Source organism: Veillonella sp. ICM51a, assembly GCF_000524355.1.
In the GTDB taxonomy this organism is placed as follows: Bacteria; Bacillota; Negativicutes; order Veillonellales; family Veillonellaceae; genus Veillonella; species Veillonella atypica.
Map to the genome: position 1 here is coordinate 57,672 of NZ_JAPX01000006.1, position 57,671 is coordinate 115,342.

The window sequence follows — 57,671 nt, forward strand, 5'->3', positions numbered from 1 at the left end:
ACCTATGAAGGTAATATGCAGTTCAAAAATTGTATTATGACCCCTCATCTAGGAGAATTTAGCCGGCTTATTGATACATCCATTAATTTTATAGAGAAGCATTATGTAGATTTAGCGATTCAATTTGCTGTAGCTCATAATGTAGTGCTCGTTTTAAAAGGAATTCCTAGTTTAGTTGCCTTTCCTACCGGTGAAGTATATATCAATATGATAGGCAATCCTGGTATGGGAACAGGAGGAATGGGTGATAGTTTAACGGGGATTATAGCTGCCTTTGTAGCACAAGGTTATTCTTTACAGTCTGCGGCCTTATTAGGTGTCTATGTACATAGTCGAAGCGCTGATATATTGGCTAAAGAAAAACCTTGGGGCTATACGCCAAGTGATGTAAGCCAATCCGTTGGCTTGGTACTACAAGAGTTATTGAAAGGATAGGTATATGACGCGTTTACAACGAATAGTACTATGTATCATAGCTTTATTAGTGCCACTGTTTGTATTGGCTGGCTGTTCGAATGCAGATGTATCGAAAGCTGCATCACAAGCCGTGTCGTCATCATCCAATTACTCTATTGATACAAAGCAAACCAATGCAGATGGGCATGTTGATATCTATATGCTTGATATAGGCCAAGGGGATGCAATACTTCTTAAAGTTGGTGATGAGTATAGCATGATTGATACGGGAGATATAGAACATCGTGAAAATATTGTAGCCCAACTACATAATCTCGGTGTTACTAAGCTTAAAAATGTCATCATCACACATCCTCATGCAGATCATATGGGTGGTTTTTTAGCTATTGCAAAAGCAATGCCTATAGAACATGTATATGATGATGGTATTTCTGTTGACAATAATATGTATAAAACATATGAAAAATGGATTGAGAAAAAGAATATTCAACGCACTACGTTAAAAAAAGGTGGTACTGTTGATTTTGGTCATGGTGCAGTATTTGTAGTATATGCGCCTTGGGATGATATATTAGTAGATAAAAAAGGGCAACCGGATTTAAATAATAATTCTATTGTTGGTAAATTTATATTTGGTAAATTTTCTATGCTCTTTACAGGTGATGCAGAATTACAAGAAGAACAACGGCTTATAAAAGAGCAAAATAGTAAGCTCTTTGCTCGTATTTTGAAGGTGGGGCATCACGGATCGCGAACAAGTAGTTCTGAAGATTTCCTAAAATCCGTCAAACCAGAGAGTGCATTAATCTCTTGTGGGTTATATAATAAATATGGTCATCCTCATGATGTGACATTACGTCATTTGAATGAACACAATATCGCCATTTATCGTACAGATACGATGGGACGTATTCACATTAGTACGGATGGGAATGAATGGCAAATTTCTACAGAACGATGATAGATATGTATAATCCGTATACCTATCTTCATGTTTGTATGAAATAATCTATCTATAATCTAACATTAGTTTATGGATAGATTGGAACGATGAGACGAAACATTAGTATCATCGGCTCATCTCTATGGTTTGGACAAAAAGTATGTCAGTTAGATTGGAGTGAATGTATTGCGTAAACTATTTTTAATTTGCTTTGCTTTTCTCATGGCTGTACCACTGTTGTTAAGTCAAGCAAAGGCTGCTAATTTACAGGATGCTCGTTGGGTAACGAGAACTGATGCACCTGTTCCATATGTACGTATGGTTATGGATTTATCTACTCCTGTAAACGCGGCAGCATCCATCAGTAAAGATGGAAAAACGACAACGGTTACTTTGAAGAATACGAAGCTAAAAACGGCGAAGAATACTATTTATATGGATTCTTCCATTGCTAGCGTAGCTCAACTTTCACAAGTAGGCAAAGATGTGGCAGTTACGATTAAAACTCCATCCGCATTGGATACTAATGATGTGAAGGTTTTCTCTTTGAAGAAGGATACAGTCAATCAAAAGCCGTATCGAATTGTTGTAGATGTACAGAAAAAAGGCGTGGCTCCAAAACCTATCAATTATGGTAAGAAACCATCCCCAGCTACAGCGCCAGCAAGTAGCAAAGGGTCCGGTATATACTCTGTATCAGGAGGATTATCCGGTAAGGTGATTACTATTGATCCAGGTCATGGTGGTAGCGACCCAGGTGCTATCGGCCCTACAGGGTTCCAAGAAAAAAGTGCAACATTACCGATTGCTAAATATTTGAAATCAGCTTTAGAAGCTCGCGGTGCTAAGGTATTCCTGACTCGTACTACAGATGCCGATGTATATGGTCCTAATGCGAGTGGTGTTGATGAGTTGGGTGCTCGCGTTAATATAGCAAACTCCCATAATTCAGATGCCTTTGTAAGTGTTCATATTAACTCTTTCAACAACCCAAGTGTAGGTGGCATTGCTACATACTACTATTCTAAAACTGGTAATGACGCTCGCTTAGCACAAAAAGTACAAAATCAAATTGCTAATGTACCAGGCTTTAATGGTGACAGAGGTATCCAAGAAGGTAATTTGTATGTATTAAGACATACAAATATGCCGGCTATTCTCGTAGAATTAGGCTTTATTTCTAACCCTAATGAAGAACGTGCATTGAAGAGCGACCAAACAAAACAAGACTTTGCTAATCGCATTGCTGCTGGTATTGCTAGTTACTTTGGAGGCTAAGGATGAATATTCGAAATCAAATAACAGTGATTGCTTGTATCGGCATCCTAGCTTTTACAGCGGGCTGTAATTCCAATCAAATGCAAAACACAGGTTCTACAAACGTAAGCCAAGAGGTCAAGGTCAATAAAGATGCTGAAACTGCTAAGACTTCTAGTGAATCCGTTAAAATGGTATTCTTTGTTCCTACTGAAGATGGTTCCGGTGTTAAACAACAATCCGTGGATATCGCAGCAGATAAGGTGACGCCGAAGGCGGCATTGCTTGCCATGTTAAAAGCTGATCGCCAACAAAAGTATCCTATCTTTGATAAAGCGATAAAAATCAACTCTGTAACAGTTAAAGATGGAGTTGCTTCTGTAGAGGTGAATAAAGCTTTTGTTGATGGTAAAGGTGGCGACTTAACTGTTAAGTTGCAAATGGCTGCTATTGTTAATACATTGACCTCTTTTGATAATATCAATGGAGTGCTCTTTGTATGTGATGGCAAAAAGGTTCCTATTGTAGGCGCATTCGATACGAAGAGCCCTGTTAAACGGATGGAACAACTCATAAAAAAATAATGTACGAATCGACCTCATCAGTATGATGAGGTCGATTTTTTTTGCATTCCTATATATGTTACAATACATATAGTGTATAAGATAAAAAAGGTGATATTGTGGAACTTAAAACTCTTGGTGAATTTAATTTCATACATAGTATTGAATCGGATACAATATATGACAATAAGACAGTGGTGCAAGGTATTGGCGATGATTGTGCCATTTATAAAGCTAGTGAAGGGTATGATCAGCTTATAAGTACGGATACCATGGTGGAAGGTGTTCATTTTAGCTTTCATTATATGGCGCCCTATGATGTAGGATATCGTTTGATGACGGCTAATTTGAGTGATATTGCTGCTATGGGAGGTATACCACGTCAGGTTGTATTATCTGTATCTGCACCAGGTCATATTGACACGCGAATTTTAGATGAAATTTATAGAGGGATTAAGGATCAGTGCCAACGATATCATGTAAATCTTATTGGCGGTGACACGGTCAGTATAGATGGCCCCATGGTGTGGACCATTACTATCATAGGCGAAGTGCCTAAAGGTAAAGCGATACTACGAAGTGGTGCCCGACCTGGGGATGTGGTGGGCGTTACTAATTATATTGGTTATGCTGCCACAGGGTTAGGATCCTTATCATATAACTTTGATGGCTATCCTATGACGTGCATCGGTCATCAACGACCAGAACCTCAAATTGAATTAGGCCAATCGTTACGCGAACTTGGTATTCACAGTATGAATGATATTAGCGATGGCCTTAGTAGTGAGTTGAATGAAATAGCAAAGGCATCACATGTTTCAATCGTCATTGATGAAGCACTTATCCCATTGCATGAAGAAACATATAAGTTAGCTGCTGTATTACATACTAATCCTGTTGATTATGCCTTATTGGGCGGTGAAGATTTTCAGCTCGTATTTACGGCGCCTAAGGAGCTTTCACAGGCATTAGAACAGTTAGGTTCTATCACGCTTATTGGTGAGGTTATAGAGGGAAAACCGATGGTACAATTGGTGACTAAGGATAAAGAGATACGCTTATTAGAAGCGAAAGGATATAATCATTTTCATGAGTAAAAATAAAGTTACATTAGAAACATATTCTGTAGAGGATACACAATGCTTTGGTGAACGCCTAGGGCAGTGGGTCAAAGAGTCTGCTAGTCCACTATGCATGGCATTAATCGGTGATTTAGGGACTGGTAAGACTCATATGTCTCAGGGCATAGCAAAGGGTCTTGGCGTGTCGGAGGATATTACAAGTCCTACATTTTCTCTTATGAATACCTATATGACATTGGCCGGTGAAATATACCATTTTGATTTATATCGCATGGATGATGTAAGTGAATTAGAAAATATTGGATTTTATGAATTTACAGAGGATCAAGTTGCCATTGTAGAGTGGGCGGATAAGTTTGAAGATGAATTGCCCGATGAAACGTTATGGATACATATTGATTCGATTGATACTCACTCTAGACGGATTACATTAGAGAGCGATGTACTTGACGCTGAAACATTGAATACTTTAGGAGGTATGTATGTGGTTGGGAATTGAAACGAGTTCTGTCGTTTCTAGTGTTGCTGTGATCAATGAAAGTCAGTTACTTGGTGAAATTACTATACAAGCAGGATTGACTCATTCTGAGCAGTTGGTACCACATATTCAATCATTGCTAGAGATGACGAGGGTAGAAAAATCTGATTTAAAAGGAATCGTTGTTGCTAGTGGTCCCGGTTCCTTTACAGGTTTGCGCATAGGAATGGGAACAGCAAAGGCGATGGCCTATGCATTACATATACCTTTATATGGAGTTATGACTATGGATGGATTAGCGCGTAATATTCCATACACTACTGATACGATTTGCACGGTTATTGATGCGCAAAAGAAACATGTCTATGCGGCTCTGTATGCATATGATGGAGAGCGTTTACAGGTTAAAGAAGAGCCATTCGTAGTGGAAGCTGCTTCATTAGTAGAACGATTACGAAACCAATATAAACGCGTCGTATTTGTGGGCGATGGTATTAAGCGGATTGCTCCACTAGTAGCAGATGATGAGTTATTAATCATTGGTGATCCTATCTATCGCATACCTAAGGCTAGCTCTTTATTATTAAGCGCCCGCCCTTTGATTGAACGAGGTGAAAGTGCTGATCCTATGGATATGGTACCGTACTATATTAGACGGTCTGAAGCAGAAGTATTGTGGGAAGAAAAGCATAAAGATAATCCTGCTATGTTAAAGGAGAATCCTACAGTCACTGTAATCGAAGCGGCAGGTGAAAAATAGACATGACAGTCCGTAGAGCAACGATTGAGGATGCAAAGGAAATTTTTGCTATTGAAATGGAATGCTTTTCTGTTCCTTGGAGTTTAGATTCCATAGAAACAGAATTACTGAATGAAGATAAGAAACTCTATTATGTTGTAGAAGATGCCAATGGTGTTGTAGGTTATGCAGGGGCGTGGCTCGTATATGATGAAGGGCAAATTACAAATATTGCGATACGTCCATCTGCAAGACGCCAAGGCTTTGGTGCTAAACTTACGAGTGCATTGATAGAGGAATGTTTTAAACGAGGCATGCATGAAATCTTTTTAGAAGTTCGTATATCTAATTTGTCTGCTTTATCTTTATACCGACAATTGGGGTTTACTGTAAAAGGTATGCGAAAAAATTATTACTCAGAGCCTAAAGAAGATGCGTATATCATGTCTCTTATTAAAGAGGAAGGAAAATGAGTGTATATACATTAGCATTAGAAAGTAGCTGTGATGAAACATCGGCAGCTGTACTTAAGGATGGCCGTACAGTACTTTCTAATGTCATATCGAGTCAGGTGCCAATTCACCGAAAATTTGGTGGTGTAGTGCCAGAAATTGCATCCCGCCATCATATAGAACAAGTTATCCCTGTTATTGATAAGGCTTTAGCGGATGCTCATGTCACATTGGATGATATCGATCATATAGGGGTTACCTATGGTCCTGGATTAGTAGGGGCCCTATTAGTTGGTGTAGCAGCTGCAAAAGGTTTATCCTTTGCTACGGGTATTCCATTAGTACCTGTTCATCATATGGAAGGTCATATTTTTGCTAATTTCTTAGCTAATCCTACATTAGAGCCACCATTTTTAAGCCTTGTTGTATCCGGTGGTCATACTATGCTAGTTCATGTGAAAGGTTATGAAGAATTCGAGATTTTAGGACAAACACGGGATGATGCGGCCGGTGAAGCTTTTGATAAAATTGCCCGTGTTATGGGGTTTCCATATCCTGGAGGACCTCATATTGATGCATTAGCAACAGAGGGCAATCCAGATGCTATTGAGTTTCCGAAGGCCCTTAGTGAGTCGGGAAATTTTGAATTTAGCTTTAGTGGCTTAAAATCAGCTGTTCTAAATTATTTAAATAGTAAATCACAAAAGGGTGAAGACATACATAAGGCTGATGTGGCAGCGTCCTTTCAAAAGGCCATCGTAGATGTTCTCGTAGAAAAAACTAAGGATGCAGCTCATACACTAGGGGAAACTAAAATAACCATTGCTGGTGGTGTATCCGCTAACCAAGGCTTACAAGTAGCATTAGAGAATATGTGTAATGAAGAAGGATTTACGTACTATAAACCAGGTAAAATTTTAGCTACTGATAATGCGGCTATGATTGGATGCCGTGCTTACTATATGGCACAAGCCGGAAAATTCTGCGATTTACATTTAAATGCTAAGCCTAGTGTGCCAATTGGTACCGTTGCATGGGTAGAAGGTAACTAGTATGACTGTACATATATATGATGAACTTGTTAAGGAAACAAATCTATCTAGTTTGCAAGCAGCCCTACTAGTTCATATTAGTCATATGATTCGCTTTGGCCAATCGGTGAGTAAACATAAGATTGTTTTGTTTACAGAGATTGCGAATGATGACATGATGTGTATATATGAGTCTAATGACTCATTAGTTACATCTCGCATACCTAGTTCTGATATGTGGAAAAAACTAATCACTACTGGTGAAAGCTTTCAACAATTCACACAAAATGGATTTGAATATCTATTTCCTATTGTCGATAATGGCGGTAAGACTATAGGAGGCATTTCCTTCTCTTATATAGCGCCTGCCAATGGTGTGGAAGGTAAACGAGGATTTATCGTAGCCGATACAATGCACCGATTGATGTTGACGGCCACAGATGAACAAATTAAAGAATATGAGCCTATATCGTATTTGGATGGGCTCATCATTTTTGACCAAAATGGGACTATCCTGTACGGCAATGATACGGCGTTACACTTGGCGGATATAGTCGGTGTTGATCGGCGGTTGGTGGGCACATCTATTTTTGGTAGTTCTTTAAAAATATCTGCTATTCATCGTGTCATAGATGAACGAAATGATTTTGTATCCGAAGAAATCTATCATAATATGGTACTAAGACAGCATTTGATTCCTATTCCGATGGGACGCAATGAATGTCGTTGCTTTTTAATTCTTCACGATTGTACCCGTGAAAGTAAACAGCAACAAGAACTACTAGTTAAAAATTCCATTATTAAAGAGATACATCACCGTGTTAAAAATAACTTACAAACAGTAGCGGGCTTACTACGGATGGAAGCGCGGCGCTCTGATTTACCAGAGGTAAAATCGGCATTACAAGAGGGTATTTCCCGTATTGAAAGTATGGCCCTTGTCCATGATTTAGTATCTCACTATGATGAAGACTATATTTCTATACGATCCATATATGATGAATTGTGCCGCTTATTACGCCAGAGCATGGTAAATCGTAATCAACATGTAGAATTTCGCTATCATGGAGACGATTGTATTATTTCATCTCATCAAGCCAGTTATATTTCTCTTGTATTCAATGAACTAATTTCTAATAGTATTGTGCATGGGTTGGATGGGACTGATGGTGTAATTTCATTATCTGTATCCAGTATGAATGATACTATTGCTCTAGTATTTACAGATTCAGGTAAAGGGTTGCCTCGTGATTTTGATATGGCTAAAAGTAAGCGATTAGGCATGCAAATTATTAATAATTTGGTGAATCACGAGCTACAAGGTCATATGACGATTGAAAATGGTGATGTTGGGGTTATTGTTACAATTCATATTCATAAGGAGCAATAAATGCGTATTTTAATCGTTGATGATGAATCTTTAATCCGCATGGATTTGCGAGATATTCTAGAATCTGAACAACATGAAGTGGTTGGGGAAGCATCGAATGGTGTTGAAGCTATTACGATGTGTAAAGAACTAAAACCTGATGCGGTGTTAATGGATGTGAAAATGCCTGAGCTAGATGGCATAGAAGCAGCTCGTCAAATTGGATTTAACCACTTGGCACCTGTTGTACTTCTAACTAGTTATAGTCAACAGGATTTAGTGACAAAAGCTCGTGAATCTGGTGTATATGGATATTTAATAAAACCTGTCAGAGAAGAGCAGCTGATTCCAACATTAGAAATGGCATGTGGTCGATTTTTAGATGATTTAGAGTCACGTCAACAAATGGCTGATTTAGAGAAAACTCTAGAAGAAAGAAAAATAATACAAAAAGCGACAGGCATTCTTATGGATTTATATAAAATTACGGAGGACGAATCATATAATCGAATTCGGCAATTAAGTATGAAGAAACGAGAGTCTATTGTCAATATATGTAAGCTAATCATTCAACAAGCATCGTCTAATTAATAAAAACTATAGGGCGATACATATAACCTTCTATATAAGATATAAAAGCTTATATAGAAGGTTATTTTATATGAATTAGTACTTGTAAAAACTAAAAAGTCAAAAAATCAAAATTAGTACTTGCAATTATTTTGACATAGGTTATAATAATACATGTGATTAGCACTCGATAAGTTAGAGTGCTAATGAATTATGAATAATACATAGTAAATAAGGAGTGACATCATATGTTAAAACCATTAGCTGACCGCGTTCTTATCCGTTTAGAAGCAAAAGAAGAAAAAACTAAAAGTGGTATCTTCCTTCCTGATACAGCAAAAGAAAAACCTCAAGAAGGTGTTGTTGTAGCAGTAGGTGCTGGTAAAGTATATGACAATGGTCAACGTGTAGCTCCAGAAGTTAAAGTTGGCGATACTGTTATGTTTGCAAAATACGCTGGTAGCGAATTAGAAATCGATGGCGCTACTCACTTGATTATTAGCGAACGCGATATCTTAGCAGTATTATAATAGCTTTCAAGGCTATACATATTAATGATACATTCTATATTGCCTTAGGGCATATATTTCTTTACATTGGATAGTGTTACTATCTAGGAGGTAATACATATGGCAAAAGAAATCTTGTTTAATGAAGAAGCTCGTCGCGCATTAGGTCGTGGCGTTGATCAATTGGCAAATGCTGTAAAAGTTACATTAGGACCAAAAGGCCGTAATGTCGTATTGGATAAAAAATTCGGTTCCCCAACAATCACAAATGATGGTGTAACTATTGCTCGTGATATCGAACTTCCAGATCCATTTGAAAACATGGGCGCTCAATTGGTAAAAGAAGTTGCTACTAAAACTAACGACGTAGCAGGTGATGGTACTACTACTGCAACAGTATTGGCACAAGCTATGATTCAAGAAGGTATGCGCAACGTCGCAGCTGGTGCTAACCCAATGATCTTGAAAAAAGGTATTGAAACAGCCGTTAAAACTTTGGTTGAAGAAATTAAAAAACGCTCCATTAAAGTTTCTGGTAAATCTGAAATCGCTCAAGTTGCAAGTGTATCTGCTGCTGACGAAGAAATTGGTGGCTTAATTGCTGAAGCTATGGAAAAAGTAGGTAACGATGGCGTTATCACTGTAGAAGAATCTAAAGGCTTGCAAACTGCATTAAACGTAGTAGAAGGTATGCAATTCGACCGCGGTTACATTTCCCCTTACATGGTAACTGACCCTGATCGTATGGAAGCTGTTATGGATAACCCATACATCTTGATTACTGACCGTAAAATCAGTGCTATCGCAGATATGTTGCCAACACTTGAAAAAGTGGTAAAAGTAGGTAAAGAACTTCTTATCATCGCTGAAGATGTAGAAGGCGAAGCATTGGCTACATTGGTAGTAAACCGCTTGCGTGGTACTTTCAAAGCAGTAGCTGTTAAAGCTCCTGGCTTCGGCGACCGTCGTAAAGCTATGCTTGAAGATATCGCTATTTTGACTGGTGGTACTGTAATTACTGAAGATATGGGCCGTAAACTTGATTCTGTAGAACTTACTGATCTTGGTACAGCTCGTCAAGTTCGCATCACTAAAGATGAAACTACAATCATCGATGGTGTAGGCGATAAAGACGTAATTGCTAAACGCGTTAGCCAAATTCGTGCACAAGTAGAAGAAACAACTTCTGAATTCGACCGTGAAAAATTACAAGAACGTCTTGCTAAATTATCTGGTGGTGTTGCAGTTATCGAAGTAGGCGCTGCTACAGAAGTTGAAATGAAAGATAAAAAACTTCGTATCGAAGACGCATTGAACGCAACTCGTGCTGCTGTTGAAGAAGGTATCGTAGCTGGTGGTGGTACTACATTCATCGATATCATCCCTGCATTGAACACATTGGAAGCTACTGGTGATGTTCAAACTGGTATTAACCTTGTTAAACGTGCAGTAGAAGAACCTCTTCGTCAAATTGCTTACAATGCTGGTCTTGAAGGCTCCGTTGTAGTAGAAAAAGTTAAAAATACAGAAGCTGGTGTTGGTTTCAACGCATTGACTGAAGAATATATCGACATGGTTAAAGCTGGTATCGTGGATCCTGCAAAAGTAACACGTTCTGCTCTTCAAAATGCTGCATCCATCGCTTCTCTTGTATTGACTACTGAAACAATCGTAGCTGATAAAGTAGAAGAAAATGCTGCTGCTCCTGCAATGCCTCCAATGGGTGGCATGGGCGGTATGATGTAATCAACTGCTTTTAGCGATACATAGATAATATATTAAAATCCTAATGAATGTAGATTGCTACATTCATTAGGATTTTTTATTCTTGGAATGAATCTTGATAAATTGATTTCATAAGCCATTTATGGTATAATTCTATAGAATTTCATATAAGAGTCTTGGTTTGACAGACACTAGTATATAGCATATAATTTTTATATCTAAAAATATCTATATAATAAAGAGGTGTTACTATGTTGAACTTTTTATTTAAAAGTAAACCTGATTATATTAATTTTGGGCTTTTATTCTATCGCCTTGCATTAGGTATTTCCATGTTCTATCATGGATACTTAAAATATGTAAGTGGTGAACAAGGTCTTTATAAGGTAGGGGCCATGTTGTCCGCCTTAGGTGTGCCAAGTGGCTTTGAGGTTATATTAGGTACCATCGCATCTTATGCAGAAATGGTCGGCGGTATTCTTCTTATTATAGGCCTGTTTACACGTATTGGCACGCTTCTAGTTGTAGGTACCTTGGCGGTAGCGACCATATTGAATCTTAACGGCAATTTCTTTAGTTGGGATTATCCGTCCCAAATGGCCTTTGGTGCCATTATGTTGTTCTTTGCTGGTGCAGGTCGCTATAGTTTAGATAAGGCATTATTTAAATAATCAGTTAATTAGAAGACTCATCATAGATGAGTCTTTTACTATGTAGAGAGGTTATTATGAATCAAAAAACAGTTCCATTTACATCTGAACAATTAGAAGCAATTATTGCTAACTATCAGACTCCGTTTCATATTTATGACGAAGAAGGCATCGTTAATAATATGAAGAGATTTATCTCCGCATTCTCTTGGAATAAGGGATTTAAACAATATTTTGCTGTGAAAGCTACTCCAAATCCATATATTATGCGTGTGTTGCAAAAACTAGGGGTAGGCGCTGATTGTTCTTCCTTAGCTGAATTACTTCTATGCGAAAAGGTGGGCATTACAGGCCATGACATTATGTTCACATCCAATGACACACCTTATGTAGAGTATAAAAAGGCTTTGGATATGGGGGCTATCATCAATTTAGATGATATTACTCATATTGAATACTTAGAAAAACATCACGGCTCTTTACCAGATACATTCTGCGTACGTTATAATCCAGGTCCTTTGAAAGAAGGGGGCAATACGATTATCGGCCTTCCAGAGGAAGCAAAATACGGTATGACTCGTGAGCAAGTATTTGAGGCATATAAGCAATTACAAGCAAAGGGTGTAAAACATTTTGGTTTACATACTATGGTTGTATCCAATGAACTTGATATTGATGGATTGGTAGGTACAGCTGAAATCTGCTTTAACCTAGCTGTAGAAATTAAAGAAAAATTAGGCATCGATGTTGAATTTATCGATCTTGGTGGTGGTGTAGGCGTAGCATATAAACCAGAACAAACGCCTGTTGACTTTGAAAAATTGGGCGAACGTGTTCATGAAGCTTATGATCGAATCATTAAAGGCAATGGTCTTAAGGATATTGCTTTGGCCTATGAATGCGGTCGTATGGTAACAGGCCCATTTGGATATCTTGTTTCTACAGCTATTCACAAAAAAGATATCTATCGTCACTACATCGGTTTAGATTCTTGTATGGCGAATTTAATGCGTCCAGCATTGTATGGTTCTTACCATCATATTACAGTAATGGGAAAAGAAAATGCTCCTAAAGATCATGTGTATGATGTAACTGGTTCCTTGTGTGAAAATAATGATAAATTTGCTATTCAACGAGAATTGCCTAAAATTGATATTGGTGACCGTATCATCATTCATGATGCAGGTGCACATGGTCATTCGATGGGCTTTAACTACAATGGTAAATTACGTTCTGCTGAATTGTTACTGCACAAAGATGGATCTGTTACACAAATTCGTCGCGCTGAAACATACGATGATTTGTTTGGTACATTAGACTTCTCTAATTTATAATATTGAGAATTAAATAGAGTTGAGAACTAGTATTAATAAAACATAAGATATACGAATATATAGGGATTTTTTCTAATCCCTGTATATTTTAGTAGGAATATCTTGCTATCATTTAGATAAGAATGTATAATGAGTATAGATTGTTATGCACATACTTGCTAAAGTGGCGAGAGAATACGGCGGTATCACCCTTGTGCGTACCGCCGTTTTTCTATGTGATTATAAAGTTTTAATCATATAATCAGATTATCTGATACGAAGGAGTGAAATATTTTGGCTGAATTACTTCAGATTAAAGATTTGGAAGTGTCTGTAGAAGAGAAGAAAATTCTTAAAGGCATTAATTTAACAATAAATAAAGGTGAGATTCACGTCGTAATGGGTACGAATGGTGCTGGTAAATCCACATTGGCAAATGCTATTATGGGTAACCCATTGTATACAGTTGATAAAGGTTCTATCGTATTTGATGGCAAGGATATTACAGAAGATGCTGTAAATGATCGTGCAAAAGCAGGTATCTTTATGTCATTCCAAAGCCCAATTTCCGTTCCTGGTATTACTGTAGAAAACTTCATCCGTACTGCAAAATCTACAATTACAGGTGAAAATGTACGTGCGTTGGCTTTCAAAAAAGAATTGAAAGAAAAAATGGATGAATTGTCCTTTGACACATCCTATGCACAACGTTATGTAAACGAAGGTTTCTCCGGCGGGGAACGCAAGAAAAATGAAATTCTTCAAATGTCTATTTTAAATCCTAAATTGGCTATTCTTGATGAAACAGACTCTGGTCTTGACGTTGATGCTGTTCGTATTGTATCCGAAGGTGTTAATCGTTTCCACAATGAAGATAATGCAGTATTAATCATTACTCACCACAATCAAATTTTACAAAAATTAAAACCTGATTTTGTACATGTTTTGATCAATGGTAAAATCGTTAAGACTGGTGATGCTTCATTGGTTCGTGAAATTGAAGAAAAAGGTTACGACGCATACAAAGCATTAGCATAGGAGGCAACATGGAAGAAAGAAAGAAAACCCAAGTTGCGGATATGGACCGTGGTGTCTATGATATAAAGAATAATTTTGAGTATTCCTATATTGCTGATGCTGGGTTAACAGAAGATATTATCCGTGAAATTTGGTCTAATAAAAATGAACCGGAATGGATGCTTGACTTCCGTTTGAAATCCTTAGAGATTTACAATCGTATGGAAATTCCTAATTGGATTCCTGATATTTCTGGCTTAGATATGGAACATATTTACACATATGTAAAGCCTAAAGTAGATATGAAGGGCGATTGGAATGAAGTACCTGACGATATTAAGAGCACATTTGATCGCCTCGGTATTCCAGAAGCAGAAAAAACATCTCTTGCAGGCGTAGGTGCCCAATATGACTCCGAAGTCGTATATCACAGCATTCAAGAAGATCTTGTAAAACAAGGCGTAATTTATACTGATATTGAAACAGCACTTCATGAACATGAAGAAATCGTAAAAAAATACTGGATGACATTGATTCCTCCTACAGATCATAAATGGGCAGCTCTTCATGGTGCCGTTTGGTCTGGCGGTTCCTTTGTATATGTTCCTGCAGGCGTGCAAGTGGATATTCCATTGCAATCCTATTTCCGTTTGAATGCACCAGGTGCTGGTCAGTTCGAACATACGATGATCATCGTAGAAGAAGGTGCAAAGGTACACTTTATCGAAGGTTGTTCTGCTCCTAAATACGATGTATCCAATCTTCATGCAGGCGCAGTAGAATTGTTCGTTAAGGATAACGCTACGTTGCGTTATTCCACAATTGAAAACTGGTCTAAGAATATGTACAACCTCAATACCAAACGTTGTGTTGTAGGTAAAGGCGGTACTATTGAATGGGTATCTGGTTCCTTTGGTTCTCACGTATCCTGTTTGTACCCAATGAGTATTCTTAATGGTGAAGGTGCTCATGCTGAGTTTACAGGCGTAACATTTGCTGGTGAAGGTCAATTCCTTGATACTGGTTGTAAGGTGGTTCACAATGCACCATATACAACAAGTAATGTAAACTCTAAATCTATCTCCAAATCCGGTGGCGCTGCTATTTATCGTGGCCTGTTGAAAATTGGTCCTAATGCAGAACATGCAAAAGCAACTGTATCCTGTGAATCCTTGATGTTGGATGAAATTTCTCAATCTGATACAATTCCAGCTATTATTGTAGAAAATGATAATGTCGATTTAGGTCATGAAGCTAAGATTGGCCGTATTTCTGATGAAGCTATTTTCTACCTTATGACGCGTGGTATTAGTGAAGAAGAAGCTCGTGCAATGCTTGTTCGTGGTTTCGTAGAACCAATTTCTAAAGAATTGCCATTGGAATATGCTGTTGAAATGAATAATCTAATCAATCTTGAATTAGAAGGTTCTATCGGTTAAGGAGGTACTATGAGCGAATTACTATTTAATGAACTTCCTAGACCTACCTTTAGATGGTTGCGTGTTAACCATACTCCAGCAAGTCTTTGGGGAGAATCAGACAAAACTACAGCTGTATTGGTAAAAGGTAATGATGCCATTATAAGCCCATTGCCAGCTGGTACAGCTTTGATGAATACAAACTATAAAGGTGCTAATGGTGAGGCTGTAGCTAAGCTTGTAAGCGAAGCTGAAGGCTATCGTATCCATGTGCCTGCTAAGGCAAAAGAAGTGGTGGGCATTCGCATTGATGCGAGTGCACGTATCGCTAGTCGTTTCCAATTTATCGTCGAAGAAGATGCGCAAGTAGAAGTACAATTCTTCTTAGATGGCGGTACAAAAGAGGCGACTAATATCCAATATCTTAATGAATACGATGTAAAATCTAATGCCAAGATTGTCGTTAAAAAAGTAAATCTTTTAGACGAAACTGTACAGCATATCGAACATCGCTATACAAAACTAGAGGATAATGCCGATGTGGAATACATCAATGTAGAAATTGGTGGCAAAGAAAACTTCCTAAACTATGAACATGATTTACAAGGTGAATCTAGTAAAATCGTTCATGACATTGCTTATTTAGGCAATAAGGAACAAAAATTTGATATTGCTATGCTCATGACACATGGTGGTAAAAAATCTTTTAGTGATATTCATACATTAGGTGCCTTAAGCGATACATCTAAAAAATCCTTCCGTGGTACATTGGATTTCCTTCGCGGTGCCGTTGCCTCTGAAGGTGCTGAAGAAGATACATGTTTATTGTTAGATCCTACTGTTAAATCTATTTCTCTACCATTGTTATTGTGTAAAGAAGATAATGTAGTAGGTAATCATGCAGCTAGTGCAGGACAAATTGATCAAAATAAATTGTTCTACCTCATGAGCCGTGGTTTTAGTGAAGTAGAAGCTAAACATATTATTGTAGAATCAATGATTCGACCAATCATCGATCGCATTGGTGATGACGTGATTGAAGAAGCTGCTTTGATTGCAGTACGTAATAAGATTTAAGAGGATTGACTATGAGACCTATTACAGAAGCATATAAGGATTTTCCTATTTTACATAAAGAACATAATGGTCATCGCCTTATCTACTTAGATAGTGGTGCAACGGCGCAAATTCCTCAAATGGTAATGGATCGCCTTACAGACCATATGCTTCATCACAATGGTAATCCACATCGTGGTTCTCATATCCTCGCTATTGAAGCGTCGGAAGCGTATGAAAATGCACGTGACCGCGTTGTTGAGTTTATCAATGCCCGTGAGCGAGAAGAGGTTGTCTTTACCCGTAATAGTACGGAATCGATGAATCTAATCGCTCATAGCTATGGCGCTAATTTTGTTACAAAAGGCGATAAGATTGTCATTACTGTTGCAGAACATCATGCCAATCTTGTTACATGGCAATATGTTGCTGAGAAAACAGGTTCTACATTAGAGTATATGTACTTAGATGAATCGGGCCATTTGAAAGATGGTGAAATCAATAAGATTGATGAAAGTACTAAAATTGTGGCATTTGCCCATGTGAGCAATGTTCTTGGCATGGAATTTCCTGTGAAAGAATTGACTGAAAAAGCTCATTCTGTAGGGGCTATTGTCGTTCTTGACGGAGCTCAATCTACACCTCATATGAAGGTAGATGTACAAGCCTTGGACTGTGATTTCTTCGTATTCTCTGGTCATAAAATGTGTGCTTCTCAAGGTATTGGTGTGCTCTATGGGAAACGAGAATTACTTGAAAAAATGCCACCATTCTTACTCGGTGGTGATATGATTGAATATGTAAAAGAACAATCTACTACATTCAATGAATTACCATATAAATTCGAAGCTGGTACACCAAATGCTCATGGTGCTGTAACATTACATGCCGCTATTGATTATCTCGAATCTTTCGGCATGGATGCTATTGAGGCACATGAAGAAGAATTGGTATCCTATGTATTGCCTAAGATGCTTGAAATCCCTCATGTTCACGTATTGGGATCTCAAAACCCTCGTGAAAAACATGGCGTTATCGCTTTTACAATAGATGATGTACATCCTCATGATGTAGCGACTATCCTTGATTCTAAAGGTATCTGTGTACGCTCTGGACATCATTGTGCACAACCTTTGGGCGCATTCTTTCACGTAGCTGCATCTACACGTCTCAGCATGTATTTATACACGCGTAAAGAAGATTTAGATGCATTCTTAGAAGTATTAAAAACTGTCCGTTCGGTAATGGGCTTTAAAGATTAGGAGACATTCACATGGAAATGGATCAATTGTATACGGAACTTATTTTGGAACATAATCAAGATAAGCGTAATAAACGTGAGTTAAGTGAGTTTACTGCTTCCGAACATGGGCACAATCCAAGTTGTGGTGATGATTTGACGCTACAAATTGATGTACAAGATGGCATTATTAAAGATGCAGCTTACACAGGCTCTGGTTGTGCTATCAGCCAAGCTTCAGCATCCATGATGATTGATATTATCAAGGGTAAATCTGTAGAAGAAGCATTGCGTTTGGTAGAATTATTCTTGGGTATGATAAAAAAAGAGGTTACTGACGAATCTAAGCTTGAAGATTTGGAAGATGCTATGGCCTTACAAAATATTTCTAATATGCCTGCTCGTGTAAAATGTGCTGTATTAGCATGGCATACATTAAAAGAGGCTTTAAAGAAATAATTATGAATAAGACCATTATTTTTGACTTGGATGGAACCTTAACAGATTCAGAAGAAGGAATTTTGAAGAGTGTCACATATGCACTCGAATACTTTGGATATGAAATTCCACCTCATGAAACATTGTTATTATTCTTAGGCCCTCCACTTGTAGATTCATTTCAAGAACACTGTGGCATGGCATTAGAAGAAGCAGAAAAAGTATATAAAAAGTTTGGTGAACGCTATGGTACCATTGGTAAATTCGAAAATCAATTGTATCCTAACATCATCGACCTATTGGACAAGGTTAAAAATGAACATTATACTGTGGCTTTGGCTACGGCTAAGCCAGAAGTTTATGCACGCGAGATTTTAGATCATTTTTCTATTACACAATACTTTGATGTCATTGTAGGGGCCAATTACAAAGAAGGCTTGGTTCATAAGAAAGAGATTCTACAAAAGGCTATCGAATTGTGTGGTAATCCATTAACTGATGATACGGGACGTCGTCTCGTATACATGGTAGGGGATAGAAAATACGATGTTGAGTCAGGCAATGAATTAGGGTGTATATCTATAGGTGTTACCTATGGATATGGTACCGAAACAGAGTTAAACGATGCAAATGCAGAATATCTTTGCGATGATGTAGATGATATTGTTATGACCTTGGACTTAGAGGAAATGCTTGTTCGTAGATAAGACTATTAATGTTTATATTAAAAGGCTAGGGATTCGTCTCTAGCCTTTTTGACGCAGTAAAAAGACCTTGTTCGTATTGAGCAAGGTCTTTTAGATTTTTCTTATGTTATTTTTTTAGGCCACTTTTTTTAGCTAATGATTTGATAACCTTAGCGCTTTGTTTTTTGAGTTTGCCCCCAGTTTGTTTTAATTGAATACGTGTACGGAATACACGACCAAGTGTTGTAATTTTGGTTTTGCGACGCGGTTTCATATCGCGTTCGTTACCAAAATCGCCACGTTGGACAGTGGTTGCTTTTACCTTTTCAGATCCAAATGATTGACGTAAGGATTTCATAAATTGTGTAAGTGGTAGAGTACGATTGAAGGCGAATAAATCAACTGCTACATAACCCAATTCCGGATACGCATGTAATGTGAAATGAAATTGTTTTGCAATAGCAAGAACAACAATTTCATCATCCATAACTTGATAGTTAATTTCGTCTAATTCAATATCTGCTAACTCAAATGCAGCAGCTACACTTTCTTGTACGGCTGCAGCGGAAGAGAGGGATTCTTCATTGCAAGAGTATAAATCTAGTAATAATTGATGACCTAATGCATCTGCCATTGTAGCACCTTCTTTCGTACATACGTTATTATATCTTTAATATTATACATTGAATTCTTATATTAGTCTATTCGTAGAAACATTTACGTACATACATTGATTTGTTGGGGCAATTCATGTAATAAATTTACGTATTTTGGTAATAGTCAAATAATAATTTATAAAAATTTGACTTTATATTTGACAATGGTCAAATAGTCAAATATAATAAAAATATATTAAAAGAACAAAAAGACAAATTAAGAGATAAATTTATAAAGGGGTGTTATTATGAGCGTTATAGCTGATAAAATAGAAAAATTTATACTTAATAAATTAACAGAAGAACAAGAAAGATTGATTTTAAAGAGAAATGAGTTGGCCGATGAATTAGATTGTGCACCATCTCAGATTAGCTATGTATTGAGTACGCGTTTTTCTAATGAACGAGGATTTGATGTTGAATCTAGACGTGGATTAGGTGGATATATTAGAATTCGTAAGTTGCAACCAGAATCTTCTAATATGGTACCAGCAGTGACAACCTATCATATCTATGAAGGTCCAAATCGCGTGGAACGGTTAATCGATTTACGCGATGTTGATCAATCTTTATTTCAATTGTTACAAGATAATAAAATTACAAAGCGCGAGGCTCAAATGATGCATAATTCATTTGCCAGCATCATTGAACATGTAGATTATGAATCTAGAAATGATGCTATTCGCAATCTTTATGCATCCATGATAGAGACATTGCGGAAGGAGTGATGTCATATGAAATGCGATCATTGCCATACAAATGAAGCAACAGTGCATATGACAAATATCGTTAATAATCAAAAAACAGAACAACATTTATGTTCGTCCTGTGCTAATAAATTACAAAAAGATGGTAAGTTATCTCCATTTAGTTCTTTTGTCAATGATATTTGGGACAATGACTTTTTCTCCAATGATTTTTTCAAAAATATGGTGTACCCAGACCATATGTTGCAATCACAGCAGATGAAACGCTGTCCAAATTGTGGAAATACATTTGAAGATTTTAATCGATTTGGGAAATTTGGATGTCCTAGTTGTTACGAAACTTTTAAAAATCAGATTGCATCATTGGTTCAACGCATTCAAGGGTCAGTTGAATATGAAGGACGCGTACCAAACCAAGGGCATAATGTGTTTAAAGCACAATATGAAATTAAGCAATTACGACGTCAATTAGAAACGGCCATCGGTGATGAAAACTTTGAAGAAGCAGCTCAAATTAGAGATAAAATCAAAGCTTTAGAATCGAAGGTCGATAGTAAAGAAAATTGAGGAGGATAGTATGTTTGATAATATATTAGATGCAGCCCTTAGTAAATGGCTCCAACATACGCCATCCGATTCAGATCATATCGTTATTTCTAGTCGTATACGATTAGCTCGGAATTTCAGAGACACATTATTTACCAATAAAAATGATGGAGCCGCTCTACATCATGTTGATTCTATTGCACGTGGTTTGGTTACTACGTTAAAAGATTCCGACAATCAAGATTATTACTGTATTAGTCTTGATAAATTATCCGATACAGAGCGTGCTATTCTTGTGGAAAAACATTTGATTAGTCCTGTTATGGCTGAAAAAATGCCATATCGTAGCTTACTTGTATCCGATGACGCATCGGTAGCAATTATGGTTAATGAAGAGGACCATTTGCGCATACAAACTATGGAGGCGGGCCTGAATTTAATAGATGCTTTTCACCATGCAGAACGCATTGATGATGCTATTGATGAGAAGCAACCATTTGCATTTAATGAATCTTTTGGCTATTTAACTGCATGCCCAACGAATGTGGGCACCGGTTTACGCGCCTCTGTTATGCTTCATCTTCCTGCATTAGCAATGACTGGACGCATTAATCGTCTTGTTCGGAGTATTGTTCAGCTTGGCTATTCTGTGCGCGGTTTATATGGCGAAGGTTCTGACGCATTAGGTCATATGTATCAGGTGTCTAATCAACGTACGATGGGCATTAGCGAAGCCGATACCATTGAGCAATTGACGAAAATTGTAGAAGGTATCATAGCAGAAGAGCGAAAATGTCGTCAAACATTGGTACACAATGATAAAGATGGTCTTGAAGATCATTTGTGGCGGTCCTATGGTATATTGCGATATGCAAGGTCTATAAGTGGTCAGGAGTCCCTAGAAAAATTAAGCGATGTTCAATTAGGTGTAGATTTAAATATCTTACCAGCATGGTCGAACGATAGTTTTAATGAGTTGGTGGCTATTACAAGACCTAATTTTTTACTTAAATATATGGGAAAAGAAGAGATAAGTCCTCAAGAATGCGATAATTATAGAGCAGCAGTTATTAGAGAAAAACTTTCACAAAAATAATAAGTGATTTTCCTATTTTCTATGATATTTAAGAATACTATTCATGGAGATATTCAAGAAATTACATTTTATATAGATTGATAAAATGTACCTTCATTTCATGAATGAAGTTTATATAAAGAGCGCAAACTGATGTTTGCGAACGAGGTAATACATATGATGCAACGATTTACAGATGATGCACAACGAGTGTTATCCTTCGCCCAAGAAGCGGCCTTAGAACTAGGGCATGACTATGTGGGAACGGAGCATGTACTCATCGGGCTTATAAAGGTTAAAAATAGTGTTGCCGCAAAGGCTCTTAATGAGCTTGGTCTCAGTGCAGAGACTATTATTGAAGATGTTGAAGAGCATATAGGACGAGGTAATAAGAAGGCTAGTTCCGTCTATATGACTCCCCGTGTAAAACATGTGCTGGAGTTAGCTGTTGAAGTGGCTAATCATATGAACCACAATTATGTGGGAACAGAACATATTCTATTAGGTCTGTTGAGCGATGGTGGTGGCGTAGCAGTAGGTATATTGCGCAATCATAATATTCGTGCAAATGATATTGTGGATACGATTCGAACAATTCTCGGCTCTTCTGACAGCGCTAGTCATAGTGGGGAAGATAGGAAAGATAATAGTTCATTAGGTGATCTTGCTGACTTCGGAACAGATTTAAATGAATCGGCTAAACAAGGAAAAATAGATCCTGTAATTGGCAGGGATAAAGAGATTTCGAGGGTTATTCAAATTCTGAGTCGTCGTACCAAAAATAATCCGGTACTTATCGGTGAACCAGGTGTAGGCAAAACGGCTATTGCAGAAGGATTGGCACAGCGTATTGTAAATGGTAATGTGCCAGAAATATTACGCAATAAGCGAATTATTTCATTGAGCATCAGTTCCATGTTAGCCGGTGCGAAGTATCGTGGCGAATTTGAAGAACGATTGAAAAAAGCAATCGATGAAGTTCAAAAACATGACGATATGATTATTTTCATCGATGAAATTCATACATTAGTTGGCGCTGGAGCCACTGAGGGGGCCATGGATGCAGCAAATATTTTAAAACCTGCATTGGCTCGTGGTGAGTTTCAAGTGATTGGCGCTACAACCTTGGATGAATATAAAAAGCATATCGAAAAAGATGCTGCGCTAGAACGTAGATTTCAACCGGTTTTGGTCGGTGAACCTTCTGAGGAGGATGCACTCGAAATTCTAAAGGGTCTACGCGATCGATATGAGGCCTTTCATAAGGCAAAGATTACTGACGAAGCATTGGAAGCTGCGGTTTCACTATCCAGTCGTTATATTACGGATCGGTTCTTGCCAGATAAGGCTATCGATGTTGTCGATGAGGCAGCATCTAAGGTGCGGATGAAAGTGTTTTCTGCCGCACCCGATGTGAAAGCATTGGAAACACAATTAGCAGATGTAAAAAAGGAAAAAGAAGCGGCTGTAACAGCTCAAGAATTTGAGAAGGCGGCTGAGATGCGTGATGAAGAAAAGCGCATTGAAAAGGAAATCAACGATAAGAAAAAAGCGGCTAAGGAAAATAGCGATGCTAAGTTAGTTGTGACTGACGAAGATATCGCCTCTGTTGTAGCACAATGGACGGGGATTCCTGTTTCTAAAATCGCACAGGAAGAATCTGAATCATTATTACATCTAGAAGAAGAGCTTCATAAACGTGTCATTGGTCAAGATGAGGCTGTTGTGGCCATTTCTAAGGCTGTTCGCCGCGCTAGAGCTGGTTTAAAAGATCCTAAACGTCCTATTGGGTCATTCTTATTCTTAGGACCTACTGGCGTTGGGAAAACCGAATTGGCTCGTGCCCTAGCTGTTGCCTTATTTGGTGATGAGACGGCGATGATTCGCCTAGATATGTCCGAATATATGGAAAAGCATACGGTATCGCGTTTAGTAGGTGCGCCTCCAGGCTATGTTGGCTATGAAGAAGGTGGGCAATTAACTGATGCAGTTCGCCGAAAACCATATAGCGTAATTCTACTTGACGAAGTAGAAAAGGCTCATGCAGATTTCTTTAATATCTTATTGCAGGTTCTTGATGATGGTCGATTAACAGATAGTCAGGGTCGCACTGTTGATTTTAGAAATACTGTTATCATCATGACGAGTAATCTAGGTGCTAAAGCTCTGCGCAAGGATTCACCTGAACTAGGATTTTTAGCAGCTAAGAAGGCTGATAGCAACACTGAAGATGTTAGTGTTGTTAATTTTAAGGAAGCAAAAAAATCTGTTATGGATTCTGTAAAGCGTCATTTCCGTCCTGAATTTTTGAATCGTATCGATGAAATGATTGTATTCCATGCTTTAACGTCAAACGATTTAAAACAAATTGTTACAATTTTAATGGATACTGTAGTAAAACGTCTTGGTGATATGGGATTATCACTAGAAATTTCACCAGCTGCTATGGATTTGCTTGTGAAAGAAGGATCTGATTTCTCTATGGGCGCACGTCCATTGAAACGAGCTATTCAACGGTTAATTGAAGATCCTATATCAGATCTTATTTTACAAGGTAATGCTCCTGAAGGAGCTATCATCAAGGCCGATGTAGAAGATGAACACATTGTGGTAAAAGCTTCTAATTAACTGGGAATAGATATTATTTTCATACAGTCTTTTATGTAAAATTTTATGTCAAAATGGTATACTATTAGTGATAATAGTTGACCGTAGTATAAATTATGCACAAAAGGTCATGAGTGAATTATCATTCATGACCTTTTACTTTTCATGGGGGTTGTATGGCAAAGGTAAAAACAGTTTTCTTTTGTAATAATTGTGGTGCTGAATCTGCCAAATGGATGGGAAAGTGCCCTCAATGCGGTGAATGGAATACATTGGTTGAAGAAGTGGTGAAAGACACTAAACACAGCCGTACACCATCTGTACGTGGGGTGGGCACCAATACGGCTAAACCGGTGGCATTACCAGATATTGAGATGTCCGCTGTATCAAGAATTCCTACAACATATAAGGAGATAGATAGAGTGCTTGGTGGCGGTATTGTGCCTGGTGCGTTAATGTTATTAGGTGGCGATCCTGGTATTGGTAAATCAACACTGCTTTTACAAGTTTCTCAAAAGGTGGCCGATACAGTTGGTACTGTTTTATATGCATCTGGCGAAGAATCACAATTACAATTAAAATTGAGAGCGGAACGATTACATATTAATAGCGAACGATTACATGTGATAGCCGATACAGATTTAGACCATATTCTTGAGGTCGCATTAGATCAAAAACCATCATTACTGGTCATCGACTCCATACAAACAATGTTTACTGCAGATATCGAAGCTGCACCTGGTAGTGTTAGTCAAGTCCGTGAGTGTACATCGCGTTTATTACGGTTTTGTAAAGAACAGAATATTCCGACCATTATCATTGGTCATGTAACAAAGGAAGGCAATATTGCAGGCCCTCGTATGCTTGAACATATGGTGGATGTAGTACTCTATTTTGAAGGGGAACGTTCCTATCAGTTCCGTATATTACGAGCTATCAAAAATCGTTTTGGTTCCACATCGGAAACCGGTATTTTTACCATGATAGAAGATGGTTTAGCAGAGCTGGCTAATCCGTCGGCGTCCTTGTTAGCTGAACGAGCAGATGATGAAAGTGGTAGTGCGGTCATGATTTATCTTGAAGGGGTTCGTCCCATTCTGGTAGAGGTTCAAAGTTTGGTAGCTACAACAGCCTTTGGAATGCCAAGGCGTACGGCTATTGGCTATGATTTGAATCGTCTAATTGTGCTACTAGCAGTATTGGAAAAACGCTGCGGCTTTACGTTGGGCAATAAGGATGTCTACGTCAATGTAATCGGTGGGTTAAAGGTTAATGAACCGGCTTGTGATTTATCGATGGCCGTTGCCATTGTATCAAATTTAAAAAATCGCGTAGTGCCTCATGACATGGTGATTCTTGGAGAGGTTGGATTGACCGGTAATGTTCGTAGTATCCCACGCATAGAACAACGAATTAATGAAGCTAAGAAATTGGGCTTTACAAAGTTTATTATCCCAGAAGGGAACTACAAGCAAATTAAGCACGATGATAAGTCTATTCAAATCCGTGGTGTTACGTCAATTGCACAAGCGATGCAACTCGCATTTTCTTAATACATGTTATAGTTCATAGAAGGCTAATTCATTGAGTATAAACTCTATGGTATTCGAAGGAGGTGATGCCATGATTTATGGCATTTTACGGTATGTGATTGCTATCCTTATCGGCACGGCCGCATACGTAGGTATGGACAATTTAGCCCCTATTATTGATCCTTATTTAGTATCTCAATTTGCAAGCTTTGGAGATATGTCGCTCACTGTAGCACGTATTTCAGTTATTGTGCTTGGTACAATAATTGGTATTTTAATAGGCTATTTTATTTCGTCCTTTATTTTAAAACAAGGTTTAGTCATTGCTAGACGATTGGAACGGGTATTAACACATATTCCTAACCAAGAATTGATTGCAGGCACCATCGGTTTATTATTTGGTCTTATTATTGCTAATTTAATTGGTGCAGCATTCAATCAGGTTCCTATCATTGGACCGTATATTTCAATCATCTTAAGTGCCATTTTTGGCTATAGCGGTGTACGTTTGATGGCCCGTAAGGGACCTGAAATGTATCTTAACTATTTAAAGCAATGGAAACGCAGTGAAGCGGGGACTAAAAAAAGTAGAGGCTTCAACATGTTTGGATCTCACAAGTCCAGTGACTCAAATTCAACTGCAAAGTTATTAGATACTTCTGTTATTATTGATGGGCGTATTAAGGAGCTGTGCGCTACTGGGTTTATTGATGGCCCATTGGTAGTTCCTGTCTTTGTTTTAAATGAGTTACAAATTATTTCCGACTCCGCAGATGCGATGAAACGAAATCGTGGCCGTCGTGGGTTAGATATTTTAAAAGAAATGCAGGATGCAAAACTTGTATCTATTGAAATTGTAGAAGATGACTATGATGATCTACACGAAGTTGATTCTAAATTGATGCGATTAGCTTTAGAGAAACAATGGAAGCTTATGACCAATGATTTTAATCTTAATAAGGTGGCTCGTGTACAAGGCATTAAGGTTTTAAATTTAAACGAATTAGCCAATGTATTAAAACCGGCCCTTATTGCAGGCGAATGGATTCGCGTACAAGTAATGAAGGAAGGTAAAGAGGTTCAACAAGGCGTTGCTTACCTAGACGATGGTACAATGATTGTCGTAGAAGATGGTCGTCCGTATGTAGGTCAAGAGGTTGAGGTTATGGTTACATCCATTTTACAAACCAGTGCAGGTCGTATGATTTTTGCGCGTGTAGATGGAGGTAAGCATGAGTAAGGTTAGCTGTATTGTATTAGCTGCCGGCGCAGGTCGCCGGATGGGTCATGATGAGAACAAAATCTTCATTAAACTTGGCAATAAATCGATTATTCAATGGACGTTAAGTCACATTGAACAAGTTAAAGCAGTGAGTGAAGTCATTCTCGTTGTTGCTGATGGCGAAGCAGACTATATGAAGCAGCATATTGCATCATTAGGGCTTTCAAAATCAATTAAAATTATCACAGGTGGCAAAGAGCGACAAGATTCTGTGTATGCAGGTTTACAAGCGGTTAGCGATGATATGGATATTGTCCTCGTTCACGATGGAGCTAGACCTTTAGCAAAGCCAGAGTTATTTGAACGTGTCATTGAAGGGGCCAAGACTCATGGTGCTGTGACTATAGGCGTACCATCTACAGATACGATTAAGCGTGTTGATATCGATGGACAGGTTTTAGAAACATTGAATCGTAACGAGTTGATGAATATTCAAACGCCACAAGGTTTTCTAAAAGATATATTCAAAGAAGCTCAGGAAACGGCTAAGCGTGATGCTTATTTGGGGACGGACGACGTGTCCTTAGTTGAATATATCGGTAAAGATGTGTACATTTTAGATGGCGATTATGAGAACATCAAGGTTACGACACCAAACGATATAGCGGTGGCTAAACGGTATTTAGGAATCAAGGAGCAACAGATGCGCGTAGGTTTTGGATATGATATTCATCGATTGAAGGAAGGAAGACCTTGTATTTTGGGCGGTGTTCATATCGAATCACCGGTTGGCCCCGATGGTCATTCCGATGCAGATGTATTGATTCATGCGTTGATGGATGCCTTACTTGGTGCTGCTGGTTTAAAGGATATAGGCTACTATTTTCCACCAGAAGATGATGCATATAAAGGGATTTCTAGCATGATTTTATTAAAACATGTGAATTCCTTGTTGAAAGAAAGAGGCTTAGAAGCCTATAATATAGATATTATGGTTATTTCTGAAACGCCAAAATTAAAGCCACACATCGATACGATGAAGGCTAATTTACAATCTGTTTTAGAAATTCCATTAGATCGCATTAGTATTAAGGCTACTACCAATGAAATGCTTGGTGCCATCGGGCGCCGTGAAGGTATTGCAGCACAGGCAGTAGTTTCCGTATATGAAGGAGAGGTTTAATTATGAAGGTACGTTTTGCGCCAAGTCCAACAGGTCCATTTCATATTGGCGGTGCTCGATCCGCTTTGTTCAACTGGCTATTAGCACGTAAGGAAAAAGGTACGTTTGTACTTCGCATTGAGGATACAGATTTATCTCGTTCTACTCGTGAAAGTGAAGAAAATATTAAAGCATCTTTGCAATGGCTCGGTATGAATTGGGATGAAGGCATCGACGTAGGTGGTGAAAATGGCCCTTATCGTCAAACAGAACGTCTTGATTTGTATAAAGAAGTAACACAACGCCTACTTGATGAAGATAAAGCGTATGAATGCTTCTGTACAGCTGAAGGGCTTGATGAAGTACGTCAGGCGCAAATGGAACGCGGTGAAACCCCTAAATATAATGGTCATTGTTGCCATCTTACAGAAGAAGAAAAAGAAAAATATCGTGCAGAAGGTAGAAAACCAACTATCCGTCTTCGCGTACCTTTGAATAAAACCTATGCATTCGATGATATGGTTCGTGGTCATGTATCCTTCGAGTCCAATGGTGTAGGTGACTTTGTAATCGTAAAATCCGATGGTATCCCTGTATATAACTTTGCCGTTGTAATGGATGACCACATGATGAAAATCACTCACGTTATTCGTGCGGAAGAACATTTATCCAACACACCTCGTCAAATGGCTATCTACGAAGCACTTGGTTGGGAAATTCCTATATTTGGCCATATCTCCTTGATTCTTGGCAAAGATTATAAGAAGATGTCTAAACGTCATGGTGCTACATCTGTTGATCAATATAAGCAATTGGGTTACTTGCCAGAAGCATTAGTAAACTTCTTGGCACTTCTTGGTTGGGCTCCAGAAGGTGAAGAAGAATTCTTTACACAAGATGAATTGATTCAAGCCTTCTCCATGGATCGCGTTGCTAAGAACCCAGCTGTATTTGATATCGATAAATTAAACCACATCAATTTCCATTACATGAAAAATTTGAGCGATGAAGAATTATTCCGCCTTTGCTTGCCGCATTTAAAAGAAGTTGGTTTAGCTCCAGATAGCTTGAATCAATCTGATATTGATTGGTTAACATTACTTTGTTCTACATTCCGTGATCATATTAGCTTTGGTGCTCAAATTAAAGATCATGTAGGCATGTTCATGGGGGAAACAGTATTCCTCGAAGAAGGTCATGAAGAAGAGTTAAAGGCAGTGCTTAACGAAGAATCTGCGCCAACAGTATTGAATGCTTTCAAAGAAAAATTAGCAGACATGGAAGAAGTTACACCAGAAGCTGTTAAAAAGGCTATCAAGGCTGTTATGAAAGAAACTGCTTTGAAAGGTAAATTTGTATTCATGCCATTGCGTGTTGCCTTGACTGGTCAAATGCATGGTCCTGACTTAAACAATATCGTTACATTGCTTGGTAAAGAAAAATGCTTACATCATTTAGACAATGTAGGTGCTTTAACTAAATAATAAAACATTTCCATTGTTAAAATCGTATTGGTTCCAATCATTTTAGGTATTGTATTGAATTACTTTATTGGATCTAAAATTGAACCTGTTAAATCTGTATGTCCTACCATAGCAGCTATTGCAGTATTACTTATCTTAGCAGCCGTAACAGCGGTTAACCAAAAACAAATTGCTGAAACAGGTCTCATCATTTTTGTAGCTTGTTTAGTACAAAACTTGAGTGGCTACGTTGTTACATTCTTTATTTGTAAAATTCTTAACATCGATGTATCATCTCGTCGTGCTATGCAAATTGAAGTGGCTATGCAAAACTCTGCATTATCCGTTTCACTAGCGATGAAACATTTCACACCTCAAGCAGCGGTAGCGGGTGCTGTTTTCTCGATTATTCATAATTTTACAGGCTCTATTTTTGCCGGTATTTGCCGCAAACATGATGATAAAGAGAAGTTAGAACAAGCTTAGTCATTAACTTATTAAGTAAATCGTTCTAATAATTTATAATTGATAATATATTTCAATAAAATATATAGTTAAACCTCCATTTTCATAATCCTTAATATGTTTAATTCCCTTGATAAAGGGACATATTCAATGGTTTTGAAGATGGAGGTTTTTCTTGTAATTATTGACATTATATAGCATTATTGGTAAAATTATTTTATATCTTAATATAGGTATACATTAAAAGCTAAGATTGAAAGAAGTACTCTACAACTAACTTTTTAGCGAGAACCGATGGTGGGAGGGTTTAAGGATAGGTAGACGAAATGCATTCATGAGCTGACATTCCGATTATAGGTAGGTTTGTCCGGTGACGCGCCGTTATGCGATGAGTGGGTACCACATTGGTGCCTAACAGAGTGGAACCGCGGACCATCGTCTCTGTATGAGATGAGGGTTCTTTTTTATTTTTCGAATATGGAGGCATCAGTATCGATGAGAGAAATTACAGTTTATAATACAATGACGCGCCAAAAAGAGGTATTTACTCCTGTAACACCAGGTGAAGCAAAGATGTATGTTTGTGGTGTGACACCATATAATCATCCTCATATTGGTAATGCTCGTCCTTTTGTAACGTGGGATGTAATTCGTCGCTACATGAAACATGTAGGATATAAAGTAACGTATGTACAAAACTTCACTGATGTAGACGACAAGATTATTAATACATCTAATGGTGAAGGCGTGGCATGGGACGTAATTGCTAATCGTTATATCGATAGCTATTTTGAAGTAATGGATGCACTCGGCGTAGAACGTGCCGATGTATACCCACGCGTATCTACTCATATCCCTGATATCCTTAAAATGATTGAGACTCTTATCGATAAGGGTTATGCTTATGAGTTAGATGGCGATGTGTATTTTAGCGTAGAAAAATTTGATCATTATGGTGAATTGTCTGGTCGTACATTAGATGATATGGAAGCAGGCGCTCGTATTGAAGTAGATGGTCGTAAAAAGAACCCTATGGACTTTGCACTTTGGAAAGCTGCCAAGCCAGGTGAACCATTCTGGGAAAGCCCTTGGGGCAACGGTCGTCCAGGTTGGCATATTGAATGTTCCGCTATGAGCCAAAAATATTTAGGCGAAGAATTTGATTTCCATGGTGGTGGTAGTGATTTGATTTTCCCTCATCATGAGAATGAAATTGCTCAATCTGAAGGTTGTTCTGGTCATCATCCTTCTGTAAAATACTGGTTGCATAATGGATTCATTACGATTAATTCCGAAAAAATGTCTAAATCCTTGAACAATTTCTTCTTGGTGAAAGATATTTTGGAACAATATAGTCCAGATGCTTTGCGTTACTTCTTACTTAGCACACATTATCGTAGTCCATTGGATTTCTCCGATGAACGTTTAGAAGAAGCTAACAAATCTTTGGAACGATTAGGCACTGCTATCGAAAATCTTTTATATCTTGAAAAATGTGAAGCGGGCCCTTGTGATGATGCTCAACGTTTATTAGAAAAAGCTAAAGAATATGAAGAAGAATTCGAAGCCGCTATGAGCGATGATTTTAATACTGCATTAGCTACATCTAGTATGTTTGGTCTTGCTAAGGAAATTAATATTTACTATCAAGTTGTAACAGGTAGAGAAGGCGTTGTTTGCCAAGATGCTATCGCAGAGGTAAAACGTATCTTCAAATTTATGACAGAGGTCATTGGCGTATTAGAAAAAGCTTGGGAAGGTAATACTGGTGCTGACGCAGCAGAATACGAACAATTGATGGATGTTATTCTCTCTGTTCGTCAAGCATGCCGTGAACAAAAGCAATGGGCTCTTGCCGACTGTATTCGCGACCGATTAGCTGAAATTGGCATTACTATTGAAGATTCTCCTGCAGGAGCACGGTGGAAAAAGCGTGAAATTTAAGCAATTTCAATTTCTGAAACAAGAAGCTATTAAAAAATTAATACTCTTAGATACGGAGGACCATTCTTTTGTATCTAAATCAGCATCTGAAGTTTTAGCTTCAGATGCTGTTATGTTGGCCTATATTGGTGATGCTGTATATTCTATGTACATTAGACAACGCGTTGTAGAAATGAGTATTTCGAGGGTTCAGATTCTACATACATTGGTAACTGAATTTATTTGTGCAAAATCTCAGTCAAAAGTATTGGAACAATTAGAATCAATGTTTACAGAGGATGAACAAACAATTGCTAGACGAGCTCGAAATAGTAATGTCAATGTACCTAAGAGTAGTTCTGTACGGGAATATCGAAATAGTACCGCCTTTGAAGCAGTCCTTGGTTTCTTATATGAAACAGGTCAGCAGGATCGACTTAATGAATTGATGAAAGAGGCCTATTCTATTACATTAAGAGGACTTTCACATGGATAATTATATTGTAGGCAGAAATGCCGTAAAGGAAGCATTAAAAGCAGGCCGTTCTATACAACGCATTTTAGTGAGTGACGATAAAATTAAAACGGGTTTATCTGACATCGTGGGTCTAGCGAAATCCAAGGGGATAGAGGTTCGTCCCACACCTGTTAAACAGATGAATCGATATGAAACGGATGTACCTCATCAAGGTGTTATTGCATTTGTTAATGCTGTAGAATTCAAAGACCTTGGAGAAGTACTGCAAGAGTCGAATCATGAGAATCCATTGCTTATCTTAACGGATGGTGTAGAGGATCCTCATAATATGGGGGCTATTATCCGGACCGCTGAATGTGTGGGAGCTACTGCGGTTTTAATTCCCAAACGTCATAATGCACCAATTAACGCAACGGTTGCCAAAACATCTGCTGGTGCAGTGGAACAAATTCCCCTTGTTCAAGTTGGCAATGTTACACAAACGATTAAACAGCTTCAAAAGCAAGGTTTTTGGGTTCTTGGTGCTCATATGGAAGGTGACCGTACCTTGTATGAAACCGATTTAACGATACCTACCGTCCTTGTTATTGGAAATGAAGGTAAGGGGATTAGTCGTGTCGTAAAAGAAGCTTGTGATTTCCTAGTTACCATCCCTATGTATGGTAATTTAAATTCTTTAAATGCATCTGTAGCAGCTGCTATTCTCATGTATGAAGCAGTTCGACAACGGACTATGAAGGTAAAATAGAGGTGCTACATGTTAAAGGATATTTTAATCGTCGATGGGTATAATGTTATCTTCGCATGGCAAAGTTTAAAAAAACTGGCTAATGAATCCTTGGAACACGCTCGAATGGAATTACGTAATCAGCTTTTAAACTATGGTAAATTTAAAGGCTATGAGGTTATACTCGTGTTTGATGGTAAATATACTAAGTCGATAGCGAGTATCGAAGAAATCACTAAAGGGTTTATAGAAGTATATACCGATGATGGTGAAACGGCAGATTCTTTTATTGAACGAGAAGTATTCTTGCGCCAAGGTAAGTATACTAATGTATACGTCGTTACTTCTGACGGGGCTGAACAAAATCAAATATTAGGCTCTGGTGGACTTAGGATTCCAGCAAGAGAATTGCAAAATGATATGCGTCTTGCCAAGCAAGAGGAACGCTTGCAATATACACATAAACATCATCGTGACCAAATGGTACTCAGGAGAAATGAGGTATATGACCACTTAGATCCCGATGTGGCTAAAAAATTAGAAGCTATACGGAGAGGTACAAAGTAAGCACAACAGATAGACCTGCTGTAGTAGTATGAAGTACATTCTATTTCATAAATATTGCAGAACATATATAATTCAAGTATAATAACATATATTGGTATTTCTACAATATGTGATTGTATGGAGGACCTATGAACAATTTTCATATGCAACAGTCCGATTACAATTTCAAAGAAATGACTGATGAGCAAGTTGTGGTCATAGCTCAACAAGAGCAAAATGAGTTTGCAATCGACTATATAGTCAATAAATATAAAAATTTTGTGCGCGCTAAGGCGCGTACCTATTTTCTTGTAGGTGCCGATCGAGATGATATCATTCAAGAAGGCATGATTGGCTTGTATAAGGCTACTCGTGATTTTAGACATGATAAATTAGCCTCTTTTCGGGCATTTGCAGAACTATGTATTACACGGCAAATTATTACGGCCATAAAATCTGCGACGCGTCAAAAACACGCACCACTCAATTCTTATATTTCTTTAAATAAACCTGTGTATACAGAAGAGTCTGAACGGACCTTGTTAGAAATGCTTTCATCAGCACGAAGTACAAATCCAGAGGACCTCATTATTAGCCAAGAAGAGCTAGATGATATAGAAAAAAACATAGGACATATTTTAAGTGATTTAGAGTGGCAAGTGTTAGAAGGCTATTTAGATGGTAAATCATATCAGGAGATGGCAAAAGGTACTGATCGTAGCATCAAGTCGATTGATAATGCTTTACAAAGGGTTAAACGTAAATTAGAGAAGTTTTTGGAACATCGTGTATTAGATGCTCCTACACAGGAAGGATGACTATTGTGACAAATTTTTTGATGGTTTTAGAAATCATTGTGTCCATTTTATTGATTGTTGTTGTAATTGCTCAAACTAGTAAGAGTTCTGGTATGGGCGGCGCCGTTTCTGGTGCGGCAGATTCTACATTCGGCGGTAAAGAACGCGGCTTAGATGGGTTCTTATCTCGCTGTACAATCATTTTAGGTATTATCTTTGCTGTGTTGAGCTTAGTTCTAGGGGCAATGATTAACCAATTCTAATTTGAAAGCCTGCCTAGCAGGCTTTTCTTTTTTTCAGCATATATAAATATTATGCAAAGGAGGTGTTTATATGAAAGAAAAAGTGTTAGCGTTTTATAAATCTATTTATCCCCATACGTATCATATCGATGATGCTGCTATGGATTGTCATATTAAGGGCGGCCGTGAATTGGATGCCTTTATGGATGCTGCTAGAGAACTATTAAAAGAGGGGCGTTTGAGCTTTATACGAAAAGATGTATATGCCTATAATAATGATACAGAATTTATTGAAGGAATTTACAAGGGATATAGAAAATCCTTTGGATTTGTTATTACTGCTCCTGATGAAGAGGATGTGTATATAGCAGAACAAAATAAGGGCACTGCTATGCATAATGATAAGGTTCGTGTACGTATTATCACATCTCGTGATTCACGCCATAAACGAGAAGGTGTTATAACTGAAGTCATAGAACGAGCTAATGAAACTGTTGTAGGTACCTATGATAGACAGCATTCCTTTGGATTTGTCATCCCTGATGATGAACGATTGGGAACAGATATTTACGTTGACTTACATAATACCTTAGATGCTCGTAGTGGTGCTAAGGTGCTTGTAAAAATTATCAAATGGCCAGAAGGCGATAAGAAACCAGAAGGTGTCATTACAGAAGTATTGGGCTATAAAGGTGACGTAGGCCTTGATATTAACTGTATTATGGCTAATTATAACTTGCCATTTTCTTTTCCAGAAGATGTTGTGAAAGCGAGTCAACATATCAACACGACCATTACAGATGATCCTAAACGTTGGGACTTACGCGACGTGCCAATGGTTACCATCGATGGAGAAGATGCAAAGGACCTAGATGATGCAGTCAGTGGTCGTAAACTCGATAATGGTAACTATGAACTAGGTGTACATATTGCCGATGTAAGCCATTATGTAGTGTCACAAAAGGCTATCGATAGAGAAGCCTATAAACGCGGTACATCTGTCTATCTAGTAGACAGAGTTATCCCTATGTTACCAGAGGTACTATCCAATGGTATTTGTAGCTTAAATGCTGGCGAAGATCGGTATGCCATGACCTGTATGATGGAAATTGATACACATGGTAAGGTAGTTAATTATCGGATTCAACCATCTATCATCCATGTGAATCGCCGTTGCAGTTATAAAGAGATTTATAAAGCATTAACCGAAGATATTATTCCTGATGACTTGGCACCTCTTATGCCGATGATTCACAATTTATCCGACATCGCAAAAACTTTAAATGATATGCGCCGTCGTCGTGGTGCACTGGATTTTGATTTCCCTGAATATAAGGTGCTTTTAGATACAGAAGGCACACCATTGCGCATTGTACGTCGCGACCGTACATTAGCGGAACGACTTATTGAAGAATGTATGCTTATAGCTAATGAAACGGTAGCTACTCATCTAAAGAATACAAACCGTACGAGTGTATATCGTATCCATGAAACACCGAGCGAAGAAAAGATGAGTATGTATCAAAAGGTACTCAATTATTTAGGTCAAGATATTCGATTACATCTTGATGAATTAGAGCCACGCGTGTTCCAACATATTTTAGATGCTGTTAAGGGCACGGATATTGAACAAGTGGCTCAAATCATGACATTGCGTTCCATGCAACAAGCTAAATATAGCATCGATAATGCAGGTCATTTTGGGTTGGCGTCGAAATGCTACACACACTTTACATCGCCTATTAGACGATATCCAGATCTCATGGTACATCGCTTATTAAAAGCTGATATGGGATGGCCTGATGGATATGCACACCGCGATACTAAAACAGAATTTTTAGAACGTGCTGCTGTCCATTCTTCAGAACGTGAACAAGTGGCTGTAGCTGCTGAGCGCGACACAGTCGATTTAAAGAAAACCCAATATATGGTTCCATTTATTGGCGAAGTCTTTGAGGGTAAAATATCTAGCATCACATCCTTTGGTATGTTTGTAGAGTTAGATAATGGTATCGATGGTCTTGTTCATATGAATATGATGACTGATGATTACTATTTTTACGATGAAGAACATTTCCTATTAGTTGGCAAGCGTACGGGTCAAATCTATCATTTAGGTGATACGGTAATGGTGACATTGGTGAAAGCTGATGTAGAAAAACGTCAAATCGATTTCGTACTTGGCGAAGTGGATAATCTTATGAGAATTCAAGAAATGATGAAGAATTCCGAAGATTATGTAGGGGTAAGAGAAAAGAAACCGTTTGGGCGTTCTGGTATCTCTAAACAATCTAAACGAAAAGGCAAGGGACATAGCAAGTCTTCTAAACGAAGAGAACGATATTCTGGCTTATCTAGTGTTACAAAGCAAAAAAAGGGACGCAAAGACTATAAAGGGTCTAAGAAAAAAGTAAAGAAACGTAAACGATAATAAAAATATTAATACCTATTGTGAGGTGACTATGGCAAAGAAAGATGCTCCATCATTAATTGCAGATAACCGCAAGGCACGTCATGATTTTAATATTCATGAAACCTATGAAGCGGGCATCGCATTGACGGGAACAGAGATTAAATCAATTCGCCAAGGTAAATTAAATCTTAAGGATAGCTTTATCCGCATTGATAAGGGCGAAATGCTTCTCTACGGTGTTCATATCAGTCCTTATGAACAGGGCAATCGCTTTAATCATGAGCCTGAGCGAACACGTAAACTATTGATGCATAAATCGGAAATAAAAAAATTATTCCAACAAGTGAAAGAAAAGGGATTCTCCTTGATTCCGTTGAACTTTCATTTTAGCCGTGGCTATGTGAAGGTAACGGTTGGTCTTGTAACAGGCAAAAAATTGTACGATAAACGCCAAGATATGGCAGAACGGGATGCAAAGCGTGACATTGCTAAGCGTTTGAAAGAACAACAAAAATACTGATATATAATAGGAGGATGTTTAGTGGAAGTTAATCAATACTTTTATAGTTTGGCAAAAATATCAGCTCAAAAAGCAGCTGAAAACGGAGTGCATGTAGATCCTAAATTTATATATACTCAATGGTATATTGAAACAGGTGGGTTTACATCTCAACTACAAGCAACACATCATAATCTTGGTGGTGTTACAGCATCAGATGGCAGCTGGAGACATTTTACGGATTTTATTGATTTTGCCAACTATTTTGGCAATTATTTGACATACTATAGAGAAGATGGCATGACAAATGCTACATCTCTGTATTCGTATATCAATGCCTTGTACAATGGCGGATACTTTACAGCAGATTTTAATTCTTATTATGGCTCTGTATTACAAGTGTTTAATACAATCAATTTCTAAATATGGTTAAGGGACTGTTTTACAGTCCCTTATTTTTATGCATATTGTTAACTTAATACAAAATATAAGTTGATAAAAATCACATATTTTCTTATAATGTAAACAAAGTGTGATTTATATAGTTGACAATGTAAGTACATGAAGAGGTGAATACTATGAGTCAAATTCGTCAAATCACAGAAATCGGTATTTTAACTGCTATGATTACAATCTTGGGAGCTATCAAGATTCCTAATCTTGTGCCGGGCATTGAGTTCCAGTTATCGGCACCATTAGCGGTGGCAATTTGTGCGGCTTTTGGGTTTAAAAAGTATATCATCAGTGGTTGTTTATCCAGTCTTATTGGGTTGGCATTGGGAACACAAAATTTTCTAAGTGTTGCTATTGCTATGCAGTTTAGATTAGTTGTGGGTTTCTTATTGTGGATTTGCAAAAATCATATGCTTGGTGTAATCCTAAGCGGTCCTATTGCTTCGACGGTAGCTCGATTAACTCTATCCGTCTATGTTGGTAAAGGAGCTCTAGCTATGGTTATGCTAGCTGTACCTGGAATGATTTTTACTGCTGTTGTAGCGCCAATTATGACTGCTGTATTTAAAAAGGTTATATCCGCTGCTACGCATAGTGTACCTCGAAAGGTCGTGTGATGATGGGGTTATACAGTATTCGCATGCGTGGTGCAGAAGGGGGACCTCATGAAGAAGGGGGCCGTCATATATCAGGTGCTGAACGCATTGTAGAGGAAAGTGATTTAGAATCTGTAGCGGCCTCTTTAATTCATCGTGCATTGCATCATAGTAAAGGTAAGTCAGATTTTATAAATATTCGTATAGATGCGGTTCACGATGAAGATATTGCTTACGTTGATTGCATCGCTATCGATGAACATCAGACTGAGTCTGTAAAAGAATCGCATGAATTAGCAAAAGAGTTATTACAGTCAGTAGTGGCGCATAAGGCCGTAGAAAATGCTTTCACAGAACTAGGCCAATTACCAGGTAATATGCGTGGTGCTATTCTGATGGATGCAAATACAGGTGTGCGATTGGATCAAGACACTATGCGTGGTGTTCGCGTAAGTCATATGGATGCGTGTGGCAACGAAACAAGATCTATGAATGTGCATATGCGTGAAGCACTAGTATTAGCCACAAAGGTGCAGTCATGTCCTGGTATTGTAGGTGAACTTTGTTGGTCCGACGATCCAGATTATACAGTGGGGTATGTAGCATGTAATGGCATATATCATCGCATTCCGAATATGAAAGAAATGGGAAATCCTATCGGGGGCCGTGTATTTTTTGTAGATACCAATAGGCCTATTCGTGAAATTGTTGATTATTTAGAGAATACAACAGTATTGGTACGGTGGTAGCATGGATTATTATCAAGACTTTCAAAAAAAACTAGAGGCTAAGGAGCAAGAACAAAATAAAAGAACGATTAAGACCTACGAGTCCTTAGATGCAGTACGTGTAAAACGCAATGATAGTGAATATATCATGATGGCATCTAATAATTATTTGGGACTTACTCATGATGCTCGAGTACAACAAGCGGCTATGCAAGCAATTCAACGATATGGCACCGGTTCTGGTGGTGCTAGACTTACATCAGGATCGTTTCCATTGTTTAAGGAATTAGAAATCGCTATAGCCAATTTTAAAGGAACGGAACAGTCACTTGTGTTTAATACAGGCTATATGGCTAATGTTGGTACGATTACGGCCTTGATGAATAAACATAGCGTCATCATTAGTGATGAATTAAACCATGCTAGTATCATCGATGGGTGTCGTCTCAGTGGAGCTCATATTGAGCGGTATAAACATAAAGATGTAGAACATGCTGAATATATTCTTAAGAATTATAAATCTGCGTATAAAATGATCATTACTGATGGTGTATTTAGTATGGATGGAGATATTGCACCATTAGATAGGCTGTATGAGTTAAGTAAGGAATATAATGCTCTTCTTATGGTAGATGATGCGCATGCGACCGGTGTCATCGGAAATGGGCGAGGTACGGCTCATCATTTTGGTCTTACCGATGTAGATGTACAGCTTGGTACCTTGAGCAAGGCCTTAGGTTCTGTTGGCGGCTACGTGGCGGGACGTAAGGAATTGATAGAATACCTGATTAACTATAGTCGTAGCTTTATATTTTCTACAGCTTTGTCCCCGGCGGATATCGGTGCGGCTTTAGAGGCCCTACGAATTGTACATGATGAACCATCTGTGGTCGATACATTACGTGAAAACACTGTGTATATGGCACATAAATTACAGGCTATGGGCATTGATTGTGATGACGAAACGCCTATATTCCCAATTGTGGTAGGCGAGAATGATCGAGCTTTAACATTGGCCCGTGAGTTAGAAGAACGCGGTATTATTATTACAGCGATTCGACCTCCTACGGTTCCTGTTGGTGAAAGTCGGCTACGCATGACAGTTACAGCCGCTCATAGTAAAGAACAACTTGATTATGTAGCGCAAACGCTGCATGAATTACTAGTTGACATGAATATACATTAGGGGTATGATAGATAAACCAACAAACCCATGGGGATGTAAAGGTTTCGACAGGGGCGAGTGTGGTATAGATAGCGAGTCGGCGTTCCATTGGGCCGTTAAACGGTGGGAAAACATTTAAACGCAGAAGAAAATTTTGCATTAGCTGCATAAGCTACGTCCCTCATACTTGTGCCTACCAAGTGTGAACGGACGTCAAACTGTAGGCTGGCTTAATTTAGTCGTTCATATGAATTAGGCGAGACAACATGAACTGGAGTACTGTAGTTTGTCTGTGAGCGATAGGTACTTGAGACTTAAATCATAGACTGTGCTCGGAGAAGTCTATATGGCAACGCTTTTGGACAGGAGTTCGACTCTCCTCATCTCCACCATGAGATGATTCATACCGAAGATTTAGTATCGTGTAGTGATACTGAGTCTTCGGTATTTTTTGCTTTGTACACAAATTTTTATGAAAGTCAACAAAATATGGTGTGAAATTGCACACCATTAAATGCATATAAATATAGATTTTATCTAGGTTTATAGGACATAGAAATCTTGACTATCTAATCGGAATAAAGTACAATATATTGAGATATTTATGAATTTGGATCTTATAAATTTAGTGTTATGAAAAGGAGTACATGTAATGAAGTCTCGATATTCACGCATGTTAGCAGTATTAGCAGTATCTGCTTTACTGGTGGCAGGCTGTGGTAGCCAACAACAGCAATCAGCTGATGTGGCGGTAAACTCGTATAAAATCGTATCGCAAAACGCACAAGTTGATCAAACCTATACGGGTACGGTTAAGGCAGAAAATTCTGTGGCTGTACATGCTCGTGTTACTGGTTATGTGGTGGAAAAATTTGTTAAAGGTGGGGACCAAGTAGTAGCTGGTCAACCTTTATATCGCATCGATTCTCGCCAATATGAATCCAATGTAGCAACAGCGGAAGCTAATGTAGCAAGAGCTAATGCAGATTATCAAAATGCAGAAACTGATTTAGGTCGTTATGAAACATTGGCAAGTCAAGACGCGATTGCACGCCAACGCGTAGACACTCAACGTTCTGCTGCAGAACAAGCTAAAGCAGCTGTAGAAGCACAACAAGCAGCATTGAAGATTGCGCAAGATAACTTGGGTGACACTATCATTTATGCACCATATTCCGGCACATTGAGCATGGATGCTGTTGATATAGGTACATTTGTTAATGCTGGCTCTACGACATTGGTAACCATCGATTCTGTAGATCCTATTTTTGTTGAATTTAGCATGACTGAACAAGAGTATCTTGAATTCATGGCTACTCGTTCTGGTGATGAAAACAGCGGTCTTAATTTAAAATTACGCTTAGCTGATGGCAAGGAATATAATCAAGTAGGTTCTGTTGTTCAAGCGGCAAGAACATTAGATCCTTCCACAGGTAAGTTGATTTTGAAAGCTTCCTTCCCTAATCCTGACCATTTATTGTTACCTAATATGTTTGCTACCGTTATTTCTCCTGGTGAAAAATTAACGGATGCCATTTTGGTACCTACAAAAGCTATTTTACAAATTATGGATAAAAACTTTGTCTATGTCATCGGTCAAGATGGAACAGTATCTCAAAAGGCTGTTGAACTTGGTGGCACTACAGGGGCTTTCACAATCGTTAAATCTGGTCTTGTAAATGGTGATGAAATCGTTGTAGATGGTTTAACTAAGGTTAAAAATGGTGCAAAGGTACAAGCCACTGAATTGTCTAAAACACAAATTGAAACAGCTAAACAATAGGAGGTAAGACGTGTCGAAATTCTTTATTAATCGACCTATCTTTGCCATTGTTATTGCCATCATGATTACATTAATCGGTTTGCTTTCAATGGTTAATCTTCCGGTAGCTCGATATCCACAAATTTCACCACCAAGTGTACGTGTTAGTACCATGTATACAGGTGCTACGCCTCAAGTACTGAATGATACTGTAGCCAGTGTAATTGAGTCTCAAATTGTAGGCGTTCAAGATTTAGACTATATGACATCTGATAGTGCTAGTACTGGTACATATTCTTTGTCATTACAGTTTAATCAAGGTAGTGATCCCGATATGGATACGGTTAATACCCAAAACCGTGTGCAAGCGGCGCTAGCTCAACTGCCTTCAGAGGTCCAACAAGTTGGTGTAACAACGACAAAATCCTCTGGCGATATGGCGTATATTTTCTCCTTGAATTCTCCAAATGGTACCTTTGATAGTACATTCCTTAAAAACTATGGTACAAACTATTTGATGGATGCCATTAAGGGCGTAAAAGGTGTTGGTTCCGTTCAAGAATTCGGTTCTGACTATGCAATGCGCATTTGGTTAGATCCTAGCAAGATGCAAAAATTAGGCATTACCATGTCTGATGTAACATCTGCTATTAAAAGCCAAAACGTACAAGCTGCGGCTGGTACAGTTGGTAAAAATCCTACCAATGGAGAACAAGCATTCCAGTATCCAATTAAAATTGATGGCCGTCTAGTGACAGAGCAACAATTTGGTAATATTGTTATCAAGAACTCTAATGGTACTGTATTACATTTAAAAGATATAGCTCGTATTGATGTGGGCGCAAAAGGGTACGATTTTGTCGCTAAGTCTTCATATCGCGATCCAAATGCTCCATCTGGTGAGATTTTATTTGTTGAACATCGTCCGTCTGCTGGTTTTGCCATTTCTTTACAAAATGATGCAAATGCTTTAGAGACGATTTCAAATGTTCAAAAAATATTGCAAGAACAGTCTAAGTCTTTCCCACAAGATTTGGAATATCACGAAGTCGTAGATAATACGAAATTCGTACGTGCCTCTATTAATGAAGTAGAGCATACATTCTTTGAAGCTTTATTGCTCGTACTCATCGTAGTGTATGTATTCTTGCAATCTTGGCGTTCTACATTGATTCCGATGATTGCAGTACCTGTATCATTACTAGGAACATTTGGCGCGTTTGTATTATTAGATTTCTCCATCAATACATTAACACTGTTTGCCATGGTATTGGCTATCGGCCTTGTCGTCGATGATGCTATCGTAGTGGTAGAGGCTGTTGAATATGAGTTAAAATATAATGGTTTATCTCCAAAAGAAGCTGCCATTGCGGCTATGAAAAATGTACAAGGCCCAGTAGTTGGTATTGCCTTTGTATTAGCCGCCGTGTTTGTACCTGTTGCATTTATGGGTGGTATGACCGGTATTTTATATAAGCAATTCGCCTTAACAATTGCCGTTTCTGTGGCGATTTCCGCAGTTGTTGCGTTAATTTTGACACCATCGTTGTGTGCATTGATGTTAAAACCACATGTACAAAATGAACGTGAAGACTTTGTTCATCGTCAACTCAATAAATTTAATCGTGGCCTTGAACGTTTTAGTGATTGGTATGGTAAGGTGTTAGCTCGGTTGAGCCATCGTCTGAGCTTAACCGTTATTACATTACTCGTCTTTGCTGCTGGTACAGGTATCGTATTCCATTTCTTACCTACAAGTTTCGTACCTGCAGAAGATAGTGGATATTTCCTTATTGCTGTAAATGAACCACCAGGAGCAACGTCTGCTCGTACCGTGGAAACTCTTGATAAAATCAAAGATTTCTTAGAGCAAACACCGGGCATTAAAGATAATGTAGAACAAGTATTTACTGTTTCTGGGTTTGACCTTTTAGGGGGCTCTCAAAAATCTAGTGCTGGTGTTTCCTTTGCGGTATTAAAAGATTGGGATCAACGTAAATCATCTAATCAATCTGTTAATGCTATGGTGGGTGCAGTATTTGGCTTTGGTGCGAAGAATGTACCTGAAGCCAGTGTAGTAGCTTTGAATCCTCCATCCATTCCAGGCCTTGGTAACACTGGTGGCTTTACAATGTATATCATTAATAAAGCTGGTGATAGTGCTGAGGTAATGGCGGAACGGGCTCAGGCATTTATGGCAGAAGCTAGAACTAATCCGGCTATTCAAACAGTGTATACCACATTTAATACATCAACCCCATCCTTACAATTTGAAATCAATCGTGATAAGGCTGCTCAAGATGGTGTTCAACTCACTGATATCTTCACTGCATTGCAAGGTTTCTATGGTAGTATTCAAGTTAATGATTATACATCGTATGGTAAGAACTATAAGGTTGTTGTTCAAGCAGAAGATCAATTCCGTCAAAATGCTGACAACTTGAATATGCTTGCTGTTCGTAATAGTAAGGGTCAAATGGTTTCTATTGCTAACTACATTACGAAAGATAAGACGTCAACCCCTTCATCCATCACGCGTTTCGATAATGCTATGGCCGTTAAAATTGGCGGCTCTGCGGCTCAAGGATATGCTTCTGGTGATGCAATTCAAGCATTGAAGGATGCAGCTGCTAAAACATTGCCAGCTGGTTATACCTATGATTGGGGCGATCAATCCCGCGAAGAATTGAAGGCTGGATCACAAACCATGTTGATTCTAGGTCTTGGCTTGACATTTGTATTCTTGATTCTTGCTGCATTGTATGAATCCTGGAAAGTTCCATTTGCTGTATTATTCTCCGTACCATCTGGTATGATTGGTGCTGCATTAGTACCATTCTTGTTGAATTTTACCGGTCGATTCCAATTAGCAAATGATATTTACATGCAAATCGGTTTATTAACCTTGGTAGGTTTGGCGGCGAAGAACGCCATTCTGATCATCGAGTATGCGAAGATTCGTGTAGATGAACGCGGTATGGATATCGTCGATGCGGCTATCGAAGCGGCTAAGATTCGCTTGCGTCCAATTTTGATGACATCATTTGCATTCATCTTTGGTGTATTGCCATTGGCAATTTCTACTGGTGCCGGTTCTGGTGCTCGTACATCAATGGGTATCACGGTAGTAGCAGGTATGACAACCGCTACATTCTTTGGTATCTTTATCATTCCAATGCTTTTCATCATTATTGAAAAGATTGGTCCTGGATTCTTTACAAAACGTAAAAAGAATCACTAAATCCAAATTTCATAACACAAATAAAACACGCTTATAACATAGCTTATAGGCGTGTTTTTTTGACTGTTTTATGGTATAATATGCTAGTTAAAACGATTTAATTATCGCCTGGGCGATATTGTGAAATATTTATATAAAAGAGGTATAAACATGAGTGATGTAAAAACATTTGTGGCTGGTCATAAAAGCCCTGATACTGATTCTATTTGTTCTGCTATTTCTTATGCTAATTTGTTAACACAAATGGGTACCCCTGCAACGCCTGTATGTGCTGGTGATGCGAATAAGGAAACTAAATACGCGTTGGAACACTTCGGTTTCGAACACCCACAAATCGTTACAAACTGGGAAGAGTTCGCTCCTAATGGTGGTGATTTATACTTAACTGACCACAATGAATCCAAGCAAATCATCGACGGTTATAAATCCATGAATATGTGTGGTGTTATCGACCATCACCGTATTGGTGATTTCGAAACTGATGGCCCTGTATTCATTCGCATGGAACCAGTAGGTTGTACAAATACAATTTTGACTAAACTTTATATTGAAAATAATCAAGAAATTCCTAAGAATATTGCTGGTTTAATGTTATCTGCTATTATTTCTGATACTGTATTGTTCCGCTCTCCAACATGTACAGAAATAGACAAGGAAATGGCTCATAAACTAGCTGCCATCGCTGGTGTAGATATTGAATCCTATGGTTTAGAAATGTTGAAAGCTGGCGCAGATATTTCTGATTTAACAAACGATGAAATTGTTCGTACTGATATGAAGGAATTCTCCGAAGCAGGTCAAACGATTTCTATCGGTCAAATTTCCGTTATGGATACAACTGATGTATTGGCTAAACAAGCTGAATTAGTAGCAGCTCTAGAAGCTCTTCGTACAGCTAATGGCTATGCGGCATCCTATATTATGGTTACCAATATTCTTGATGAAAGCACAACATTGATCTATAGCGGTGATGTAGAATCTGTTGTAGTTAACGCATTTGGTAAAGATGTAAAAGATAATGCTGTATTCTTACCAAATACAATGTCCCGTAAGAAACAAATTGTACCTCCAATTTTAGGAGCTATGAAATAATAAAGGATATAGACATATCATGGTAATAAAAACGTTGCTCTTGCAACGTTTTTATTATATGTGATGGTCATTTATAATTACTCATTTTATGTTATAGATAAGGAGATACCATGCAATCATTGTTAGATGGCTTGAATCGGGAGCAACAACAAGCCGTACAACATACCGAAGGCCCACTATTGATTTTAGCAGGTGCAGGATCAGGGAAAACAAAGGTATTAACTGTACGTATAGCATATTTACTAGCTCAAGGTGTAAATCCTTATGAAATCTTAGCCATCACATTTACCAATAAGGCGGCTAAGGAAATGAAAAGCCGTGTAGAAGGCCTTGTAGGCGATGTAGCTAATCGAATTTGGCTAAGTACATTCCACAGCTTTTGTGCTAAATTTTTACGCTTCGAATTAGATAATTTTTTAGGTTATAACAGTAATTTTACAATTTATGATACATCTGACTCTCAAGTTGTTATAAAAGCAGCGTTGAAGGCTCTCAATCTGGACGATAAATACTATCCTGTAGGTGCTATGATCAGTGCTATTTCTGATGCGAAAAATAAATTGATGTTTGCCTCTGATTATAGAAAACAAGCACGAGATTTTTACCAACAAAAGGTAGCTGATGTCTATGAGTACTACGAACGAGAGCTGCGTAAAAATAATGCATTAGACTTTGATGATTTATTGCTAGTAGCCGTTAAATTATTACAATCTAACGCTGCTGTGTTAGAAAAATACAGCAAACGATTTAAGTATGTCATGATTGACGAATATCAAGATACAAACCATGCTCAATATTTATTGGCTTATTTGTTATCATCGCATTGGAAAAATATCGCCGTCGTAGGTGATGCTGACCAAAGTATTTACGCATGGCGTGGTGCAGATATTCAAAATATCCTCGATTTTGAAAAGGATTATCCAAATTGTACATCCATTAAATTAGAGCAGAATTACCGTTCTACAAAAATCATCTTGGATGCAGCAAATGCGGTTATCGATAATAATGAAGGACGCCCAGAAAAGAATCTTTGGACTGATAAAGTAGAAGGAGCTAAAATCCAGCACTTTACGGCCCAATCGGAACATGAAGAGGCGGCTTTCATAGGCGATACAATAGTCAAAAAACACGATATTCACGGCGTACCTTATGGTGATATGGCCATCCTATATCGTACCAATGCACAATCACGTGTACTAGAAGAAGCGTTGATTAAACGTGCTTTGCCATACACAATGGTGGGTGGTACTAAGTTCTACGATAGAAAAGAAATTAAAGACGTGCTCGCCTATTTGCGCGTATTATATAATCCGTTCGATGATTTAAGTTTGTTGCGTATTATCAATGTACCAAAGCGTAGTATAGGTGCTACTACTGTTTCTAAGTTACAAGATTATGCGCGTGAAAATGGTACTTCCTTATTTATGACCTTAACACAATTGCACTTGGTCGATACCATTAAGGGTAAAACGAAAGAGAAACTTGAAGAATTTGGCATTTTAATTTTTACACTTGTTGCAGAAATGGATGATAAATCCGTCCTTGATATTTTAGAGGCTATTCTTGATCGAACTGGCTACTTGGCTCAACTTGAGGAAAGTACAGACCCACAAGACCAAGCACGTGCAGAAAATATCGGTGAATTATTATCTGTGGCGAAGGATTTCCAAGATACGAATCCAACGGGGACTGTTGAAGACTTCTTGGAACAAGTAGCATTAGTAAACGATGTCGATTCCTTTGAACAAGAAGAATCCAAGGTTACTTTGATGACATTGCATGCTGCCAAAGGTCTTGAATTCCCTATTGTATTCCTTGGTGGCTTAGAAGAGGGCTTATTCCCACATAGTCGTACCTTGATGAATCCAGAGGAAATCGAAGAAGAACGACGCCTCGCATACGTAGGAATTACGCGTGCTGAGAAGGAATTATATATTTCTAATGCTACAACCCGTACCGTATTCGGTCGTACTAGCAGTTATTTACCGTCTCGTTTCATCGATGAAATTCCAGCGGAACTCGTCGATAGTTTACGTGCAAAACGAAGAACTCCTGATGATATTAAACCAACTGTGCCAAGACATATGTCGGTCGCTAGTCGCCCTGTAACAAAACCGATTATTCGCAATGAAGTTATCGCTGATTGGAAGGTTGGGGATACTGCGATTCACAGCAAATGGGGGAATGGTAAGGTCGTCAATGTTTCCGGTGAAGGGGCTGGCATGAAGTTGACCATTGAATTCCCTACACAAGGTGTTCGGGTAGTTATGGCCAAGTTTGCACCGGTAAAAAAAGGTTAGAACAATTACTGTATGATATAGAGGATAACTATGAATCCTAAAGATAGAATAGAACAATTACAAAAAGAATTGACTCATGCGCAGTATTTATATTATGTAAAAGACGCGCCAACCATGAGCGACTTTGAATATGATCAAAAATATCGTGAGCTCGTTGATTTAGAAACAGCGCATCCTGAATATATTGTGCCATCATCTCCAACACAACGGGTGGGCATCAAGGCGGATGGTCCTTTTGAAAAAGTAGTCCATGGTAGACCTATGCTCAGCTTATCCAATGTATTTAGTGCGGATGAAGTACGTGCTTTTGACCAACGGGTAACGAAGGAATTGGGACATCAAACAAAGGCTTATGTGGTGGAGTTGAAAATTGACGGCTTAGCTGTTAATTTGCACTATGAAAATGGTATCTTTGTCCGTGCCGTCACACGCGGTGATGGTAAGGTAGGGGAAGATGTAACAGCCAATGTGCGTACCATCAAATCCATTCCTTTATACCTAGAAAATGCGCCAGAATTTATCGAAATTCGCGGTGAAGCGTACATGCCACATAGCGAATTTAAGCGTATCAATGAGGAACGCGATGAAGAAGGGTTACCGACCTTTGTCAATCCTCGCAATGCAGCGGCAGGTTCCTTGCGTCAACAAGACCCTGCTATTACGGCAAGTCGTAATCTTGCGTTCTTTGCTTATGCCATCGGTTCTGAAAGTGGTGCTAATATTCATACGCAAGAGGAATTGTTACATACGTTGGAGAATTTCCATTTTTCCGTAAATCCTCATTATCGCGTTTGTAATACCGTAGATGAAGTTATTGAGGCTATTAATTATTGGGGCGAAAAACGTCATGAACTGCCATACGATACAGATGGTATGGTTATAAAGGTCAATGATTTTGATGATCAAGAGATGTTAGGCTCGACGGCAAAGGACCCTAAGTGGGCTACGGCTTATAAATATCCTCCAGAAGAGGTGGAAACAGTTGTCAAAGATATAACCATTAATGTAGGACGTACTGGTGTATTGACGCCAACTGGAGAATTAGAACCTGTGTTTGTATCCGGCACTAATGTGAGTCGTGTTACATTACATAATCAAGATTTCATCACAGAAAAAGATATTCGCATTGGTGACCATGTACTTATTCACAAGGCGGCTGAAATCATTCCAGAAGTCATTCGTGTATTGCCTGAAAAACGTACGGGCAGTGAGGTTCCTTTCACAATTCCCAATCGTTGTCCTGTTTGTGAAAGTCCAGCAGTACGCCGCGAAGGTGAAGCGGCCATTCGCTGTACTAATAAACATTGTCCTGCTATTGAAAAGGAACAAATCATTCACTTTGCATCTCGTGATGCGATGAATATCGATGGACTTGGCCCAAGTATTGTGGAAAATTTAATCAATGAAAAATTGATTACCAATGTAGTTGATTTATATCATTTGACTACGGAATCCATTATGGGTATGGACCGTATGGGTAAAAAATCGGCAGATAATCTTGTAAAAGCTATCGCTGATTCTAAAACTCGTGGCTTAGACAGAGTGTTATTTGGCCTTGGTATTCGTCTTATAGGTTCAAAAGCGGCTAGCACGATTGCCAACGTAGTTAAGTCTATGGATAGATTCCTGACTATTACTAAAGATGAATTAGTAGCGGTAGAAGAAATTGGTCCTACCATGGCAGATAGCATTATCGAATATCGTGAGGATCCTCAACATATTGAAATTATCAATGGCTTGATTACAGCTGGTTTAAAAATGAATGTAGAGGTACAAGAGGCAGCTGGTAATGAAATGGAAGGTGAAATCGTTGTTCTTACTGGTAAACTCGAGGTCATGGGTCGTAGCGAAGCGGGTAAACTATTAGAAAAACACGGCGCTAAGGTGACCGGGTCCGTATCTAAGAAAACAACACTTGTCGTTGCTGGTGAAGATAGTGGCAGTAAATTGACAAAAGCGAATGAACTTGGTATTCGCGTTATCAATGAAGAAGAATTTATAGAATTACTTAAAGATTTAGGTGAAAACTAATCCTTTATTTTGAAAATATATGTCATATGCTTTATAATTAAAAGATATGAAAGGATGTGGACCGATGAAAATCAGCCAAGAGGAAATTAAGAAAATCGCTTTACTGTCCCGATTAGAAGTAAAAGAAGATAAAATGGCTAGCGTTGAGAAGGAATTATCCGATATCTTAACGTATGTAGCAGAATTAAATGAATTAGAATTAGATGATGTAGAAGTAATGGCTCATGCTGTTCCTTTGCATAATGTGTTTAGAGAAGATGAAACTAAACCTTCTTTAGATCACGATTTAGCATTGTCTAATGCACCTGAAGAAGATGGGTACTTTAAGGTACCACGCGTTGTACAAGAATAGGAGGTTTCACTGTGGCAACAATTCATGAATTACACACTAAATTAGTGAACAAAGAAATCAGTGCTGTAGAATTAACAAATGCAGTGATTAGTCACAAAGCAAAAGTGGAACCAGAGGTACATGCGTATTTATCTGATTCCCACGAATTAGCATTAGCATCTGCCAAAGCTGTAGATGAAGCAATTGCTAAAGGTGAAGCTATTTCTCCATTAGCAGGTATTCCTGGCGCTATTAAGGATAATATTTGTATTAAAGATCAACCTGCTACATGTGCATCTAAAATGTTGGAACATTTCATTCCTCCATATAATGCATCCGTTATTGAACGATTACATGCTAATCACTTGGTTAGCTTAGGTAAACTTAACATGGATGAATTCGCTATGGGCGGTTCCACAGAAAATTCCGCATTAGCTAAAACTGCTAATCCATGGAATTTGGAATGCGTACCAGGCGGTTCTTCTGGTGGTAGTGCAGCGGCAGTATCCAGTGGTTCTGCTATCTGGGCATTGGGCTCCGATACAGGTGGTTCTATCCGCCAACCAGCATCCTTCTGTGGTGTGGTAGGTATGAAGCCTACCTATGGTAATGTATCACGTTATGGGTTGATTGCCTTTGCATCCTCCTTGGATCAAATTGGACCTGTTACACGCGATGTAACTGATGCTGCATTGGTATTAAATGCCATTGCTGGCCATGACCCTAAGGATTCCACATCAATTCCTGGCGAACGTGTAGATTATACAAAAGCGCTTGTGAACGATGTTAAGAATTTAAAAATTGGTGTACCAAAAGAATTCTTTGGCGATGGTCTTAATGCAGAAGTACGCAAGGCTATTGATGAAGCAATTGAAACATATAAAAAATTAGGTGCTGAAATCGTTGAGGTTTCCTTGCCTAGCACAAAATATGCTTTGTCTGCGTACTATATTATCGCATTGGCAGAAGCAAGTTCCAACTTGGCTCGTTATGATGGTGTAAGCTATGGTTTGCGTGTGCCTGCAGATAATTTGGTAGAAATGTCTACTAAAACTCGTACAGAAGGCTTTGGACCAGAAGTACAACGTCGTATCTTGCTCGGTACCTATGTATTGAGCGCAGGTTATTACGATGCATATTATTTGAAAGCTCTTAAAGTACGTCGCGTTATCAAAAATGAATTTGATGCAGCCTTCTCCAAGGTTGATTTATTATTGGCTCCAACAGCCCCTAACACAGCGTATAAGTTTGGTGAAAAAATCAATGACCCATTAGCAATGTACTTAGAAGATATTTGTACAGTTCCAGCTAACTTAGCAGGTATTCCTGGTATTAGCATTCCTGCGGGCATGAGCAGCGATAACTTGCCAATCGGCTTGCAATTATTGGGCCCTGCAATGGGCGAAGAAACATTGTTACGTGCCGCTTTCACATTCGAACAAGCACGTCCAGATTGTCAATTAGTAGCACCAACTGGGGAGGTTTCTCTATGAGTAGTAAATACGAAACAGTCGTTGGTTTAGAGGTTCATACAGAGCTTAAGACTAAGTCTAAAATCTTCTGTGGTTGTACCACTGAATTCGGCGGTGATCAAAATACACATGTATGCCCAGTATGTCTCGGCTTACCTGGTGCTATGCCTGTGTTGAATAAACAAGTAGTAGAATTTGCTATCAAAGTAGGTTTAGCGTTGAATTGTGAAATTCTTAAATTCAACAAATTTGACCGTAAAAACTACTACTATCCTGATTTGCCTAAAAACTATCAAACATCTCAATACGATTTGCCAATTTGCTTGAATGGTCACTTAGACATTGAAGTAAATGGTGAAACTAAACGCATCGGTATCACACGTATTCACATGGAAGAAGACGCTGGTAAATTGGTTCATAGTGGCAATACAATTTCCGATTCCAATTCTTCTAATGTTGACTATAACCGTACAGGCGTACCTCTTCTTGAAATCGTATCTGAACCAGATATTCGATCCGGTGCAGAAGCGAGAGCATACGTTGAAAAATTGCGTTCCATTTTGCAATATTTAGAAGTATCTGACGGTCGTATGGAAGAAGGTTCCTTGCGTGGTGACTGTAACGTATCCGTACGCCTTCGTGGCTCCAAAGAATTTGGTACACGTACAGAAACTAAAAATGTTAACTCCTTAACAGCTATTCAAAAGGTTGTTGAATACGAAGCATTGCGTCAAGCTAAGCTTATCGAAGCAGGCGGCAAAGTAGACCAAGAAACACGTACGTGGGACGATGCACAAGGCATCACTCTTGGCATGCGTAAGAAGGACGAAGAAAACGATTACCGTTACTTCCCAGAACCAGATTTGGTACCAATCGTAATTACGGATGAAAAAATCGAAAAAGTACGTCAATCTTTGCCTGAATTACAAGACGCTAAAATTGCGCGCTTTGTATCCGAATATGGCTTGTCTCGTGAAGATGCAACCATCCTTACCATGGCTCGTAAGACGGCTGATTATTTAGATGCAGCTGTGAAAGCTGGCGCAGATCCTAAGACTGTAGCTAACTGGATGCTTGGTGACTTGTCTAAGATGATCAATGAAAGCGGTTTAACATTTGGTGAATCTAAGGTAAGCCCTGAAAACTTGGCTGGTATGATTGCTCTTATTGAAAAAGGCACCATTTCTGGTAAAATTGCGAAAAAAGTTATCGTATCCATGTGGGAATCCGGCAAGGATGCTGATGCTATCGTAAAAGAAGAAGGTCTTGTTCAAATTACAGATACTGGCGCTATTGAAGAAATTGTAAAACAAGTTATCGCTAATAACCCACAACCAGTGGCTGACTTTAAGGGCGGTAATGGCAAAGCTATCGGTTTCTTGGTAGGTCAAGTTATGAAAGAATCCAAAGGCCGTGCTAACCCTGGTATGGTTAACCAATTATTACAAAAATTCTTAAACGACTAAGACTGTCTTGACTTAGTTCATCTTAATATTGTATAAACGAATTGTCCTCTATGGTATATTTACCATAGGGGATATTTTGTTTCCATGACTATTATGGTATAATAAATTGTATAAAATTGATTAATAGTTTTGTGATAAGGAATATATCATGAATAACCAAAATACAATGAATGAAAATAAAGAACAAGAAACTAAGACACGTGTCCTAAGCGATACAGAGCGTCGCGATTTTGATGGCGTTACCATTGATGAAGAAGGGGATACTGTACAAGTTGAATTTACACCTACGCAAAAAGAAGAAGACCGAAGTGGGTATGAGCAATTTCAAGACTATGGCCCTCGTGTGAAGGTATATCATTTTGGCGGTTCTAGTTGGATAAGCCGTATCATTATGATTATTGTATTAGTTGCAATCTTAGCAGCTATCGTATTCTTTGGCGGCATCATCTTGTCCATCGTTGGCGTGGTCATCCTAGTAGGGGCTATTATCTCCTTTATCTTAGGCTTGTTTTAATGGTATAATATATCTATTACGACAAGACGGTGGCAAGTCCATTCGATGATGCTAAAGGGGTACTATGAACGTAGTTCTATCAACATTAAACTCAAAATTTATACATTCTTCACTAGCCTTGAGATATCTCAAGGCTTATGGTGAAGCCCATGGACAGGCATACGATATAGTGGAATATACTATTAATATGCCTGTTTTGCATATTCTTAGCGATATTACAGAGCATGATATCGATGTCCTAGGTTTTGCCTGCTACATTTGGAATATAGAAATGACCTTGCATGTGGTGGATATGGTGAAAGCCGTACGACCAGATATTAAAATTGTATTGGGCGGACCAGAGGTTTCTTTCACAGCCGATGAATTATTAGAACGATGTCCGAATATCGATTATATTGTACAAGGTGAGGGCGAGGAAGCATTCCATGATCTTGTAACGGCATTACAGCTTGGTAATGATGGATTAGACCCTGTGATTCCCGGTGTGAGAGGACGTAGGGATGGTAGTATTCTAGGATCTTTAGAGGCTGTAGAGGTTTCTGATTTATCGTCTATACCATTTCCATATACAGAAGAAGATATGGAAGATTTAGAGCATAAGATTATTTATTATGAATCCTCTCGTGGTTGTCCTTTTTCCTGTCAGTACTGTTTGTCGGGCAATAAGAATACTGTACGATTCTTTCCTCAAGAGAGGACATTAGAAGAATTGCAATGGTTTATTGATCATGGTGTGAAGCAAGTAAAATTTGTAGACCGCACCTTTAACTGTGCACCTCATCATCATAGACCCCTTATGGAGTTCATGAGAGACAGCGATACAGATATGAATTTCCACTTAGAAATGGAACCAGAGCTTATGACAGAGTGGGAAACTAACATTCTTTGTGAAACGCCGCCTGGACGCATTCAAATCGAGGTAGGTGTACAAAGTACGCATAAGAAAACATTAGATGCTATCAATCGCTATAATGATTGGCCATACATCCAAAAATCCATACGTCCTATTATTCAAGCAGGACGTACGCATGTTCACATGGATCTTATCGTAGGATTGCCTCACGAGGATTTTAATCGGTTTGGACAATCTTTTAACGATTTATTTAGCTTACAACCTCATGCATTACAAATTGGATTCTTAAAATTGCTAAAAGGATCTGGTGTACGACGGATGCGTGAATATAAGTATGTAGCAGATCCATTGGCTCCATATGAGGTTCTAAGCACGCATGTACTACCTTATGATGATGTACGTTTCTTGAAATATTTTGAAGATGTATTTGAGCGTTTTTATAATAGTGAACGATTTAGAACAACATTTGGCTATATCGGACAACAATTGATTCACGGTGAAACGGATGCATTTACCTATTTTTGTGATATGACACGTGCATGGCTTAAGGAAGGTAATCATAAGGTTAATCTTAAGGATATAGACCAAATTGAATTCTTATATCGTTTCTTCCTTGCAAAAGGTGATACGATAGCCGCAGAATTATTGCAATACGATACATTGGTAAGTTATCGCGGTAAGGTTCGCAGTGAAGCAGTAGGATTGCCTAAACAAACAAAGGAACTGCTACAAGTAGGCGAAGCGTTTTGGCGCAACGAAGAGATTGCGTCTACATTTATTCCCAATTATACATTTAAAGAATGGCGTAAAATTCGTCAGCAATATGTGGAAATGAATATGAGCTGTGAAACAGCAACCTATTTAGGAATTCAACATATACCAGAAGGGGATTTCACAGTGATTATAGATGTGAATAAAGAGGTGAACCCATTCATTCGCCCTGAAAACATACAATGATATAGAGGAGTGTTATGTCAGATACAACGAGACCGAAACGGTACCGGATGGTGTCAAAATTTTATAAAGAAACATATGGTGAAAAGGTATATAAATTACCTGTTGCATTACCTTTAACCTGTCCTAATCGAGATGGATCAGCTGGTGTTGGAGGATGTACATTCTGTGGGGAAATCGGTGCTGGTTATGAAAATAGACCTGCATGGATGACGGTGCGCATGCAATTAGAAGAAAATATTGCACACATTGGACCTAAATATAAGGCTAAAAAATTTATACCTTATTATCAAAACTTTAGTAATACCTATTTACCTCTTGAGGATTTTAAATCCTATATGGAACAAGGTTGTATTGATGAAGCTGTAGGGATTGCAATCGCTACGAGACCTGATTGTATTTCTAATGAGTATTTAGATGTATTACAGGACATACAACAACGATTTCATAAGGATATCTACATTGAATTAGGATTGCAAACCGTTAATTATCATACACTTGAGAAAATCAATCGAGGCCATGATTTAGCGCAATTTATCGATGCGGTTTTACGCATTAAGCGTTATGGATTTAATGTGACCACACATATGATTGTTAATTTGCCTTGGGATACGATGGAGGATACCATTGAAGGGGCCAAAATTTTATCATCCCTTGGCGTTGACCAAGTAAAGTTACATGCTCTATATATTGTGAAACA

General features: G+C 38.4%; 53 protein-coding genes, 1 other RNA gene, 1 pseudogene and 1 other annotated feature (2 of these 56 cut by a window edge). Of the genes and pseudogenes, 54 read left to right on the forward strand and 1 reads right to left on the reverse strand.

The window, feature by feature from the left end; all coding sequences use genetic code 11:
• From HMPREF1504_RS00670 to HMPREF1504_RS00770, 21 genes are all read left to right on the forward strand, one after another.
• Nucleotides 1-435 carry the 3' portion of a bifunctional ADP-dependent NAD(P)H-hydrate dehydratase/NAD(P)H-hydrate epimerase gene (locus tag HMPREF1504_RS00670; RefSeq protein WP_038122626.1) on the forward strand. The gene continues 1,134 nt to the left of window position 1, outside the view, so only the last 435 of its 1,569 coding nucleotides appear in the window; the start codon falls outside the window, past its left edge; the stop codon is at nt 433-435.
• A gap of 4 nt (nt 436-439) precedes the next feature.
• Entirely contained in the window at nt 440-1,378 is a 939-nt protein-coding gene (locus HMPREF1504_RS00675) for a ComEC/Rec2 family competence protein (protein ID WP_038122627.1), read from the forward strand.
• 168 nt (nt 1,379-1,546) lie between these two features.
• Nucleotides 1,547-2,638, forward strand: coding sequence for an N-acetylmuramoyl-L-alanine amidase (locus HMPREF1504_RS00680; RefSeq protein ID WP_005378716.1), 1,092 nt, complete (start codon nt 1,547-1,549; stop codon nt 2,636-2,638).
• 2 nt (nt 2,639-2,640) lie between these two features.
• Entirely contained in the window at nt 2,641-3,201 is a 561-nt protein-coding gene (locus tag HMPREF1504_RS00685) for a GerMN domain-containing protein (protein WP_009661236.1), read from the forward strand.
• Nucleotides 3,202-3,299: 98 nt separating this feature from the next.
• Nucleotides 3,300-4,277, forward strand: a complete 978-nt coding sequence (thiL, locus tag HMPREF1504_RS00690) for a thiamine-phosphate kinase (RefSeq protein WP_016475652.1) — start codon at nt 3,300-3,302, stop codon at nt 4,275-4,277.
• On the forward strand, nt 4,270-4,761 hold the full coding sequence (tsaE, locus tag HMPREF1504_RS00695; protein ID WP_005378694.1) for a tRNA (adenosine(37)-N6)-threonylcarbamoyltransferase complex ATPase subunit type 1 TsaE: 492 nt from the start codon (nt 4,270-4,272) through the stop codon (nt 4,759-4,761). Before thiL ends, tsaE begins: the two co-directional genes overlap by 8 nt.
• Nucleotides 4,745-5,500, forward strand: a complete 756-nt coding sequence (gene tsaB / locus HMPREF1504_RS00700) for a tRNA (adenosine(37)-N6)-threonylcarbamoyltransferase complex dimerization subunit type 1 TsaB (RefSeq protein ID WP_038122630.1) — start codon at nt 4,745-4,747, stop codon at nt 5,498-5,500. The genes tsaE and tsaB overlap by 17 nt, the downstream gene beginning before the upstream one ends.
• A 2-nt stretch (nt 5,501-5,502) precedes the next feature.
• Nucleotides 5,503-5,952, forward strand: a complete 450-nt coding sequence (gene rimI, locus HMPREF1504_RS00705; protein WP_005378736.1) for a ribosomal protein S18-alanine N-acetyltransferase — start codon at nt 5,503-5,505, stop codon at nt 5,950-5,952.
• The gene (gene tsaD, locus HMPREF1504_RS00710) at nt 5,949-6,983 is read left to right on the forward strand and encodes a tRNA (adenosine(37)-N6)-threonylcarbamoyltransferase complex transferase subunit TsaD (protein WP_005378712.1); all 1,035 of its coding nucleotides are present in this window, start codon (nt 5,949-5,951) and stop codon (nt 6,981-6,983) included. The genes rimI and tsaD overlap by 4 nt, the downstream gene beginning before the upstream one ends.
• A 1-nt stretch (nt 6,984) precedes the next feature.
• The gene (locus HMPREF1504_RS00715) at nt 6,985-8,352 is read left to right on the forward strand and encodes a sensor histidine kinase (RefSeq protein WP_038122634.1); all 1,368 of its coding nucleotides are present in this window, start codon (nt 6,985-6,987) and stop codon (nt 8,350-8,352) included.
• Nucleotides 8,353-8,922 carry an ANTAR domain-containing response regulator gene (locus HMPREF1504_RS00720; RefSeq protein ID WP_038122636.1) on the forward strand — a complete coding sequence of 190 codons (570 nt, stop codon included), beginning with the start codon at nt 8,353-8,355 and terminating at the stop codon, nt 8,920-8,922.
• 227 nt (nt 8,923-9,149) lie between these two features.
• Complete coding sequence (groES, locus tag HMPREF1504_RS00725; protein ID WP_004696047.1) at nt 9,150-9,431, forward strand: co-chaperone GroES; 282 nt, start codon at nt 9,150-9,152, stop codon at nt 9,429-9,431.
• A gap of 99 nt (nt 9,432-9,530) precedes the next feature.
• The gene (gene groL, locus HMPREF1504_RS00730) at nt 9,531-11,156 is read left to right on the forward strand and encodes a chaperonin GroEL (protein ID WP_005378685.1); all 1,626 of its coding nucleotides are present in this window, start codon (nt 9,531-9,533) and stop codon (nt 11,154-11,156) included.
• Nucleotides 11,157-11,386: 230 nt separating this feature from the next.
• On the forward strand, nt 11,387-11,806 hold the full coding sequence (locus tag HMPREF1504_RS00735; protein ID WP_005383483.1) for a DoxX family protein: 420 nt from the start codon (nt 11,387-11,389) through the stop codon (nt 11,804-11,806).
• 56 nt (nt 11,807-11,862) lie between these two features.
• Entirely contained in the window at nt 11,863-13,119 is a 1,257-nt protein-coding gene (locus HMPREF1504_RS00740) for a diaminopimelate decarboxylase (RefSeq protein WP_038122639.1), read from the forward strand.
• Nucleotides 13,120-13,392: 273 nt separating this feature from the next.
• Nucleotides 13,393-14,136, forward strand: a complete 744-nt coding sequence (gene sufC / locus HMPREF1504_RS00745) for a Fe-S cluster assembly ATPase SufC (protein WP_005378715.1) — start codon at nt 13,393-13,395, stop codon at nt 14,134-14,136.
• 8 nt (nt 14,137-14,144) lie between these two features.
• On the forward strand, nt 14,145-15,554 hold the full coding sequence (gene sufB / locus HMPREF1504_RS00750) for a Fe-S cluster assembly protein SufB (RefSeq protein ID WP_005379968.1): 1,410 nt from the start codon (nt 14,145-14,147) through the stop codon (nt 15,552-15,554).
• Between the two features lie 9 nt (nt 15,555-15,563).
• Nucleotides 15,564-16,610 carry a SufD family Fe-S cluster assembly protein gene (locus tag HMPREF1504_RS00755; protein ID WP_038122640.1) on the forward strand — a complete coding sequence of 349 codons (1,047 nt, stop codon included), beginning with the start codon at nt 15,564-15,566 and terminating at the stop codon, nt 16,608-16,610.
• 11 nt (nt 16,611-16,621) lie between these two features.
• Entirely contained in the window at nt 16,622-17,851 is a 1,230-nt protein-coding gene (locus HMPREF1504_RS00760; RefSeq protein WP_038122641.1) for a SufS family cysteine desulfurase, read from the forward strand.
• Between the two features lie 11 nt (nt 17,852-17,862).
• Nucleotides 17,863-18,288: a Fe-S cluster assembly sulfur transfer protein SufU gene (gene sufU / locus HMPREF1504_RS00765; RefSeq protein ID WP_005378700.1), complete on the forward strand. Its 426-nt coding sequence runs from the start codon at nt 17,863-17,865 to the stop codon at nt 18,286-18,288.
• Between the two features lie 2 nt (nt 18,289-18,290).
• Entirely contained in the window at nt 18,291-18,974 is a 684-nt protein-coding gene (locus tag HMPREF1504_RS00770; protein ID WP_038122644.1) for an HAD hydrolase-like protein, read from the forward strand.
• A gap of 106 nt (nt 18,975-19,080) precedes the next feature.
• On the opposite strand, the gene HMPREF1504_RS00775 is transcribed toward HMPREF1504_RS00770, so the two are convergent.
• Entirely contained in the window at nt 19,081-19,587 is a 507-nt protein-coding gene (locus HMPREF1504_RS00775) for an S-adenosylmethionine decarboxylase family protein (RefSeq protein WP_005378718.1), read from the reverse strand.
• Nucleotides 19,588-19,857: 270 nt separating this feature from the next.
• Between HMPREF1504_RS00775 and HMPREF1504_RS00780 the strand changes: the two genes are divergently transcribed.
• The 33 genes and pseudogenes from HMPREF1504_RS00780 to HMPREF1504_RS00935 all read left to right on the forward strand — a co-directional run.
• Nucleotides 19,858-20,337 (forward strand): CtsR family transcriptional regulator, encoded by a 480-nt coding sequence (locus HMPREF1504_RS00780; protein ID WP_005378713.1) that lies wholly within the window; start codon nt 19,858-19,860, stop codon nt 20,335-20,337.
• A gap of 6 nt (nt 20,338-20,343) precedes the next feature.
• Nucleotides 20,344-20,883: a UvrB/UvrC motif-containing protein gene (locus HMPREF1504_RS00785; protein WP_005379925.1), complete on the forward strand. Its 540-nt coding sequence runs from the start codon at nt 20,344-20,346 to the stop codon at nt 20,881-20,883.
• 10 nt (nt 20,884-20,893) lie between these two features.
• Nucleotides 20,894-21,958 (forward strand): protein arginine kinase, encoded by a 1,065-nt coding sequence (locus HMPREF1504_RS00790; RefSeq protein WP_038122646.1) that lies wholly within the window; start codon nt 20,894-20,896, stop codon nt 21,956-21,958.
• 156 nt (nt 21,959-22,114) lie between these two features.
• Nucleotides 22,115-24,565, forward strand: coding sequence for an ATP-dependent Clp protease ATP-binding subunit (locus HMPREF1504_RS00795; RefSeq protein WP_038122648.1), 2,451 nt, complete (start codon nt 22,115-22,117; stop codon nt 24,563-24,565).
• Nucleotides 24,566-24,720: 155 nt separating this feature from the next.
• Entirely contained in the window at nt 24,721-26,097 is a 1,377-nt protein-coding gene (radA, locus tag HMPREF1504_RS00800) for a DNA repair protein RadA (protein WP_038122650.1), read from the forward strand.
• 70 nt (nt 26,098-26,167) lie between these two features.
• Nucleotides 26,168-27,316, forward strand: a complete 1,149-nt coding sequence (locus HMPREF1504_RS00805; protein WP_005377588.1) for a PIN/TRAM domain-containing protein — start codon at nt 26,168-26,170, stop codon at nt 27,314-27,316.
• Nucleotides 27,309-28,481, forward strand: a complete 1,173-nt coding sequence (ispD, locus tag HMPREF1504_RS00810) for a 2-C-methyl-D-erythritol 4-phosphate cytidylyltransferase (protein WP_038122653.1) — start codon at nt 27,309-27,311, stop codon at nt 28,479-28,481. Before HMPREF1504_RS00805 ends, ispD begins: the two co-directional genes overlap by 8 nt.
• A 2-nt stretch (nt 28,482-28,483) precedes the next feature.
• On the forward strand, nt 28,484-29,944 hold the full coding sequence (gltX, locus tag HMPREF1504_RS00815; protein WP_038122654.1) for a glutamate--tRNA ligase: 1,461 nt from the start codon (nt 28,484-28,486) through the stop codon (nt 29,942-29,944).
• Nucleotides 29,945-29,950: 6 nt separating this feature from the next.
• Nucleotides 29,951-30,409 (forward strand): annotated as a pseudogene (locus tag HMPREF1504_RS00820) (bile acid:sodium symporter family protein); the annotation flags it as partial.
• Nucleotides 30,410-30,628: 219 nt separating this feature from the next.
• Nucleotides 30,629-30,834 (forward strand) — a binding site (T-box leader).
• 49 nt (nt 30,835-30,883) lie between these two features.
• On the forward strand, nt 30,884-32,332 hold the full coding sequence (cysS, locus tag HMPREF1504_RS00825) for a cysteine--tRNA ligase (RefSeq protein ID WP_005377581.1): 1,449 nt from the start codon (nt 30,884-30,886) through the stop codon (nt 32,330-32,332).
• A complete protein-coding gene (locus HMPREF1504_RS00830) occupies nt 32,322-32,807 on the forward strand; it encodes a Mini-ribonuclease 3 (protein WP_038122656.1) in 486 nt (161 codons plus the stop codon). Before cysS ends, HMPREF1504_RS00830 begins: the two co-directional genes overlap by 11 nt.
• Nucleotides 32,800-33,537 carry a 23S rRNA (guanosine(2251)-2'-O)-methyltransferase RlmB gene (gene rlmB, locus HMPREF1504_RS00835; protein ID WP_038122658.1) on the forward strand — a complete coding sequence of 246 codons (738 nt, stop codon included), beginning with the start codon at nt 32,800-32,802 and terminating at the stop codon, nt 33,535-33,537. Before HMPREF1504_RS00830 ends, rlmB begins: the two co-directional genes overlap by 8 nt.
• A 9-nt stretch (nt 33,538-33,546) precedes the next feature.
• Nucleotides 33,547-34,083, forward strand: a complete 537-nt coding sequence (locus tag HMPREF1504_RS00840; protein WP_005379915.1) for an NYN domain-containing protein — start codon at nt 33,547-33,549, stop codon at nt 34,081-34,083.
• 128 nt (nt 34,084-34,211) lie between these two features.
• A complete protein-coding gene (gene sigH / locus HMPREF1504_RS00845) occupies nt 34,212-34,880 on the forward strand; it encodes an RNA polymerase sporulation sigma factor SigH (protein WP_005377593.1) in 669 nt (222 codons plus the stop codon).
• Between the two features lie 5 nt (nt 34,881-34,885).
• Complete coding sequence (secG, locus tag HMPREF1504_RS00850) at nt 34,886-35,122, forward strand: preprotein translocase subunit SecG (RefSeq protein ID WP_005377589.1); 237 nt, start codon at nt 34,886-34,888, stop codon at nt 35,120-35,122.
• Between the two features lie 70 nt (nt 35,123-35,192).
• Nucleotides 35,193-37,532 carry a ribonuclease R gene (gene rnr, locus HMPREF1504_RS00855; protein WP_038122661.1) on the forward strand — a complete coding sequence of 780 codons (2,340 nt, stop codon included), beginning with the start codon at nt 35,193-35,195 and terminating at the stop codon, nt 37,530-37,532.
• A 31-nt stretch (nt 37,533-37,563) separates the two neighbouring features.
• Nucleotides 37,564-38,034, forward strand: coding sequence for an SsrA-binding protein SmpB (gene smpB / locus HMPREF1504_RS00860; RefSeq protein WP_005377596.1), 471 nt, complete (start codon nt 37,564-37,566; stop codon nt 38,032-38,034).
• 21 nt (nt 38,035-38,055) lie between these two features.
• The gene (locus tag HMPREF1504_RS00865; protein ID WP_005377606.1) at nt 38,056-38,436 is read left to right on the forward strand and encodes a glucosaminidase domain-containing protein; all 381 of its coding nucleotides are present in this window, start codon (nt 38,056-38,058) and stop codon (nt 38,434-38,436) included.
• Between the two features lie 155 nt (nt 38,437-38,591).
• On the forward strand, nt 38,592-39,083 hold the full coding sequence (locus HMPREF1504_RS00870) for a hypothetical protein (RefSeq protein WP_038122662.1): 492 nt from the start codon (nt 38,592-38,594) through the stop codon (nt 39,081-39,083).
• Nucleotides 39,083-39,811, forward strand: coding sequence for a 6-carboxyhexanoate--CoA ligase (locus HMPREF1504_RS00875; protein ID WP_038122663.1), 729 nt, complete (start codon nt 39,083-39,085; stop codon nt 39,809-39,811). Before HMPREF1504_RS00870 ends, HMPREF1504_RS00875 begins: the two co-directional genes overlap by 1 nt.
• Nucleotide 39,812: 1 nt before the next feature.
• Complete coding sequence (gene bioF, locus HMPREF1504_RS00880; protein ID WP_038122665.1) at nt 39,813-40,976, forward strand: 8-amino-7-oxononanoate synthase; 1,164 nt, start codon at nt 39,813-39,815, stop codon at nt 40,974-40,976.
• 29 nt (nt 40,977-41,005) lie between these two features.
• Nucleotides 41,006-41,347: a transfer-messenger RNA gene (gene ssrA / locus HMPREF1504_RS10150) on the forward strand.
• A gap of 260 nt (nt 41,348-41,607) precedes the next feature.
• Nucleotides 41,608-42,738, forward strand: a complete 1,131-nt coding sequence (locus tag HMPREF1504_RS00885) for an efflux RND transporter periplasmic adaptor subunit (protein ID WP_038122667.1) — start codon at nt 41,608-41,610, stop codon at nt 42,736-42,738.
• A gap of 10 nt (nt 42,739-42,748) precedes the next feature.
• Complete coding sequence (locus tag HMPREF1504_RS00890; RefSeq protein WP_038122668.1) at nt 42,749-45,958, forward strand: efflux RND transporter permease subunit; 3,210 nt, start codon at nt 42,749-42,751, stop codon at nt 45,956-45,958.
• 150 nt (nt 45,959-46,108) lie between these two features.
• Nucleotides 46,109-47,050, forward strand: coding sequence for a manganese-dependent inorganic pyrophosphatase (locus HMPREF1504_RS00895; RefSeq protein WP_038122669.1), 942 nt, complete (start codon nt 46,109-46,111; stop codon nt 47,048-47,050).
• A 110-nt stretch (nt 47,051-47,160) separates the two neighbouring features.
• On the forward strand, nt 47,161-49,350 hold the full coding sequence (gene pcrA / locus HMPREF1504_RS00900; protein WP_038122672.1) for a DNA helicase PcrA: 2,190 nt from the start codon (nt 47,161-47,163) through the stop codon (nt 49,348-49,350).
• Nucleotides 49,351-49,380: 30 nt separating this feature from the next.
• Entirely contained in the window at nt 49,381-51,381 is a 2,001-nt protein-coding gene (gene ligA / locus HMPREF1504_RS00905; RefSeq protein WP_038122674.1) for an NAD-dependent DNA ligase LigA, read from the forward strand.
• Between the two features lie 64 nt (nt 51,382-51,445).
• Entirely contained in the window at nt 51,446-51,733 is a 288-nt protein-coding gene (gene gatC / locus HMPREF1504_RS00910) for an Asp-tRNA(Asn)/Glu-tRNA(Gln) amidotransferase subunit GatC (RefSeq protein ID WP_038122676.1), read from the forward strand.
• A gap of 11 nt (nt 51,734-51,744) precedes the next feature.
• The gene (gene gatA, locus HMPREF1504_RS00915) at nt 51,745-53,205 is read left to right on the forward strand and encodes an Asp-tRNA(Asn)/Glu-tRNA(Gln) amidotransferase subunit GatA (RefSeq protein ID WP_005383425.1); all 1,461 of its coding nucleotides are present in this window, start codon (nt 51,745-51,747) and stop codon (nt 53,203-53,205) included.
• Nucleotides 53,202-54,650 (forward strand): Asp-tRNA(Asn)/Glu-tRNA(Gln) amidotransferase subunit GatB, encoded by a 1,449-nt coding sequence (gene gatB, locus HMPREF1504_RS00920; RefSeq protein ID WP_038122678.1) that lies wholly within the window; start codon nt 53,202-53,204, stop codon nt 54,648-54,650. The genes gatA and gatB overlap by 4 nt, the downstream gene beginning before the upstream one ends.
• A gap of 148 nt (nt 54,651-54,798) precedes the next feature.
• The gene (locus HMPREF1504_RS00925; protein ID WP_009661180.1) at nt 54,799-55,164 is read left to right on the forward strand and encodes a transcriptional regulator; all 366 of its coding nucleotides are present in this window, start codon (nt 54,799-54,801) and stop codon (nt 55,162-55,164) included.
• Between the two features lie 64 nt (nt 55,165-55,228).
• On the forward strand, nt 55,229-56,974 hold the full coding sequence (locus tag HMPREF1504_RS00930; protein ID WP_038122680.1) for a B12-binding domain-containing radical SAM protein: 1,746 nt from the start codon (nt 55,229-55,231) through the stop codon (nt 56,972-56,974).
• Nucleotides 56,975-56,988: 14 nt separating this feature from the next.
• A protein-coding gene (locus HMPREF1504_RS00935) for a TIGR01212 family radical SAM protein (protein ID WP_005379958.1) crosses the window boundary here: on the forward strand, nt 56,989-57,671 show its 5' portion. 295 nt of this gene lie beyond the right edge of the window; only the first 683 of its 978 coding nucleotides appear in the window; the start codon lies at nt 56,989-56,991; the stop codon falls past the right edge of the window.

What these genes read in the sequence shown, in the direction of transcription:
- HMPREF1504_RS00675 (WP_038122627.1), top strand. Translation starts at nt 440, where the DNA reads ATGACGCGTTTACAACGAATAGTACTATGTATCATAGCTTTATTAGTG.
- HMPREF1504_RS00685 (WP_009661236.1), top strand. Translation starts at nt 2,641, where the DNA reads ATGAATATTCGAAATCAAATAACAGTGATTGCTTGTATCGGCATCCTA.
- tsaE (WP_005378694.1), top strand. Translation starts at nt 4,270, where the DNA reads ATGAGTAAAAATAAAGTTACATTAGAAACATATTCTGTAGAGGATACA.
- tsaB (WP_038122630.1), top strand. Translation starts at nt 4,745, where the DNA reads ATGTGGTTGGGAATTGAAACGAGTTCTGTCGTTTCTAGTGTTGCTGTG.
- rimI (WP_005378736.1), top strand. Translation starts at nt 5,503, where the DNA reads ATGACAGTCCGTAGAGCAACGATTGAGGATGCAAAGGAAATTTTTGCT.
- tsaD (WP_005378712.1), top strand. Translation starts at nt 5,949, where the DNA reads ATGAGTGTATATACATTAGCATTAGAAAGTAGCTGTGATGAAACATCG.
- HMPREF1504_RS00715 (WP_038122634.1), top strand. Translation starts at nt 6,985, where the DNA reads ATGACTGTACATATATATGATGAACTTGTTAAGGAAACAAATCTATCT.
- HMPREF1504_RS00720 (WP_038122636.1), top strand. Translation starts at nt 8,353, where the DNA reads ATGCGTATTTTAATCGTTGATGATGAATCTTTAATCCGCATGGATTTG.
- groES (WP_004696047.1), top strand. Translation starts at nt 9,150, where the DNA reads ATGTTAAAACCATTAGCTGACCGCGTTCTTATCCGTTTAGAAGCAAAA.
- groL (WP_005378685.1), top strand. Translation starts at nt 9,531, where the DNA reads ATGGCAAAAGAAATCTTGTTTAATGAAGAAGCTCGTCGCGCATTAGGT.
- HMPREF1504_RS00735 (WP_005383483.1), top strand. Translation starts at nt 11,387, where the DNA reads ATGTTGAACTTTTTATTTAAAAGTAAACCTGATTATATTAATTTTGGG.
- HMPREF1504_RS00740 (WP_038122639.1), top strand. Translation starts at nt 11,863, where the DNA reads ATGAATCAAAAAACAGTTCCATTTACATCTGAACAATTAGAAGCAATT.
- sufB (WP_005379968.1), top strand. Translation starts at nt 14,145, where the DNA reads ATGGAAGAAAGAAAGAAAACCCAAGTTGCGGATATGGACCGTGGTGTC.
- HMPREF1504_RS00755 (WP_038122640.1), top strand. Translation starts at nt 15,564, where the DNA reads ATGAGCGAATTACTATTTAATGAACTTCCTAGACCTACCTTTAGATGG.
- HMPREF1504_RS00760 (WP_038122641.1), top strand. Translation starts at nt 16,622, where the DNA reads ATGAGACCTATTACAGAAGCATATAAGGATTTTCCTATTTTACATAAA.
- sufU (WP_005378700.1), top strand. Translation starts at nt 17,863, where the DNA reads ATGGAAATGGATCAATTGTATACGGAACTTATTTTGGAACATAATCAA.
- HMPREF1504_RS00770 (WP_038122644.1), top strand. Translation starts at nt 18,291, where the DNA reads ATGAATAAGACCATTATTTTTGACTTGGATGGAACCTTAACAGATTCA.
- HMPREF1504_RS00775 (WP_005378718.1), bottom strand. Translation starts at nt 19,587, where the DNA reads ATGGCAGATGCATTAGGTCATCAATTATTACTAGATTTATACTCTTGC.
- HMPREF1504_RS00780 (WP_005378713.1), top strand. Translation starts at nt 19,858, where the DNA reads ATGAGCGTTATAGCTGATAAAATAGAAAAATTTATACTTAATAAATTA.
- HMPREF1504_RS00785 (WP_005379925.1), top strand. Translation starts at nt 20,344, where the DNA reads ATGAAATGCGATCATTGCCATACAAATGAAGCAACAGTGCATATGACA.
- HMPREF1504_RS00790 (WP_038122646.1), top strand. Translation starts at nt 20,894, where the DNA reads ATGTTTGATAATATATTAGATGCAGCCCTTAGTAAATGGCTCCAACAT.
- HMPREF1504_RS00795 (WP_038122648.1), top strand. Translation starts at nt 22,115, where the DNA reads ATGATGCAACGATTTACAGATGATGCACAACGAGTGTTATCCTTCGCC.
- radA (WP_038122650.1), top strand. Translation starts at nt 24,721, where the DNA reads ATGGCAAAGGTAAAAACAGTTTTCTTTTGTAATAATTGTGGTGCTGAA.
- HMPREF1504_RS00805 (WP_005377588.1), top strand. Translation starts at nt 26,168, where the DNA reads ATGATTTATGGCATTTTACGGTATGTGATTGCTATCCTTATCGGCACG.
- ispD (WP_038122653.1), top strand. Translation starts at nt 27,309, where the DNA reads ATGAGTAAGGTTAGCTGTATTGTATTAGCTGCCGGCGCAGGTCGCCGG.
- gltX (WP_038122654.1), top strand. Translation starts at nt 28,484, where the DNA reads ATGAAGGTACGTTTTGCGCCAAGTCCAACAGGTCCATTTCATATTGGC.
- cysS (WP_005377581.1), top strand. Translation starts at nt 30,884, where the DNA reads ATGAGAGAAATTACAGTTTATAATACAATGACGCGCCAAAAAGAGGTA.
- rlmB (WP_038122658.1), top strand. Translation starts at nt 32,800, where the DNA reads ATGGATAATTATATTGTAGGCAGAAATGCCGTAAAGGAAGCATTAAAA.
- HMPREF1504_RS00840 (WP_005379915.1), top strand. Translation starts at nt 33,547, where the DNA reads ATGTTAAAGGATATTTTAATCGTCGATGGGTATAATGTTATCTTCGCA.
- sigH (WP_005377593.1), top strand. Translation starts at nt 34,212, where the DNA reads ATGAACAATTTTCATATGCAACAGTCCGATTACAATTTCAAAGAAATG.
- rnr (WP_038122661.1), top strand. Translation starts at nt 35,193, where the DNA reads ATGAAAGAAAAAGTGTTAGCGTTTTATAAATCTATTTATCCCCATACG.
- smpB (WP_005377596.1), top strand. Translation starts at nt 37,564, where the DNA reads ATGGCAAAGAAAGATGCTCCATCATTAATTGCAGATAACCGCAAGGCA.
- HMPREF1504_RS00870 (WP_038122662.1), top strand. Translation starts at nt 38,592, where the DNA reads ATGAGTCAAATTCGTCAAATCACAGAAATCGGTATTTTAACTGCTATG.
- HMPREF1504_RS00875 (WP_038122663.1), top strand. Translation starts at nt 39,083, where the DNA reads ATGATGGGGTTATACAGTATTCGCATGCGTGGTGCAGAAGGGGGACCT.
- bioF (WP_038122665.1), top strand. Translation starts at nt 39,813, where the DNA reads ATGGATTATTATCAAGACTTTCAAAAAAAACTAGAGGCTAAGGAGCAA.
- HMPREF1504_RS00885 (WP_038122667.1), top strand. Translation starts at nt 41,608, where the DNA reads ATGAAGTCTCGATATTCACGCATGTTAGCAGTATTAGCAGTATCTGCT.
- HMPREF1504_RS00895 (WP_038122669.1), top strand. Translation starts at nt 46,109, where the DNA reads ATGAGTGATGTAAAAACATTTGTGGCTGGTCATAAAAGCCCTGATACT.
- pcrA (WP_038122672.1), top strand. Translation starts at nt 47,161, where the DNA reads ATGCAATCATTGTTAGATGGCTTGAATCGGGAGCAACAACAAGCCGTA.
- ligA (WP_038122674.1), top strand. Translation starts at nt 49,381, where the DNA reads ATGAATCCTAAAGATAGAATAGAACAATTACAAAAAGAATTGACTCAT.
- gatC (WP_038122676.1), top strand. Translation starts at nt 51,446, where the DNA reads ATGAAAATCAGCCAAGAGGAAATTAAGAAAATCGCTTTACTGTCCCGA.
- gatB (WP_038122678.1), top strand. Translation starts at nt 53,202, where the DNA reads ATGAGTAGTAAATACGAAACAGTCGTTGGTTTAGAGGTTCATACAGAG.
- HMPREF1504_RS00925 (WP_009661180.1), top strand. Translation starts at nt 54,799, where the DNA reads ATGAATAACCAAAATACAATGAATGAAAATAAAGAACAAGAAACTAAG.
- HMPREF1504_RS00930 (WP_038122680.1), top strand. Translation starts at nt 55,229, where the DNA reads ATGAACGTAGTTCTATCAACATTAAACTCAAAATTTATACATTCTTCA.